The following is a 57,671-nucleotide window of genomic DNA, read 5'->3' on the forward strand; positions in this document are numbered from 1 at the left end:
TCGACGTCGTCTGGGCACTGCTGCGCGACGGCCGCGAGTTCCAACCCACACCACCGCTGACCGCGTCTACGGCTTGACTTGGTCATTGAAACTCCTTCGACGGAGTGGGGTCGAGCTGTGCGCGCGAACCGTTCGGCGTGCTTCTCGAACGCCAACCGGCCCCGTCTACACCGGCGCCGTGGGAAGCAGATCGTCGTCGGATTCCGTACCGAACCTTATGACGCAAAGTCAAAGCTCGGTGACCCCGACGTCGCGGGTGGGGCCACCGGTTGCGCGGGCAGTGCCTATGGTGGGAGCCGCGGCGGCTGACCCGTCGCGCAGGACACAGAGGAGGGTTCCGTGTCGAGCCCGCACAACGAGCTGGACGCCCAGCCGAAGGCCGGGGCGGCGTTCGCCGCGGCTTCCCGGGACCAGGGGGCGGGCGGCCGCGAGGGGCGCCGATGATGGTCGACGAGATCCGCGCCCGGTACGTCGAAGGGCTCACCCGGCTGCTACCCGCCGGTGAGCGGGTGCGCGCGGTGGCCCAGGTCCGCGTGGGCGGAGGTCTGGTCCCGGCGGCGCCCCCGCAGCCGGCGGCGCCTCCCGCCCCCGGTGGGTCGAGAGTGCTGGGTGTCCTGCTCACCGTGCTCTCGCCGAACATCACCTTCGGCCGGGCGGACGGCGCCGTCGACTGGCTCTTCTTCGGCGTCGGAGGTCGAGGCGCACCGGGCTCGCAGGCCTCGCTGCTGCACCACGCCGTGACCGTGGCGACGAAGGGTTTCGACCTCCGCGACCTCGTGCTGGGGGTCACCGACCAGCGGTTGCTGCTCGGCGCGACAGCACCGGTCACCTTGTTCTCCAGCTCGGCGGCGAGCGAACGGGCGCAGACCGACGTCGAACTGCTCGGGTCGGCGCCGCGCACGACGGTGACCGCACGTGTCGGTTGGTACCGGTTGAACTGGAAACGACTGCGGCTCGACTTCGCCGACGGTTCGTGGCTGTCGTTCCACGTGCCGCTGGCCGACTCCGGCCGACCCCTGCGGGAGGTCGCGGCGGCCGTGTCAGCCGGCTGAGCCGACGACGAGCGGGGCGGGCAGCGGCTCGCGGTGCAGCACCGCCAGTCGGGACACCGCCCGGGTGAGCACCACGTACAGGCGGTGTAGCCCGCGCGGCTCGGCCGCGACGATCGCGGCCGGCTCGACGACCACCACGTGGTCGTACTCCAGGCCCTTGACCAGCGTCGCGGGCACCACGGTGACCCGCTCCGCGGCCGCCACGTCGTCGGCGGTCGCGGTCGCGACACCGGCGGCGGCCAGCGCCGCGCGCAGTTCGTCGACCGCGTCGTCCGCCGCGATCACACCCACCGAGCCGTCGTGGGCGAGCGCCGCCCGCACCTCGGCCACCGTCTCCGCGACCAGGTCGGTCACGGTACGCACGTCCAGCCCGCCGTCGTGGCGCAGCGACTCGGCCGGCGGTACGTCCACCGCGAGTGCCGGAAGCAGCAGGTTCGCGAACGCGACCACCGCCGCGGGCACCCGGAAACCAACTGTCAACGGGACCACCACAGCGTCCGGCTTGCCCAGGTGGGCGAGCGATTCCCGCCAGTCCGTCGCCGCCCACGGCGCGGTGCCCTGGGCGAGGTCCCCGAGGAGGGTGACCGAGCCGTGCTCGCTGCGCCGGGCAATGGCCCGACACTGCATCGGGGAGAGGTCCTGCGCCTCGTCCACCACCACGTGCCCGAAACCGGAGGGCCGTTCCAGCAGCCCGGCCGCCTCGTCGAGCAACACCACATCGGCGGCGGTCCAGCGGGTCGCCTTCGCGGTGCGGGCCGGCTTCGACCACGTCAGCAGCGCCTGCTCGGTCTCACTGAGCAGCCCGTCCGCCGCGGTGGCGAGCCGCCCCGGGTCGGAGAGCAGGCCGAAGACCAGCCCCTCCGGGGTGAGCGCCGGCCAGACCGCGTCCAGGAAGTCGACCACGGGTCGGCAGCGGCCCATCCGACGCAACCAGGCATCGCTCGGCGACTCCGCCCGCCGCGCCTCGGCCTGCCGTTGCAGCAGGCTCACCACTCGCGCGCGGACCCGCTCCCGACCCGTGCCGTACGGCAGCTCTTCCCGGCGGGTCTCCTCGACGATCCGATGCAACGGCTCCAGCCCGATCCGCCACCGGAACGAACCGTCCGACACCGTGATCGACTCCGTCGGCGTAGCGATCTGTGCACCCAGCGCACGTCGCAACACACGCGCCATCCGGACGTCGTGCTTGAGTACGGCCACCGCCGGCGTCTCGACCGCCCGCACCGGCACCCGGGAAATCAACTCCTCCACCGTGGCCTGCTCGACCTCGACCTCGCCGAGAGCCGGCAACACCGCCGCGATGTACGACAGGAACGCCCTGTTCGGTCCGACGATCAGCACACCCGCCCGCCGCAGCCGCTCCCGGTGCAGATAGAGCAGGTACGCGGCCCGGTGCAGGCCGACAGCCGTCTTCCCGGTGCCCGGCGCTCCCTGCACGCAGATCGAGTCGGCAAGGTCGGCCCGGACCAGTTCGTCCTGCTCCGGCTGAATCGTGGCGACGATGTCGCGCATCGGCCCGACACGCGGCCGCTCGATCTCGGCGGTGAGGATCCGACTGGTCGTGCCGAGCTCTTCACCCCGATCGAGACGCTCATCCTCGAAACTGGTCAGGACCCCGTTGCTGAACCCGAACCGCCGCCGTACCGCCACTCCCTGCGGATCCCGCGCGCTGGCCTGGTAGAACGACCGAGAGACCGGTGCCCGCCAGTCCAACACCAACGGCTCGCCGCGGTCGTCGGCGACATGCCGACGCCCCACGTGGTACCGCCGACCGTCATGCCCCGAACTGCGCACAACCGCGCCGGGATCCCCGTCGCTGGCCCTGCCCTGCGCGGTGCTGCTGTGCCCGGTGCTGCTGTGCGCGGTGCTGCTGTGCGCGGTGCTGCCCTGCGCGGTGCTGCCCTGCGCGGTGCTGCCCTGCGCGGTGCTGCCCTGCGCGGTGCTGCCCTGCGCGGTGCTGCCCTGCCCGGTGCTGCTGGCGGTCTCCGTGCTGCCGGTCTCCGTGCTGCCGGGATCCGTGCTGCCGGGATCCGTGCTGCCGGGGTCCGTGCCGTCGGGGTCTGTGGACTCGGCAAAGTCGAGGCGGCCGAAGAACAGGGGCGTTGTCGGGTCGTCGGCCAGTTCGGCCACCCGACGGGCCAGGGTGCGGCCGAGTGTCTCCGCCGCGTACGCGTCGCCGGCCACCTGGTCACCGGTGGCGAAGAGGGCTTCGGCGCGCTCCCGCATCCGCCGTAGCGCGCTCCGTGAGGCGGCCAGGTGTGCGCGTTCGGCGGACAGATCCGAGTCGAGCTGGGTGTCGAGATCAAGTGCGGGCATGCTGACGTCCCATCGTTCACATCTGCTGCGCGCTCGCGTGTCCGGGGGCGGATGGCCGGCCGCCCGGCGCGAAAGACGTCCGTTCCGGTGCAGCTCACCTCGGCCGTCAAGCGGCCTGCAACCTTACGCTCCCGAACCCGACGCTTCCAACGAATTACCCAGACGACCACCCATCAGAGATGGCGTGTTGCCCGGTGAGATGGCGCAGAGCCACAGACCCGCAGGGCGGCAGGGCGGCAGGGTTGGGCCGGGCTTGTCCTGGTCCTGGTCCTTGTCCTTGTCCTAGTCCTGGTCCGGGCACAGGCACAGCCGCAGGCACAGGCACGGGCGGCGTGGGCGTGGTCGGCGGCATCAGCAGCGCAGGTGGTAGAGGTTGCGGCGGGGGGCGCGTAGCGGGTCGAGCCAGCGAGGCGGGAGGAACTCGGGCCGGCCGTCCGCCGCGACGCGGACCGCCCAGTCGCCGCGATGGACGACCCGGTGGTGGTAGCCGCACAGCAGCACAGCATTGTCCAACGCTGTCGTCCCACCGTCGGCCCAGTGTCGGACATGGTGACCGTCGCACCATCTCGGCGGCCGATCGCAGCCAGGGAAGGCGCAACCGCCGTCCCGCAGCACCAGCGCACGCCTCAGCGGGCCGGTGAAGAGCCGCCGCTGGCGGCCCACGTCCAGGACCTGACTGTTGCCACCCAGCACGGCCGGCAACAGGTTGGCGTCGCAGGCGAGCCGGCGGACCGCGCCCGGCGTGAGACGAGTGCCGGTCTCCAGGGTGCCGGCACGTACACGGTTGACCAGATCGTCGAGTGACACCGTCACCACGAGCTGAGGCCGGTCGCCGCCGCTGTCGGGCAGCTCGCCCGTACGCAACGCCAGCCGGCAGATCTCGCCCAGCGCGTCGGCACGGCGCTGACCTGGACTGCGATCATCGTGCGCACCGGCCGGGGCGCAGAGCGGGTCGATCGCTTCACGTAGCAGGCTCGCGGTCTCGGTGTCGAGGTTTCCGCTCAGGCGTACCTGACCGTTGTGCTGCTCGGAGAGCGTGACGTGTCGGCGGGCCTCGGCCCGCTCGGTGGCCCGTTGGAGAGCCTTCAGCTCAGCCTGGTCGGCCAGATCCGGTGCGACGTGGGTGAGGACGCGCTCTCCGAGCCGGCTCAGGATGGTCGGATCGAACCGGTCGGCCCAGGCGACCAGGAGTTGCGTGGCTTTGTCCGCCACCTCGGGGCCGGCTTCCGCCGGAAGGGCGGCGATCGTCTCGGCCACCACTCGACCCTGGTCGACGGTGATGGCACCGCTGAGCAGCGCGTCGCGCACCGCTGCTGGCGCGGCGTCGAGGGTGGCGGCGAACTGGACCAGTCGGCGCGCGGAGCGACCGGAGAGCCGGAGCCGCTCCCGCAGCCAGACGGCGGTGGACGAAGCGCCCTGCGCGACCGCCAGGCCGCGGGCGTCCAACTCGCGGACCAGCCCGAGCTGAATGGTGGCCAGCCGCTGCGCCAACACCTGAGTCGCGTCGAGAGAGGCGACCAGGTCATCGTCGGAGAGCCCCCAGAGCGCGGTCTCGGCACAGTCGTCGACCGCGCCTCCTGCCTGCGCCAACGCCCCCAACATGAAGACAGAATAGAACTGACGTACGACACTTTCGGGTTGTCGATGATCAATGGAACGAACCCATTTCCGTCGATCACCGAGCCCGCAAATCGCGTCGCAACACCGCGCCACGCCGCTGGCCGCGGGGGTGCCAACGGCCGGCGTGCTGGTGCCGCTCTGGCTGGTGGCGGGAGCGGCGAACGGTGCGGCGAACGTCTTCGCCAGGCTGCTCATCGCTCTCCGGATGCCGGAGGCGATGCGCGCCCGTGCGTACGCCAGTTTTGGCGCGGCGGTGCAGGGCGGCTCGATGGCCGGTTACCTGCTCGGCAGCGCGCTGCTCACGCGAGCGTCGCCCCGGCCGCTGATCGCGGTGGCCGGCGCGGCCGGGATCCTGGTGGTGCTGGTGTTCGTGCCGGTCGTCGCCCGGGCGCTATACGGGCCGGAGCGCGGGTAACCGGCCGGACCGAAGTGCGACAGGGTGGGCGGACCGGTGGGCGAGCAGCCGGTCCGGCGTTGACGCCAGCGGTGGTAGGTGCCCAGCGGATCAGCAGGACGGATGCGGGCTTGGCCACTCCGGGCCGACCCGCCGAGCCGGACCCGAAGACCGGGGATACGGTCGTGTCATGGCTGAGCGCATCGCACGCCCGCGGGTCGGGCACATCCAGTTCCTGAACTGCCTGCCGATCTACTGGGGTCTGATGCGCTCCGGTGCCCTGCTCGACGTCGACCTGCAGAAGGATTCGCCGGATCGGTTGAGCGCGGCGCTTGTCGCCGGTGACCTCGACATCGGCCCGATCACCCTGTTGGAGTACCTGAAGCACGCCGACGAGCTGCTCCTCCTGCCGGACCTGGCGGTGGGCAGTGACGGACCGGTGCTCTCGGTCAACATGGTCTCCACCCGACCTCTCGACGAGCTGGACGGCGCCCGGGTGGCGCTCGGCTCGACCTCGCGGACCGGGGTGATGCTGGCCCAGTTGCTGCTCGCCGAGCGGTACCACGTGCGGCCCGAATACTTCCGCTGCCCGCCGGACCTGACGCAGATGCTGCTCGAGGCCGACGCCGGGGTGCTGATCGGGGACGTGGCGCTGCGGGCGTACTACGAGGCGCCGAAGCGCGGGCTCATCGTCACCGACCTCGGGCAGGCGTGGCGGGAGTGGAGCGGGCTGCCGATGGTCTTCGCCGTCTGGGCGGTCCGCCGCGACTTCGCCGCCGCCCACCCGGGTCTGGTCAAGGAGGTGCACGAGGCGTTCCTACGCTCGCGGGATCTCTGCCTGGCCGAGCTGGACCAGGTCGCCGAGGCCGCAGCCCGCTGGGAGACGTTCGACGCGGAGACGCTCGCCACGTACTTCCGTACCCTGGATTTCTCGCTCGGTGACCGGCAGGTCGCCGGGCTGCGTGAGTGGGCCCGGCGAGCCGCCGCGATCGGTGCGGCCCCGGAGTTGCCGGAAGGCGGCCCGGAGTTCTTCGCCGGCTGACCGGCGGGTCGGCCCCGCGGCGCGCTGACCGGGGGTCGGCCCCGCGCTGTGCGCGGGGCCGCGGCTCAGGTGCCGGGGCGCAGGAGCGCCTCGGTGATCTTCTCGCAGTTCTTCATGCCGTAGTCGTAGCCCATGTTGATCGGGTACTTGACCATTACGCCCATCGTCCAGGTGTCGCCGATGGCCAGGCAGTTGATGTGCATCTCCTGCTCCTTGGTCCGGTCGATCCACCCGTTCTTGATGGCGATCTGCTTCTGCTCGTCGGCGGGGAAGGCCTTGCGGATGCCGAAGTCACCAGCGCCGCGGACCAGCTTCATCTCGTTGAGCAGCCACTTGGTCCACTTCGGCCCGGCGGCGGTGCCGGTGGCGATGCAGTTGCCCAGGCGGGCGGTGTCCCGGGGGGAGAGCGCCGTCCGACTCCAACCGCCGTCGGGGGCCACCTTGCTGTCGGTCAGCTTGCACATGGAGATCAGCCGCTTGATCGAGGCGTCCCGGTCGACCTGGTTGTAGAACTGTTCGGCCCGGGTGTTGTCGCTGTCCCGGATGATCCGCGTCGCGTCGGCGAGCTTCGCGTCGCTGGGCGTCTGGCCGGCGTCGGCCGCGCGACGCAGGTAGTCGGCCACGATCCAGGACTTGATCATCGAGGCGGTCGTGCTTGTCTCGTTCATGTTCTTGGAGCCGATGATCTGCCCGGTGCGCCGGTCCAGCACGCTCCAGGAGTACCAGCCCTCGATGTCCAGCTTGAGATCCTTGGCCACGAACGGCAGCGGCTCCAGCGACGGGCTGGGGCTCGGTGACGGCGCGGTCGGCTGGCGGGCACTCCGGTTGGTGCCTGCGCCGGTGGGGCGGTCGCTCGTGCCGGAGCCGGCGTCGCCCCACTTGGCGGCGGCTGCCGACTCGAACGGTGACCCCGGGAGCAGCCGCAGCGACACCAGCACCAACCCGATCAGGATGACGGCGATGGCGATCAGCCGCAGCGGGGACGCCTCACCGCCGCCACGCCGGTCGGCCCGCCGATTTCCCGCCATCAGAGCTTCCCGACCGGTTGCTGGGGCACCTTGAGCGCGGCGCCGGGCTGGGGGGTGACCAGTTGGGTGGCCACGCTGGCACACACCTTCGCGCCGTAGTCGAGACTGTTCCTGGCCGGGTACCGCAGCATCACCGCGAGACTCCACTTGCCGGTGACGGCGAGGCAGTTGACGTGCCAGTTGGCGTCGTAGTAGATCCGCGTCCATCCATTCTTGATGCTGACCGGGCCCTGCGCGGTGATCGACTTTGGCAGGCCGTCGATGATCCCCCAGCGGCCGCCGCCAGTCCTGGCCTTCTGGTCCTTCGCCGCGGTGGTGCCCCGGACCTTGCTCATCTGATCCAGCACCCACGGGGTCCACTTCCGGCCAGCGGCCTTACCGTCGGCGATGCAGTCGCCGAGCCGGACCGCGTCCCGCGGGGACATCTGGGTGAAGCTCCAGTAACCGGAGAACGGCTTGATGTTGCCGCGTTTGGTGTCGGTCAGTCCGCAGATCTTGATCGCCCGCTGGATCACCGCGTCGGGCGTGCTGCTCGTGGATGGCTTGTACGAGCCGCCCGCGGCAGCGTGGACCTGGTTGGCCGCGGTGTCGTTGCTGTCGATGATGGCGAGGCTGGCGGCCTTCTTCAGTGCCGGCGGCGGTTCCCTGTCGCCGAGCTGCCGCAGGTAGTCCGAGACGATCCACGCCTTGATCATCGACTCGGTGGAGCTGGTCTCGGCCATGTTCGGCGACCCGGAGATCGCGCCGGTCTGCCGATCCAGCAGAGCCCAGGAGAAGAAGTCGCCCTGGAAGTCCACCGACACCGGACCGGCCGCCAGCGTGGGCGGCGGCGGTGGCGCGGGTGCTGGCGCGGCGACCTGCGAGGCAGCGCCGCCTCCACCGCCTCCGCCGCTGTCGCCCTTGGAGAGTCGGGCGTACGCGGCGGGGACCAGGAGGACGCCGCCGAGCAGGATCGCCACGATGGCGAGCACCAGGGTCACGCGGGAACGCATGAGTGGGTGAACTCCAGGTGTCAGGGCCGGGGGACCGGCTTGTTGTCCGGACGGATCGGCCGATCGCCAAGGCCGGGGGAGGTGGCCTCTGTCTGGCGGCAATCATCTGAAGCCGATCGGTGTGCCGGCCGAAAGTCTACGTCCGGCTGGGTGACTTGCCAGGACCCGACACTAGGCGACCTGGGATAAAGGTGAGATATGCGACCGGTATGCGGCTCTTGCGGGGATTCACCTTTGTTTCGTGGCCCAAGTCACGCCGCCAGCCCGGCGGCCGGGTCACGCAAAGCGCTCATTCCGCTACGGATCGGATGCCGGAATCCTGTTACACCCTATGGCTTCTTGGATGGCCAGCTGTAACACTTGTCCCATGTATGGCAACGACTTCCCGACCCCGACCGACACGTCGGACGCCGCTGCGGGCGACGCGCCCGCCGCCGGCCTGCTGGGCGAGGTCGAGGCCGCCGAGGCAGAGCTACGCGCGGCGGCGGCGCGCGGTCGCCGTGGCGGACCCGCGCCCGACGAGGACCTCGCGGCGTACTTCGCCGAGGTGGTCGACGCCGAGCAGAAGATCGAGCCACGCGACTGGATGCCCGACGCGTACCGCCGGACGCTGATCCGGCAGATCGCCCAGCACGCCCACTCCGAGATCATCGGCATGCAGCCGGAGGGCAACTGGATCAGCCGGGCGCCCTCGCTCAAGCGCAAGGCGATCCTGCTGGCCAAGGTGCAGGACGAGGCGGGTCACGGCCTCTACCTCTACGCCGCCGCCGAGACCCTCGGCATCAGCCGCGACGAGCTGGTCCGACTACTGCTCGACGGTCGCCAGAAGTACAGCTCGATCTTCAACTACCCCACCCTGAGCTGGGCCGACGTGGGCGCGATCGGCTGGCTGGTGGACGGCGCGGCGATCGTCAACCAGGTGCCGCTGTGCCGCTGCTCGTACGGCCCGTACGCCCGAGCGATGATCCGGGTCTGCAAGGAGGAGTCGTTCCACCAGCGGCAGGGCTACGAGATCCTGCACACCCTGGCACACGGCACCCCGGGGCAGCAGGCGATGGCCCAGGACGCGGTGGACCGGTGGTGGTACCCGTCGCTGGCGATGTTCGGCCCGCCGGACGGCGACTCCACGCACTCCGCCCAGTCGATGGCCTGGAAGATCAAGCGCTTCTCCAACGACGACCTGCGGCAGCGTTTCGTCGACATGTGCGTCCAGCAGGCCGAGATCCTCGGCGTGCGCATTCCCGATCCGGACCTGCGCTGGAACGAGGAGCGGCAGGCGTACGACTACACCCAGCCGGACTACGACGAGCTGCTGCGGGTGATCTCCGGCGACGGGCCGTGCAACCGGGAGCGGATCGCCCACCGCCGGGCCGCACACGCCGAGGGCGCCTGGGTCCGCGAGGCCGCCACGGCGTACGCCGCGAAGCGGGCGCAACAGAAGGAGAAGGTGGCCGCGTGACTACCGAACACTCGCCGCTCTGGGAGGTCTTCGTGCGGGCGCGACGCGGGTTGTCGCACACCCACGTCGGGAGCCTGCACGCCCCCGACGCGGAGCTGGCCCTGCGCAACGCCCGGGACCTGTACACCCGCCGTCAGGAGGGTGTGTCGATCTGGGTGGTGCCGGCCGGCGCGATCACCGCGTCCAGCCCGGACGAGAAGGACGCCTTCTTCGACCCGGCCGCCGACAAGGTCTACCGCCACCCCACCTTCTACGAGGTGCCGGACGGGGTGGCCCACCTGTGAGCGAGCGGAGCGAGCGAACCAGCCGGCTCAGCAGCGGGGCGCTTCGCGCCGCCGCCGAGCGCAGCGAGGTGGTGGCGTGAACGGGCCGTACGACTTCACCCTCGCCCTCGCCGACGACGCGTTGGTCGCGGCGCAACGACTGGCCGAGTGGACGACCCGCGCGCCGGAGATGGAAGAGGACATCGCGCTTGCCAACATCGCCCTCGACCAGCTCGGGGCGGCGCGGCTGCTGCTGTCGTACGCGGGCGAGCTGGAGGGCGCGGGCCGGGACGAGGACGCGTTGGCGTTCCTGCGCGACGACCGCGAGTTCCGCAACGCGCTCCTGGTCGAGCTGCCCAACGGCGACTTCGCGGTGACCATGGCGAAGCTGTTCTTCCTGGCGGCCTACCAACTGCCGCTGTACACGGCGCTGGCCGGTTGCGCCGACGAGCGGCTGGCCGCGATCGGCGCGAAGGCGCGCAAGGAGTCGGCGTACCACCTGGACCATGGCGCGTTGTGGGTGAAGCGGCTCGGGGACGGCACCGAGGAGTCGCACCGTCGGATGCAGGCGGCCGTCGACCAGGTGTGGCCGTACACCCACGAGTTGTTCGCCGCGGACCCGGCGGCGCCGGTCGACCCGGCCACCCTGCGGCCGGCGTTCGACGAGACCGTCGGCGCGGTGCTGGCCGAGGCGACGCTCACCCGGCCGGAGAGCGGCTGGGCGCCGGCCGGCGGGCGGGACGGCGTGCACACCGAGCACCTGGCCTACCTGCTCGCCGAGATGCAGGTGCTGCACCGCGCCCATCCCGGAGCGCGGTGGTGAGCGCGAGGAGTGCAGCGCAGCGGAGCCCCGCAGTCGCGAGCGGCGGCGGCACGGTGAGCGCGCGGAGCGCGAACCCGCCAGCCACGACCGGCGGCACGCTTAGCGCGCGGGAGGCCGCCGCCGGTGTCGTGGACCCGGAGATCCGGGTGATCACCATCGACGAGCTGGGCATCCTGCGGGCGGTCGAGGAGGATCCGGCCAATGGCCGGGTCACCGTCACCATCACCCCGACCTACACCGGTTGCCCGGCGATGGACGTGATCCGCACCGACATCCGCCGCGCGCTGGCGGTCGCCGGCCACCCCGACGCCGAGGTCCGCACCGTCTACAGCCCACCGTGGAGCACCGACTGGATCTCCGAGGGTGGGCGGGCCAAGCTCGCCGCCGCCGGGATCGCCCCGCCGGCCCCGGTGCCCACCTCCGGCGTCGTCCCGCTGACGCTCGCGGTCCGCTGCCCGCAGTGCGGGTCACCGGAGACCGAGCAGGTCAGCCGGTTCGGCTCCACCGCGTGCAAGGCGCTGTGGCGCTGCCGTTCCTGCTCCGAACCCTTCGACCACCTGAAGGCGCTGTGACTGTCACCATCACCCGTCCGGTCCGCCGCCGACCGGTCTTCCACCCGTTGTCGGTCGCGGCCGTCGACCGGCTCACCGACGATGCGGTCGCGGTGACCTTCGCCGTACCCGAGGATCTGCGGGAGACCTTCGCCTTCCGCGCGGGTCAGCACCTCACCGTGCGGCGAGCCGCGGAGGACGGCACGGATGTGCGCCGGTCGTACTCGATCTGCTCCACCCCCGACGACCTGGCCCGGCACGGCCGGTTACGGATCGGGGTGCGGGAGATCCCCGGCGGCGCCTTCTCGGCGTTCGCGTGCGGGGCGCTGCGCGGTGGCGACACCGTCGAGGTGCTGCCGCCGTTGGGCACCTTCACCACGGCGTTCGCGCCGGACCGGGTGCGGCACTACGGCGCGGTCGTCGCCGGCTCCGGCATCACCCCGGTGCTCGCGCTCGTCGCGACCGCGCTGGCCGTCGAGCCGGCCAGCACCTTCACCCTGGTGTACGGCAACCGCACGGCGAACACGGTCATGTTCGCCGAGGAGCTGGCCGATCTGAAGGACCGCTATCCCACCCGGCTGCACCTGGTGCACGTGCTCTCCCGGGAGCGGGGCGAGTCGGCGCTGCTCTCCGGGCGGATCGACGCCGAGCGGCTGGCCCGGTTGCTGGGCACCATCGTGCCGGGCGACGTGATCGAGGAGTGGTTCCTCTGCGGCCCGTACGCCATGGTGGTCGACGTCCGGGACGTGCTGACCGGACGCGGGCTGCCCGAGTCGGCGGTGCACACCGAGCTGTTCCACGTCGACGCGCCGCCGGAGCCGGTGCGGCGTCCGGTGGACCAGGCGGGTGCCGGGGCCGAGGTGACCATCGTGCTGGACGGCAGGTCGTCGAGCTTCACGATGGGTCGCGAGGAGCGGGTGCTGGACGCCGCGTTGAAGGTGCGTGGCGAGCTGCCGTACGCCTGTAAGGGCGGCGTCTGCTCGACCTGTAAAGCGAAGGTGGTCGACGGGTCGGTCACGATGGCCCGCAACTACTCCCTGGAGCCGGACGAGTTGGCCGCCGGTTACGTCCTGACCTGCCAGTCCAGCCCGACCACCGACCGACTCACCGTCGACTACGACGCATGAGCGCGCCGAACGACCGGGAGTTCGTCGAGCGGTTCGCCGAGGTCACCGGCGGGCGACGGCCGACCGGTTACGTGGAGGGGTGGGAGGCGTACGTGCCGGCCTGGCGCAACCGCCGCACCCGCGTCGATCTTGCACTTTCTGTCGCCTGTTTGCGTGGAATGCCCCTGATGCCGCGACAGAAAGTGCAAGATCGCGGAAACGGTGTGGCGCGAGATCCTGACATCACAGCCCTGAACCACCCCTCAGGGCCAACGCGCGTGACCGGCGTAGGCTCGGGGGCGTGACGGTGAGCCGGGAGATCGACGACATCCTGCAGCGGGGCGCGGACGGCGGGCGGATCACGCCCGAGGAGGCGTTGCTGCTCTACACCGAGGCGCCCTTCCACGCGTTGGGCGAGGCGGCGGACGCGGTGCGTCGGCGGCGCTACCCGGACAACGTCGTCACGTACCTGATCGATCGCAACATCAACTACACGAACGTCTGCGTGACGGCGTGCAAGTTCTGCGCGTTCTACCGCGCGCCGAAGCACACGGAAGGGTGGACCCACCCGACCGAGGAGATCCTGCGCCGCTGCGGCGAGGCGGTCGAGCTGGGCGCCACCCAGGTGATGCTCCAGGGCGGGCACCACCCGGACTACGGCGTGGAGTACTACGAGGAGCTGTTCTCCTCGGTCAAGCAGGCGTACCCGCAGCTGGTCATCCACTCGATCGGCCCCAGCGAGATCCTGCACATGGCGAAGGTCTCCGGGGTGAGCCTGGACGAGGCCATCGCGCGGATCAAGACCGCCGGTCTGGACTCGATCGCGGGCGCCGGCGCGGAGATGCTGCCGGAGCGTCCGCGCAAGGCGATCGCGCCGCTCAAGGAGTCGGGCGAGCGCTGGCTGGAGGTCATGGAGCTGGCGCACCGGCAGGGCATCGAGTCGACCGCCACCATGATGATGGGCACCGGCGAGACGCACGCCGAGCGCATCGAGCACCTGCGCATGATCCGGGACGTGCAGGACCGCACCCGCGGATTCCGGTCCTTCATCCCGTGGACGTACCAGCCGGAGAACAACCACCTCAAGGGCCGCACCCAGGCCACCACCCTGGAATACCTGCGCCTCGTCGCGGTGGCCCGGCTCTTCTTCGAGACCGTGCCGCACCTGCAGGCGTCCTGGCTGACCACCGGCAAGGACGTCGGTCAGCTCTCGCTGCACATGGGCGTGGACGACCTCGGCTCGATCATGCTGGAGGAGAACGTGATCTCCTCCGCCGGAGCGCGGCACCGCTCCAACCTGCACGAGCTGATCGGCATGATCCGCTCGGCGGACCGGATCCCCGCGCAGCGCGACACCCTCTACCACCGGCTCGCGGTGCACCACACGCCTGCCGACGACCCGACCGACGAGCGGGTGGTGTCGCACTTCTCCTCGATCGCGCTTCCCGGCGGCGGCGCGGGCCGGTCCCTGCCGCTCGTCGAGGTCAACTGACGCGGCGCGTCGCCCGGCCGTTCGGCTGACCGAGGCTCATGCTCCCGCCGGCTCGCCTCGGCGGTACGGGTGGTCCGGGCCGCCGCAGCGTCAGGCTGTCCGCCGCGGGGTGGTGAAGGTGATCGGCGGCCGCTAGCGTCCCGGCTCGTATCCGTCACCACCGGCGAGCGCGAATCACCGCGATCGCGCTGGTGGCGGGTGGTTTGATGGTCGTTCGTGGGCTGTCCTCCATCGGCCCGTGGCGGGTCGTTCATATAACGCACGGCGGTACGGGCGGGATGGGTGACCATCCCGCCCGTACCGTCTCCGGACCCCGGGCCGGACGGATGAATTGGGCCGCGCACGCTGGCGTGCGTGATCGACCTCCGATAACGTCCGCTCGTTCCGCAATCAATCTTTCTTCCCTACCCCCCGGGGGACCGATGACAGCGTTCCACCGCTCGGCCCTGGCCCGCGCTGGCGTGGTGGCTCTGCTCGCGGCCGGTGGCCTGGCCGCCGTGGCCGCCCCGGCGCAGGCCGCCGACCAGGCCGATCTGGCCCTGGTGCCGCTCAGCTCCGAGCTGGCCAAGGGCGTCAAGGCGGCCAAGGCCAAGCCGTTCAAGTTTCTGGTCGACAACACCCGGAGCACGGTCGCCGCCAAGGGCGTCAGCTACACCGTGGACACCAGCAGTTTGCTGAAGAGCGTGGTCGGGGTCGTCGTGCCCAACGGCTGCCAGGTGAAGGGCAAGACGTTCACCTGCCCGCTCGGCGACGTGCCGGCCGGTACCAGCGAGGACTTCGGCATTCCGCTCTTCTCCACGGGTGCGCGCGGCGAGGCCGGGACGCTGGTGGTCACCATCACCTCGGCCACCGCCGACCCCGAGAAGAAGGACAACAGGGTCGAGCACGACATCACCGTCGGCAAGCGCGGCTACGACCTGACCAGCTGGGTGCAGGACGTCTACGCGAACGTCGTGGTGAACGGCGTCCAGGGCGACGACCCCAACCTCCGGCCGGTCAAGCGCGGCGAGACGGTGCCGCTGGACTGGGCGGTCTACAACGACGGCAGCCGCAAGGCCACCGGCCTGTCCTACGTGCTCACCCTCCCGGCCGGCGTCACCTTCGCCACGCTGCCGGACGCCTGCACGTCGCAGACCTTGGGCGGTGTCGCCCAGGCCCTCTGCGAGGACGACGGTGCGGTGATCAAGCCCGGCGAGTACTACACGGCGGACGTCAAGGTGACGGTCGGCGCGAACGTCACCGAGTCGGTGCTGCGGGTCGGTGAGCTGGTCGCGCAGGGTCTCGACGGTGCCACGGGTCAGGCCGAGGAGCAGCCCGAGCCGGCGACCAGCGCCCAGCGCAAGGCCTTCACCGAGGTCGACGAGAGTGACAACCAGGCGATCTTCGACGTCTTCGTCGACCTGACCGCGCAGCCGACCCCGACCCCGACCCCGACTCCCACGGCCACCCCGACGTCCACGGCCACCCCGACGCCCACCGCCACGTCGACGCCCACGGCCACCGCGACGCCCACGGCCACGTCGACGCCGGGTGGGACCGCCACCCCGACGCCGGGTGGTACGCCCAGCCCGGGTGGTACGCCGACGCCGGGCGCGAGCACGTCGCCGGCTGCCGGTGGTGGCGGCTCCGGTGGTGGTGGCCTGCCGGTGACGGGTGTGCAGGTCGGTCTGATCGGTGGCATCGGCGGCCTCATCCTGCTGCTGGGCGGTGCGCTGCTGGTGCTCTCCCGCCGGCGCAAGGTCGTCCTGGTCGCCCCGAGCGACGAGAAGCCCACCGACTGACAGCGGTACTGGCAGCCGGCGTCCGAACGCCGGAACGACGCGAGGGCGGGGTGGGCGACCACCCCGCCCCTTCGCGTACCGGGGGTGCCGCACCACCCCACGGGCACCGCCTGGCGGACGACTGGCAGAGTGGAGGGGTGAGCCGTTCCCCGCAGGGCCAGCGCGCCAGTCTGGACAAGCAGCCGCACGAGGTCGCCGCGATGTTCGACGGCGTGGCGGAGCGCTACGACCTCACCAACACGGTGATCTCCTTCGGCCAGGACCGGTCCTGGCGTCGGGCCACCCGGGCGGCGCTCGGGCTGCGGCCGGGCGAGCGGGTGCTGGACGTGGGCGCGGGCACCGGCGTCTCGACCCGGGAGTTGGCGCAGTCCGGGGCGTACGCGGTGGGGGCTGACCTGTCGTTGGGCATGCTGTACGCCGGCAAGCGGGTCCGTCCCGAGGTGCCGCTGCTGGCCGGCGACGCGCTGCGGCTGCCGTTCGCCGACGCCAGTTTCGACGCGGTGACCATCTCCTTCGCGCTGCGCAACGTCAACGACACCGACGCGGCCCTGCGCGAGCTGGCCCGGGTCACCCGGCCGGGTGGGCGGTTGGCGATCTGTGAGTTCAGCACCCCGGTCAACCCGGTCTTCCGAACGGTCTACCTGTCGTACCTGATGCGGTCGCTGCCGGTGGTCGCCCGAACGGTGTCGAGCAACCCCGACGCGTACGTCTATCTCGCCGAGTCGGTGCGGGCCTGGCCGGCGCAGGAGGCGCTTGCCGGCCGGGTCGCCGCGGCCGGGTGGGGCCGGGTGGCCTGGCGCAACCTGACCGGTGGTGTGGTGGCCCTGCACCGGGGGATCCGCGAGTAGTCGTCGCGACCGACGCGGGCCGCACGACGATCACCGAGCCGGCGGGCCGGACGGCCACTCACGCGGACATTGCTCAGGTTTCGTGAATGTCGGTCTTTAGTCCACTTTGCCCCGTACGCTCGTCCGCATGACCGGAGCAGACCCGGCGGACCCGGTGGCCGCCACCGACGACGACGCTGCCGAACTCGTCGCGCAACTGCGCGCGTTGGCCGGAGCCGATCCGGTGGAGGTCCGACAGGTGGTCGCCGAGGTGTTGGCGGCGCTGGACCGGGCGGCGGGCGGTGCGCTCCGGGAGCATCTGCCGGAGGCCATTCGGGTCGATGCGGGTCTGGACGCCCCCAGCCCGGCCTGACACTCGACCGCTGTGGACGGTCGAGGGCTGTCACATCGGCGAGTTAGGTACCCCTGATCCTGCGCAGGTATGACGCCGGTCATACACTCGTCCCGTCTGGCTTGTGAAGCATTTCACGAGCGTGCGGGAGGAGGCGCGAATGACCGCGGTGGAACATGACGCCGACGTCATTGTCGTGGGCGCCGGTCCCGGTGGGTCAGCTACTGCGTACCACCTGGCTCGGCACGGCGTACGGGTGCTGTTGTTGGAGAAGACCGAGTTCCCGCGGGAGAAGGTCTGCGGCGACGGGTTGACCCCGCGCGCGGTGCGCCAGCTCGTCCGGATGGGTGTGGACACCTCGCCCGAGGCCGGCTGGCTGCACAACCGCGGCCTGCGGGTCATCGGCGGCGGCGTGCGTCTGGAGCTGGACTGGCCCGAGCTGGCCAGTTTCCCCAACTACGGCCTGGTGCGCACGAGGCTGGACTTCGACGACCTGCTCGCCCAGCGGGCGGTGGCCGCCGGCGCCAAGCTCCGAACCAACGTCAACGTGCTGGGTCCGGTGCTCGACGGCGACGGCCGGGTCACCGGCGTCGAGGCGGAGGTCGGGCCGGGTAAGGAACCGGCCACGTTCCACGCCCCGCTCGTCGTCGCCGCGGACGGCGTCTCCGGCCGGTTCCCGCTCGCGCTCGGGCTGGCCAAGCGGGAGGACCGGCCGATCGGCGTGGCCGTCCGCCGCTACTACCGCTCGCCGGCCAAGCACGAGGACAACTACCTGGAGTCCTGGCTGGAGCTGCGCAGCAAGGACAGCGGCGACAACCTGCTGCCCGGGTACGGCTGGATCTTCGGCCTGGGCGACGGCCGGGTCAACGTCGGCCTCGGGGTGCTCAACTCGTCCTCCGCGTTCGGCAAGACCAACTACCGCCGGCTGCTCACCGACTGGCTCGCCAACACCCCGGAAGACTGGGGGATGACCGACGAGACGAACGCCGACGGCCCGATCCTCGGCGCCGCGCTGCCGATGGGCTTCAACCGGGTGCCCCACTACACCCGAGGGGTGCTGCTGGTCGGCGACTCGGGCGGCATGGTCAACCCGTTCAACGGCGAGGGCATCGCGTACGCGATGGAGTCCGGCGAACTGGCCGCGGAGGTCATGGTCCAGGCCCTCGCCCGGCCGGCCGGGCCGGAGCGGGAGCGGGCGCTGCTGGCGTACCCGAACGAGCTGAAGGCCCGCCTCGGCGGCTACTACCGGCTGGGCGGCATCTTCGTGAAACTGATCGGCCGTCCGGAGATCATGCGGATCGCCACCAAACACGGCATGCCGCACCCGACGCTGATGCGTTTCGTGCTCAAGCTGTTGGCCAACCTGACCGACCCGCGTGGCGGGGACGCGATGGACCGGGTCATCAACGCGATGACGAAGGCCGCGCCAGCTGTCTGAGTAGGACGGCATCGGTGCTGGTCACGGCCCCGACGCTGACAAAGATCGACCCCCGCCGACTGCCACTGCGAGGGACGTGAATAGTGTGATTTTCGTCAAGCACCGAGGGCAGGGAAGGACGAGCAGGAGAAAACGATGTCGCTCTCGCCTTACGCACCGATCATCGGGCTGTTCGCCCTCGCCGCGGCGTTCTCGCTGTTTTCCGTCGGCGCCGCCCGCTTCGCCGGTCCCCATCGCTACAACAAGGCCAAACTCGAGGCTTACGAGTGCGGCATCGAGCCCAGCCCGCAGCCGGTCGGCGGCGGCCGGTTCCCGATCAAGTTCTACCTGACGGCGATGCTCTTCATCGTCTTCGACATCGAGATCATCTTCCTCTACCCCTGGGCGGTCTCGTTCGACGCCCTGCCGATCTTCGGCTTCGTGGAGATGGTCCTGTTCATCGTCGCGGTCTTCGTTGCGTACGCCTACGTGTGGCGGCGCGGCGGCCTGGACTGGGACTGAGGAAGGAACGTCAGATGGGCATCGAGGAGAAGCTTCCCGCCGGCGTCCTGCTCACCTCGGTGGAGAAGCTGGTCAACTGGTCCCGGAAGTCGTCCGTGTGGGGCGCCACCTTCGGCCTGGCCTGCTGCGCCATCGAGATGATGGCCGCCGGTGGTCCGCACTACGACATGGGCCGCTGGGGCATGGAGGTCTTCCGGGCGTCCCCCCGGCAGGCCGACCTGATGATCGTGGCCGGCCGGGTGAGTCAGAAGATGGCTCCGGTGCTGCGCCAGATCTACGACCAGATGGCCGAGCCCCGCTGGGTGCTCTCCATGGGCGTCTGCGCCAGCAGCGGCGGCATGTTCAACAACTACGCGATCGTGCAGGGCGTCGACCACGTGGTGCCGGTCGACATGTACCTCCCCGGCTGCCCGCCCCGGCCGGAGATGCTCATCGACGCGATCCTCAAGCTCCGCGAGAAGATCATGTATGAGCCGCTCGGCCCGAACGGTCGCAAGATGCTGGCCGCTCGCCAGGAGCGCGGCGACGTTCCGATCGTCCCCTACGGCTCCATGCCCTCCTCGTACCGCAGCGACAAGGCCCGCCGTGCCGAGTGGACCCGGGCGGTCCGCGAGGGCCGCGAGGAGCAGTTGCGGATCGAGAACTGGATGAACGCTCAGAACCACCTCCACCCGCAGGCAGGCCCCAAATGACGTCACCCACGGACAAGCCCAACGACGGCGGGGTGCCGGTGCCGGTCACGCCGGCCGGCGCCACCAGCGGTGCCCCCGCCGAGCTCCCGCCGGCCAGCCCGGCCGGTCGCGGGATGTTCGGCAACCAGGGCACCGGCGACGTGTCCGGCTACGGCGGCCTGGTCCGCCAGCGCCAGCCCATCGAGGAGGCGGCCCGGCCGTACGGGGGCTACTTCGACGAGGTCCGCGACGCGTTGGAGGAGGCGTACCCGGCCTTCGCCGACGCGATCGAGAAGGTCGTGGTCGACCGGGGCGAGCTGACCCTGCACGTCCGCCCGGAGCGGATCGCCGAGGTCTGCCAGGTGCTGCGTGACGACCTGGCGCTGCGGTTCGAGCTGTGCTCCTCGGTGTCCGGCGTGGACTACCTGGGCGCCGACGAGCGCCGGCTGCACGTGGTCTACCTGCTCACCTCGATGACGTACCGGCGTCGGGTCCGGCTGGAGGCCGCGGTCTCCGTGGCGGCCCCGCACCTGCCCAGCGTGACCGCGGTCTACCCGACGGCGGACTGGCAGGAGCGGGAGGCGTACGACATGTTCGGCATCGTCTTCGACGGCCACCCCAACCTGACCCGGATCCTCATGCCGGACGACTGGGAGGGCCACCCGCAGCGCAAGGACTACCCGCTCGGCGGTGTCCCCGTCGAGTACAAGGGCGCGGAGATCCAGCCGCCGAACGAGCGGAGGTCGTACCAGTGACGACGTCGAACTACGCGAGTGAGCGCGAGACCGACGAGGGTCGGGTCTTCACCGTCACCGGTGGGGACTGGGACACCATCGTCTCGGGCACCGACCCGATCAACGACGAGCGGATCGTCGTCAACATGGGTCCGCAGCACCCGTCCACGCACGGGGTGCTGCGGCTGATCCTGGAGCTGGAGGGCGAGACGGTCCGCGAGGCCCGATCCGTCATCGGCTACCTGCACACGGGCATCGAGAAGAACCTCGAATACCGCAACTGGGTTCAGGGCTCGACGTTCGTGACCCGGATGGACTACCTCGCCCCGATCTTCAACGAGACGGCGTACGCGCTCGCGGTCGAGAAGCTGCTCGGCATCACCGACGACATCACCGAGCGGGCCACCACCATCCGCGTGCTGATGATGGAGCTCAACCGGATCTCGTCGCACCTGGTCTGGCTGGCCACCACCGGCATGGAGCTGGGCGCGATCTCGATCATGCTGTACGGCTTCCGCGAGCGGGAGTACATCCTCGACATCTTCGAGACCATCACCGGCCTGCGGATGAACCACGCGTACGTCCGGCCGGGCGGCGTGGCGCAGGACGTGCCGGACGACGCGATCGTCAAGATCCGCGAGTTCCTCAAGATGATGCCGAAGAAGCTCAAGGAGTACGAGGACCTGCTCTCCGGCCAGCCGATCTGGACCGAGCGGACGAAGAACGTCGCGGTGCTGGACGTGACCGGCTGTGTCGCGCTCGGCATCACCGGTCCGGTGCTGCGCTCCGCCGGCCTCGCCTGGGACCTGCGCAAGACCATGCCGTACTGCGGTTACGAGAACTACGAGTTCGACGTGCCGACCCACCCCGACGGTGACGTGTGGGGCCGCTACCAGGTCCGGCTCGCCGAGATCCGGGAGTCGATGAAGCTTGTCGAGCAGGCCCTGGACCGGCTCCGTCCGGGACCGGTGATGGTCGCCGACCGCAAGATCGCCTGGCCGGCGCAGCTCGCCATCGGCGTGGACGGCATGGGCAACTCGCTGGAGCACGTCGCGAAGATCATGGGTCAGTCGATGGAGTCGCTGATCCACCACTTCAAGCTGGTGACCGAGGGCTTCCGGGTTCCGCCCGGCCAGGTGTACGTCGCCATCGAGGCGCCCCGCGGCGAGCTGGGCGTGCACGCGGTCTCCGACGGTGGCACCCGGCCGTACCGGGTGCACTACCGGGAGCCGAGCTTCGTCAACCTCCAGGCTCTCCCGGCGATGGCCGAGGGTGGCCTGATCGCCGACGTGATCGCCGGCGGCGCCTCGTTGGACCCGGTCATGGGGGGTTGTGACAGGTGAGTGCGAGGAGTGAGCTTGCGAGCCCCGCAGTCGCGAACGGGAAGGCGACGCCGATGAGTGTTTTCACTGACGAGACCCGGGAGCGGGCGCGCGAGATCATCGCCCGTTACCCGGCGGACCGGTCCCGCTCGGCGTTGCTGCCGCTGCTGCACCTGGTGCAGGCCGAGGAAGGTTACGTCTCCCCGGCCGGGGTCACGTTCTGCGCCGAGGTGCTGGGGTTGAACAAGGCCCAGGTCGGCGCGGTGGCCACCTTCTACACGATGTACAAGCGCAAGCCGACGGGTGACTTCCTGGTCAGCGTCTGCACCAACACCATGTGCAACGTGCTCGGTGGTCAGGAGGTCTACGACACCCTGTCCGAGCACCTGGGCGTCGGGCACGACGAGACCACCGGCGACGGCACGATCACGCTGGAGCACGCCGAGTGCCTGGCGGCGTGCGACTACGGCCCGGTGATGACCGTCAACTACGACTTCTTCGACGGCGTGGACCCGTCGACCGCGGTCGGTGTCGTCGACGAGCTGCGGGCGGGTGGGCGGCCGATGCCGACGCGGGGTGCCCGGCTCTGCACCCTCAAGGAGATGGCGGTGCAGCTCGCCGGTTTCGCCGACGAGCGGGACGGCGCGGTCGCCGACGGCGGGCCGGGCGAGCCGACCCTGCGCGGGCTGCGGCTGGCGCAGGAGCACGGCGTCTCGGTGCCGGGCTTCGACCCGAACACCCCGATCCGGAGCAAGGCGGAGGCGGACAAGGCCGCCGCCGAGGCGAAGGCGAAGGCGGAGGCCGCCAAGCCGGCGCCCGTCGAGGCCAGCGCGGCGCCGGTCAAGGGTGGCGACGGGGCTTCCGCCCCGACCGGAGCGGCCGAGCCGGCCAAGCCCGCGGATGCCACCGGCAGCACCACGCGGGACGTGAAGGCACCGGACGACAAGTCGCCGCAGGTGCGTACCGCCGAGACCCGGCAGCCGGACGCGGGCACGGCGGTGCCGGACGCCCCGGGCACCAAGGTCCCGGCGGACAGCACCGCGTCCGAGCCGCGCGACGCACGGTCGGCCGAGGCCGCCGGTGTGGCGGCCAACCCGCCGGCCGGCGACGGCAAGCCCGCCGGCGACGAGGCCGGGGCGCAGGAGCGCAACCTCACCGAAGCGAAGGCTGGTACGGACGCCGACGGCGCCGGACCGGCGGACGCGAACGAAACGGGGGCACAGAAGTGACCACTCCCCGCCCGGAGACCGTGGCCAAGCTGACGCCGGTGCTGACCAAGCGCTGGCTGTCGCCGGATGCGTGGCGCATCGGCACGTACGAGCAGCTCGACGGCTACGCCGCCCTGCGTAAGGCGCTCAAGGCCCACCCGGACGACCTGATCCAGCTGATCAAGGATTCCGGGCTGCGCGGGCGCGGTGGCGCCGGCTTCCCGACCGGCCTCAAGTGGGGCTTCATCCCCCAGGGCGACGGCAAGCCGCACTACCTGGTGGTCAACGCCGACGAGGGCGAGCCGGGCACCTGCAAGGACCTGCCGCTGATGACCCACGACCCGCACGCGCTGGTCGAGGGCGTGATCATCGCGTCGTACGCGATCCGGGCCAGCCGCGCCTACATCTACATCCGGGGCGAGGCGGTGCACGCCGCGCGTCGGCTGCGCAACGCCGTCCAGGAGGCGTACGACAAGGGCTACCTGGGCCGCAACATCCTGCGCAGCGGCTACGACCTGGAGCTGGTGGTGCACTCCGGCGCCGGGGCGTACATCTGCGGCGAGGAGACGGCGCTGCTGGACTCGCTTGAGGGTTTCCGGGGTCAGCCCCGGCTGCGCCCGCCGTTCCCGGCCACCCACGGCCTGTACGCGAGCCCGACGGTGGTGAACAACGTCGGCACCATCGCCAGCGTGCCGCCGATCGTGCTCGGTGGGGCCGACTGGTGGAAGTCCATGGGCACCGAGAAGTCCTCCGGGCCGATGATCTACTCGCTGTCCGGCCGGATCGTCAACCCGGGTCAGTACGAGTGCTCGATGGGCGTCACGCTGCGCGACCTGCTGGAACTGGCCGGTGGCATGCAGCCTGGTCACAACCTGCGGTTCTGGACCCCGGGTGGCTCGTCCACCCCGCTGCTCGCCGCCGAGCACCTGGACGTGCCACTGGACTTCGAGGGCGTGGCGGCGGCCGGCTCGATCCTCGGCACCACGGCCACCCAGATCTTCTCCGACCAGGACTGCCCGGTCTACGCGACGTACCGGTGGCTGGAGTTCTACCACCACGAGTCGTGCGGCAAGTGCACCCCGTGCCGGGAGGGCAACTACTGGATGGTCCGGGTCTACCGGCGGATCCTCGCCGGTCAGGGCACCCACGAGGACCTGGACACCCTGCTGGACACCTGCGACAACATCCTCGGCCGCTCGTTCTGCGGCCTGGGTGACGGCGCCACCAGCTCGGTGACCTCCTCACTGAAGTACTTCAAGCAGGACTACCTCGACTACATCGAGGGACGGACCGCACCGAAGCTGTCAGAGAAGACCCTGGTAGGGGCGCACTGATGACTGATGTAGCAAAGAAGACCGAGACCGTCACCCTCACCATCGACGGCGTCGAGGTCACCGCCCCCAAGGGGACGCTGCTGATCCGGGCCGCCGAGCAGATGGGCACCGAGATCCCCCGGTTCTGCGACCACCCGCTGCTGGCCCCGGCCGGCGCGTGCCGGCAGTGCCTGGTCGAGGTGGAGGGCCAGCGCAAGCCGGTGGCTTCCTGCACCCAGACCGTCGCCGACGGCATGGTCGTCCGGACCCAGCTCACCTCGCCGGTCGCCAAGAAGGCGCAGGAGGGGGTGATGGAGCTGCTGCTGCTCAACCACCCGCTGGACTGCCCGATGTGTGACAAGGGCGGCGAGTGCCCGCTCCAGAACCAGGCGATGTCCACCGGTCGCACCGACTCGCGCTTCCACGAGCACAAGCGGGAGTACGAGAAGCCGATGGCGATCAGCAGCCAGGTGCTGCTGGACCGCGAGCGTTGTGTCCTCTGCCAGCGGTGCACCCGGTTCTCCGAGGAGATCGCCGGCGACAAGTTCATCGACCTGATGGGCCGGTCGTCCGCCGAAGAGATCAACATCTACCGGGACGACGCGTACGGCGAGGAGGGCGACGAGGGCGACGTTCCGTTCAACTCCTACTTCTCCGGCAACACCGTGCAGATCTGCCCGGTGGGGGCGCTGACCGGTGCCCAGTACCGGTTCCGGGCCCGCCCGTTCGACCTGGTCTCCAGCCCGAGCGTCTGCGAACACTGCTCGGCCGGCTGCGGGCAGCGCACCGACTGGCGACGCGGCAAGGTGCTGCGCCGGCTGGCCGGCGACGAGCCGCAGGTCAACGAGGAGTGGAACTGCGACAAGGGCCGGTGGGGCTTCCAGTACACCCGCGCCACCGATCGGCTGACCACCCCGCTGGTTCGCGACGAGCGCACCGGTGAGCTGCGCGAGGCGTCCTGGAGCGAGGCGCTCACCGTGGCCGCCGAGGGGCTGCACGCCGCTCGCGAGGGTGGCCAGGGCACGGCGGTTCTCACCGGCGGCCGGCTGACCGTCGAGGACGCGTACGCGTACGCGAAGTTCGCCCGGGTCGCCCTGAACACCAACGACATCGACTTCCGGGCCCGGCCGGTCTCCCGCGAGGAGGCCGACTTCCTGGCCAGCTCGGTCGCCGGGGTCACCGACGTCACCTACACCGACGTGGAGAACGCGCCGGCGGTGGTGCTCGTCGGCCTGGAGCCGGAGGAGGAGTGCCCGATCCTCTTCCTGCGGCTGCGCAAGGCGTACCTGAAGAAGACCCTGACGGTGTACGCGCTGGCACCGTTCGCCACCCGCGGCCTGGAGAAGCTCGGCGCGAAGCTGGCCCGGGTCGTGCCGGGCGAGGAGGCCAGCGTGCTCGCCGAGCACGCCACGGTCGACGAGGCGCTGAGCGCACCGGGCGCGATCCTGATCGTCGGCGAGCGGCTGGCAAGTGTGCCGGGCGGGCTCTCCGCCGCGGCGGACGTGGCCCGGCGTACCGGTGCGAAGCTGGCCTGGGTGCCGCGGCGCGCGGGTGACCGCGGCGCCGTCGACGCGGGCTGCCTGCCCAACCTGCTCCCCGGTGGACGGCTGGTCAACGAACCGGCCGCCCGCGCCGAGCTGGGCGAGGCGTGGGACATCCCGGCCGGGGTGATTCCGAGCCAGCCCGGTCGGGACACCGACGGCATCCTCAACGCCGCCGCCAACGGGCAGCTCGGTGCGCTTGTCGTCGGCGGGGTCGACCCGGCCGATCTGGCCGACCCGCGACTGGCCGAGGCCGCTCTGGACACGGTGCCGTTCCTGGTCAGCCTGGAGCTGCGCCCCACCGCGGTGACCCGGCGGGCGAACGTGGTGCTGCCGGTCGCCCCGGTGGCCGAGAAGGCCGGCAGCTTCCTGGACTGGGAGGGTCGGCTGCGCCCGTTCGAGGCGGTGCTGACCACTGCGGCGATGACCGACGGTCGGGTGCTCGACGCGCTGGCCGCGTTGCTCGACGTGCGGCTCGGCACCGCTGACGTGCCGAGCGTGCGTCGCGAGTTGGGCGCGCTGCCGGCGACGCGTACGTCGCGACCGTCCGCGCCGTCGGTGGCGCCGGGCCGGGTGCCGCACCCGGGCGACGGGGAGGCCGTGCTGGCCACCTGGCACCAACTGGTGGACCTCGGCAGCCTGACCGAGGGCGACGAGAACCTCGCCGGCACCGCTCGCCCGCCGGTGGTCCGGTTGGGCAAGGGCACCGCCGAGGCGCTCGGTGTGGTCGACGGTGACGCGGTCACGGTCGGCACCGACCGGGGGGCGCTGACCCTGCCGGCCGAGCTCACCGAGATGCCGGACGGCGTGGTCTGGCTGCCGACCAACTCACCCGGCTCGACCGTGCGGCGCAGCCTCGGGGCGACGTCCGGCGCGGTCGTCCGGATCTCCGTCCCCGCGACGGGAACGGCCATCCCGGCCGGACGCGTGGCGGCCGACGAGACCGGTCTCCCGCTCCTCAACTCCGGGGGTAACCAGTGACTCCGTCAATCCTGGCCCAGGATCCGACGCTTGCCGATTTCGGCCGGGATCCGTGGTGGCTGGTTCTCGGCAAGATCGTCTTCGCGTTCGCCTTCGGTCTGCTGGCCACCCTGCTCGGTGTCTGGTTCGAGCGGCGCGTCGTCGGTTACATGCAGGTGCGGCCCGGCCCCAACCAGGTCGGTCCGTTCGGCCTGCTGCAGACCCTCGCCGACGGCCTGAAGATGGCCTTCAAGGAGGACATCCTGCCGAAGGCGGCCGACAAGGTCGTCTACTTCTTCGCCCCGACCATCTCGGTGATCTGCGCGGTCACCGCCCTGTCGGTGGTGCCGTTCGGCCCGATGGTGAGCATCTTCGGCCACCACACGCCGTTGCAGGTCACCGACGTGCCGGTGGCGGTGCTGCTGCTGCTGGCCTGCTCGTCGATGGGCGTCTACGGCATCGTGCTCGGCGGCTGGGCCTCCGGTTCGACGTACCCGCTGCTCGGTGGGCTGCGGTCGAGCGCCCAGATGATCTCCTACGAGGTCGCCATGGGCCTGAGCATCGTGGCGGTCTTCATGACCGCCGGCACGATGAGCACCAGCGGGATCGTCGCCGCACAGGGCGACGGCACCGAGCTGAGTGTCTTCGGTCAGACGATCCCGGCGCCGGGCTGGTACGCGATCCTGTTGCTGCCCAGCTTCGTCATCTTCTTCATCGCCACCGTGGGTGAGACCAACCGGGCGCCGTTCGACCTGCCCGAGGCCGAGTCCGAGCTGGTCGCGGGATTCATGACGGAATACAGCTCGCTGAAGTTCGCGCTCTTCATGCTCAGTGAGTACGTCGCGATGGTGACCATGTCCGCGGTCACCACCACGCTGTTCCTCGGCGGTTGGCGTGCACCCTGGCCGATCACGCTGTGGGAGGGCGCCAACTCCGGTTGGTGGCCGATGCTCTGGTTCTTCGGCAAGGTGATCGCGCTGGTCTTCGTGTTCGTGTGGCTGCGCGGCACGCTGCCCCGCCTGCGCTACGACCAGTTCATGCGCCTCGGTTGGAAGGTGCTGCTGCCGATCAACCTGGTCTGGATCCTGGTCCTGTCGGGCCTGCGGTCCATCGAGGACTGGGACTCGCGCGGCAAGGTGATCGCGGTCGGCATCCCGGCCGGCATCCTGCTGATCGTCACGATCTTCTGGCCCAGCCGGCGTCCGAAGCCGAAGCCGACGACGCAGGAACAGGTCGACAACCGGCCGTACGGGAGCTTCCCGCTGCCACCGATGGATCTTCAGGTACCACCGAGCCCGCGCATCACGCGCGTGGTCGCCGAGCGGGAGCCGGCCAACATCGTTGCCGGCTCGGACTCCAGGGAGGTGTGACGTGGGCGCGATCACCGGAACGTTCAAGGGATTCGGTGTCACCTTCTCGCACATGTTCAGGAAGGTCGTCACGACCGACTACCCGTTCAAGCCGCCGGTGTCGGCGCCGCGCTACCACGGGCGGCACATCCTCAACCGGCACCCGGACGGCCTGGAGAAGTGCATCGGCTGCGAGCTGTGCGCGTGGGCCTGCCCGGCGGACGCGATCTACGTCGAGGGTGGCGACAACACCGACGAGCAGCGCTTCTCGCCGGGTGAGCGGTACGCCAGCATCTACCAGATCAACTACGCCCGGTGCATCTTCTGCGGACTGTGCATCGAGGCCTGCCCGACTCGGTCGCTCACCATGAGCAACGAGTACGAGCTGGCCCGGGACAACCGGCAGGACCTGATCTTCACCAAGGAGCAGTTGCTCGCGCCGTTGCTGGAGGGCATGGAGCAGCCTCCGCACCCGATGCGCCTCGGTGACAGCGAGAAGGACTACTACGTCGGCGCGTTGGACAACCCGGGCACCTCCGCCGGTGCGGAGACGTCCCCGATGGGTCCGGGCCGCTACCAGGTCGAGGAGCACCCCGGCGTGACGTTCCCGGGCGCCGAGCAGGCCGCCCAGCGCGTCGCGGCCGGCAAGGGAGAGGAAGCATGACCACGTCTACGGTGCTCGCCGCCGCCGGTACGGTGTCCGGCGGCGAGGCGGTCACCTTCTGGATCCTCGCCCCGCTCGCGCTGATCGGCGCGATCGGGATGGTGGCCGCGCGCAACGCCGTGCACTCGGCGCTGTGGCTGGTGCTGACCATGCTCTGTCTGGGCGTGTTCTACGTGCTCCAGGCCGGTCCGTTCATCGGCATGGTGCAGATCATCGTCTACACCGGCGCGATCATGATGCTGTTCCTCTTCGTGCTGATGCTCGTCGGTCGGGACTCGACGGACTCGCTGATCGAGACGCTGCGGGGCCAGCGGGTCGCCGCGATCGTGCTCGGCCTGGGCTTCGCCGGCCTGGTCGCCACCGGCCTCTACCAGGCGCTGGACGGAACCACCGCGGTCGGCCTGGAGCAGGCCAACACGGAGGGGAACGTGCAGGGCATCGCCCGACTGCTGTTCACCAAGTACGTCTTCGCGTTCGAGCTGACCTCGGCACTGCTGATCACCGCGGCGGTCGGTGCGATGGTGCTGGCCCACGTCGAGCGGCGGAAGCAGGACAAGGTCGACCAGGTGTCGACCATGCGGGCGCGCTTCGCCCCGGGCAACTACCCCGGTCCGAAGCCCGGCCCCGGCGTCTTCGCGACCTCCTCGTCGGTGGCCACCCCGGCCCGGCTCCCCGACGGCCGCCTGACCGACCGCAGCACCCCGGCGATCCTCCCGCAGCGCGAGCTGACCGCCGAGGAGACCTCGCTGAAGGGCACGGACAAGTAATGGGATCGTTCTTCTCGGTCGAGCCGACCTACTACCTCGTCCTCGCCGCGGTGTTGTTCACCATCGGCGCCTCCGGGGTGCTGATCCGGCGCAACGCGATCGTGCTGTTCATGTGCGTGGAGCTGATGCTCAACGCGGCCAACCTGACGCTGGTCACCTTCAGCCGGATCAACGGTGATCTCAACGGTCAGATCATGGCGTTCTTCGTGATGGTGGTGGCGGCGGCCGAGGTCGTGGTCGGGCTCGCGATCATCATGTCCATCTTCCGGACGCGACGCTCGGCGAGTGTCGACGACGCCAACCTGCTCAAGTACTAGAGGGGTCCACCGGTGGAAGAGACTGTGGAATACGCCCAGGCCACGGGGCTGCTCGGGGGCGTCTGGCTGCTGGTGGCGATCCCGCTGCTCAGCGCGGCCATCCTGCTGCTGCTCGGCCGCCGGGCCGACCGCTGGGGGCACTGGTTGGGCGTCACCGCCATCGGTGCCGCGTTCGTGCTCGGCCTGACGTTCTTCGTCCAGCTTCGCGGCCTGGAGAACAAGTCGGTCGAGCTGAGCCTCTGGGACTTCATCGCGGTCGGTGATCTGCGGGTCGACTTCGGCCTGCTGTTCGACCCGCTGGCCGCGGTCTTCGTGCTGCTGATCACCGGGGTGGGCTTCCTGATCCACCTGTACGCGGTGGAGTACATGGCACACGACGCGGGCCGTCGCCGGTTCTTCGCGTACTTCAACCTGTTCGTCGCGGCGATGCTGCTGCTGGTGCTCGGCAACAACTACGTGATGTTGTACTTCGGCTGGGAGGGCGTCGGTCTGGCGTCGTACCTGCTGATCTCCTTCTGGACCGAGCGGCCGAGCGCGGCCACCGCCGGCAAGAAGGCGTTCCTGATGAACCGGGTCGGCGACGCCGGCCTGGCCATCGGCATCTTCATCATGTTCGCCACGCTGGGCACCACCCAGTACGACGAGGTGTTCAACGGTGTCGGCGCGCTGACCGGTGCGACCGTGCTGGTCCTCGGTCTGCTGCTGCTGCTCGGTGCGGCCGGCAAGTCCGGTCAGTTCCCGCTCCAGGCGTGGTTGCCGGACGCGATGGAGGGCCCCACCCCGGTGTCGGCGCTCATCCACGCCGCCACCATGGTCACCGCGGGCGTCTACCTGATCGCCCGGTCCAACCCGATCTTCTCCGCCAACTCGACGCTCCAGCTCGTGGTGGTCAGTGTCGGCGCGCTCACCCTGCTGATGGGCTGCATCATCGGCGCGGCCAAGGACGACATCAAGCGGGTGCTCGCCTGGTCGACGGTGAGCCAGATCGGCTACATGTTCCTCGGCGTCGGCCTGGGTGGCGGCGCGTACGCGCTGGCCATCGTGCACCTGCTGGCGCACGGGTTCTTCAAGGCCAACATGTTCCTGGGCGCCGGCTCGGTCATGCACGGGATGAAGGACCAGGTCGACATCCGCCGCTTCGGCGGGTTGTCGACGTACATGAAGGTCACCTGGTTGACGTTCATGATGGGCTGGCTGGCCATCATCGGCATGTTCCCGTTCTCCGGCTTCTTCTCCAAGGAGCCGATCATCGTGGCCGCCTTCGAGCGGGAGGACTGGACCGCCTGGCTCTTCGGCGGTGCGGCGCTGCTCGGCGCGGGGCTCACCGCGTTCTACATGACCCGGCTGTTCGTGCTCACGTTCCACGGCCCGAAGCGCTGGACCGACGACATCGAGCACCCGCACGAGTCGCCGAAGCTGATGACCATTCCGCTGATCCTGCTGGCGGCCGGTTCGGTCGGCGCTGGTTTCCTGCTGTCCACGTCGGTGCCGGACTGGCTGACGGCGACCGCCGGGCTGGGCGGCGAGCACGCGGAGCACGAGGCGGTCCTCTCGCACGCCGTGATCACCACGCTGTCGCTGCTGGTGACCGTGCTCGGCGCGGGGCTGGCCTGGTTCCTGTTCCGGGCCGGTACGGCCACCGCACCGCAGCCGGCCGGGGTGCTGGTCACCGCCGCCCGGCGCAACCTGTACGCGGACGCGGTGAACGAGGCGGTCTTCGAGAAGCCGGGCATCTTCCTCACCCGGGCGCTCGTCTACCTCGACAACCGGGGTATCGACGGGCTGGTCAACGGGCTCGCCGCCGCGGTCGGCGGTGGCTCGGGTCGGCTCCGGCGGATGCAGACCGGCTTCGTCCGCTCGTACGCCACCTCGATCCTGGCCGGTGCGCTGCTGGTGATGGCGGCGTTCCTGGCGGTCCAGGCGGGGTGGCTGGCGTGATCGACCTGTTCCCGGCCGCCCCCGCCGGCGGACCACGCAGTGACGACGGAGGTAAGGCCGCATAATGTCCAACTTCCCGTTCCTCTCGGTGCTCACCGTGGCGCCACTGGTGGGCGCCCTGGTGGTGGCCTTCCTGCCGCGCCATCGGCCGGAGCTGGCCAAGCAGGTGGCGTTCGTCTGGTCGCTGCTGGTGCTGGTGCTCTCCGTGGTGATGTGGGTCAGCTTCAAGGCCGACGGTCAGCGGTTCCAGTTCCGCGAGTCGTACTCGTGGATCCCGGACTGGGGCGTCAGCTTCACGTTCGCCGCCGACGGCATCGCGTTGGTGATGCTGATGCTGATCGCGGTGCTGGTGCCGCTGGTGATCCTGGCCTCCTGGCACGACGCGGAGTCGTCGAAGCGGTCGGTGCCTGTCTACTTCGCGCTGCTGCTGGTCCTCGAGTGCACGATGATCGGTGTCTTCGCGGCCGCCGACGTCTTCCTGTTCTACGTGTTCTTCGAGGTCATGCTGGTGCCGATGTACTTCCTGATCGGCAGCTACGGCGGCCACCAGCGGCAGTACGCGGCGGTGAAGTTCTTCCTCTACTCGCTCGTCGGCGGTCTGTTCATGCTGGCCGCCGTGATCGGCTTGTGGGTGGCCGGTGGCAAGACCTTCGACTGGCAGAAGCTGTCGGAGGTCGACATCAGCACCGGCACCGGGCGGTGGCTGTTCCTCGGCTTCTTCCTCGCGTTCGCCATCAAGGCGCCGTTCTTCCCGTTCCACACCTGGTTGCCCGACGCCGGTGGGGCGGCCCCGGCTGGTGCCGCGGCCCTGCTCGTCGGTGTGCTGGACAAGGTCGGCACGTTCGGCATCCTGCGCTACTGCCTGCCGCTGTTCCCGGAGGCGTCGAAGTGGTTCGCGCCGTGGGCGCTGGCGTTGGGCGTGATCGGCATCGTCTACGCCGCGTTGCTGGCGGTCGGTCAGAACGACCTCAAGCGGCTGGTGTCGTACACCTCGATCGCGCACTTCGGTTTCATCGGGGTGGGTATCTTCGCCTTCACCACCCAGGCCGGCACCGGCGCGGTGCTCTACATGCTCAACCACGGTCTGGCCACCGGCCTGCTGTTCCTGGTGGTGGGCATGTTGATCTCCCGGCGGGGTTCCGCGCTGATCAGTGACTTCGGTGGTGCCGGCAAGCTGGTCCCGGTGCTCGCCGGGGTGCTCTTCTTCGCCGGTCTCGCCTCGCTCGCGCTGCCCGGTACGGCGCCGTTCATCTCCGAGTTCCTGGTGCTGATCGGCACCTTCACGGTGAACAAGCCGGTCGCGATCATCGCGACGCTCGGCATCATCCTGGCCGCCGCGTACGTGCTGTGGATGGTGCAGCGCACCACCCAGGGCACTCTCAACCCGACGCTCACCGAGGTCGACGGCATGCGCCGGGACCTCAACCTGCGCGAGAAGGTCGTGGTCGCTCCACTGATCGCCCTGATCGTGCTGCTCGGCTTCTTCCCCAAGCCGGTCACTGACGTGATCAACCCGGCCGTCCAGGCGACCATGGACGACATCGGCAGAACCGACCCGGCCCCGTCGGTCGGCACCGTCCAGGAGGCGGCAAAGTGACCGATTTCAAACTGCCGTCGATCGACTACGCGGCGCTCTCCCCGATCCTGATCATGCTGGGCACGGCCCTGCTCGGCGTGCTCGTCGAGGCCTTCGTGCCCCGACGCTGGCGGCACGTCGTGCAGTTGACGGTGGCGCTGGTGGCGGTGCTCGCGGCGTTGACCATGGTGGTGCTCAACGCCGACGAGCGGATGATCACCGCCGGCCAGGCCCTCGCGATCGACGGTCCGACGCTGTTCCTCCAGGGCGCGATCCTGGTGCTGGCCGCGATGGCGCTGCTGCTGATCGGTGACCGCTCGGTCGAGTTGGGTGGGGCGTTCGTCGCCCAGGCCGCGGTGACCGCCGAGTCGGCCGACGACCGGCGGCAGGCCGAGGGGCGCAACGGTCTGACCGAGGTCTACCCGCTGACCACGTTCGCGATCGGCGGCATGCTGATCTTCGTGGCGGCGAACGACCTGCTGACCATGTTCATCGCGCTGGAAGTGTTCTCGCTGCCGCTCTACCTGCTCTGCGCGCTGGCCCGTCGTCGCCGCCTGCTGAGTCAGGAGGCCGCGATGAAGTACTTCCTGCTCGGCGCGTACGCCTCCGCCTTCTTCCTGTTCGGGGTGGCCCTGATCTACGGCTTCACCGCCGGTACGCCGGGCCGGGTGGCCGGCGTCGACTTCGCCACCATCAACGCGGCGGTGAGCGAGTCGCCGTCCAGCCAGGTGCTGCTCTTCGCCGGCATGGCGCTGCTCGCCATCGGCCTGCTCTTCAAGGCCGCGGCGGCACCGTTCCACGTCTGGACCCCGGACGTCTACCAGGGCGCCCCGACGCCGGTCACCGGTTTCATGGCGGCCTGCACCAAGGTCGCCGCGTTCGGTGCCCTGCTGCGTGTCTTCCACGTCGCGTTCGCCGACGCCAACTGGGACTTCACCCCGGTCCTCGGTGTGGTGGCGGTGCTGACCATGCTGATCGGCGCGGTCCTCGCGGTCACCCAGACCGACATCAAGCGGCTGCTCGCGTACTCCTCGATCGCCAACGCCGGCTACCTGCTGGTCGGTGTGCTGGCGCCGAGCCGCGACGGGCTGGCCGGCACGATGTTCTACCTGGTCGCGTACGGTTTCTCGGTGCTGGCCGCGTTCGCGGTGGTGACCCTGGTGCGCGACGCCGACGGGGAGGCCACCCACCTGTCCCGGTGGGCCGGGTTGGGCCGCCGCTCGCCGTTCTTCGCCGCCCTGTTCACCTTCATCCTGCTGGCCTTCGCCGGTATCCCGCTGACCAGCGGCTTCATGAGCAAGTTCGCGGTCTTCGGGCCGGCGCTGGAGGGTGGTCAGACCTGGCTGGTGATCGCCGGTGTGCTGACCAGCATGGTGCTGGCGTTCCCGTACCTGCGGGTCGTGGTGATGATGTGGCTGTCCGAACCGGGCGAGTCCACCCCGACCGTCACCGTGCCCGGTGGGCTCACCTCCGCCGCGTTGATGATCGGGGTACTGGCGACCCTGGTGCTGGGCGTCGCCCCGGCGCCGCTGCTCGAGTTGGCCACCGGAGCTGCCGAATTCGTTCGATGACCGAGGGAACGATCACCGGGGGTTGGCGCGTGTTCACGGGCCGGCCCCCGGTGCGTATCCCCGGCCCGGAGCAGGTAGAACGGGTGTGGCATGGTTGATAGCGTGGTGAATCCGGCGGGCGAGCGTTCAGGTTCCTCCGGCTCCGGCGGTCGGCGGGGTCGGGCGAGCACGAGTCAGTTCGGCGCGCTCGGCCTCCATCTCGCCGATCCCCACGTCGAGGCGTCCGTGCTCGGTGTGCTGGACATGGTCGAGGTCGAGTTGCGGGCCAGTGTGGCGAGCACCGACCCGTTCGTCACCGAGGCTGCCCGGCACCTGCTGGAAGCCGGCGGGAAGCGCTTCCGGCCGCTGCTGGTGGCCCTCGGCGCCCAGTTCGGCGACCCCAGCGGCGCGCAGGTCGTCCCGGCCGCCGTGGTGATGGAGCTCACGCACCTCGCCACCCTCTACCACGACGACGTGATGGACGAGGCTGCCGTCCGTCGGGGCGCGCCGAGTGCGAACTCCCGCTGGACCAACTCCGTCGCCATCCTGGTCGGCGACTACCTCTTCGCCCGGGCGGCGGACATCGCCGCCGATCTGGGCCCGGAGGCGGTCCGGTTGCAGGCGCGCACCTTCGCCCGGCTCGTGCACGGTCAGATCGCGGAGACCGTCGGTCCGCGCGTCGACGACGATCCGGTGACCCACTACCTGCACGTGATCGCCGAGAAGACCGGCTCGCTCATCGCCACGTCGGCCCGGTTCGGCGGGATGTTCGGTGGCGCCCCCGCGGAGCACGTGGAGGCGCTCGCCGGGTACGGCGAGACGATCGGCGTCGCCTTCCAGCTCTCCGACGACCTGCTGGACATCGCCTCCGAGTCGGGTCAGTCGGGCAAGACGCCCGGCACGGACCTGCGCGAGGGTGTCCCGACGTTGCCGGTGCTCTACGCGCGCGCAGCGGACGACGCCGACGCGTCCTCGGTGCGGCTGCGGGAGATCCTGGCGACCGGCCCGCTGACCGACGACGCGCTGCACGCGGAGGCGTTGGGGCTCCTGCGGGAGAGCCCGGCGCTCAAGCGCGCCCGGGAGACCGTTCGCAGCTACGCCGAGGACGCCCGCGCGCGCCTGGACCCACTTCCGCAGGGTCCGTCCCGGCAGGCCCTCGAATCGCTCTGCGACTACATCGCCGACCGCACCAGCTGACCCCTGCGGTCCGCACCCCAGCACCTCCGCCGCTCGGCGGCGGTCATGAGGTTATCGCCGCAACACGCCGTGTGATCCGACGACAACGTCATGATCACGGCGGGGTGGGGCGGGCCAACAGGCGACCGCCGACGAGCATGAGAGCGGCGGCGAGCAGCATCGCCACGGACGCCGTTGTCCACATCGCGGAGTAGCCGAGGTGGGCGGCGAGTGGGCCGAGGCTCAGCGGGCCGAGACAGCCGCCCGCGTACACCCCGGTCTGGGTGATCGAGGTGGCGGTGGCCGGTGACTGCGGGTGGAGCCGGACCACCGCGAAGTTCATCAGGCCGGGCCAGGCCCAGCCCAGGCCGAAGCCGAGCACCACGCCGGCCACCAGCGGCACCGAGCCGGTCGCCGCGAGCAGGGCCAACCCGGCCGCGCCGACGACCAGCATCGCGGCGATGAGGGCGACGTGACCGGTGTCGCGCCGATCGGCAAACCAGCCGGCACCCACCCGGGCCACCATGCAGACCGTGCCGCCCAGGGTCAGGGTGAGGCCGGCGATGCCGGGCGAGAGGCCCCGAGCCGCAGCGGAGTCCACCAGGAAGGTGCCCAGCGTGTTGGCGGCGGCCGCGGCCAACGTCGCCGCCGCGCCGATCACCACGAGCGCCACCGTCGCCCGACCCGCGCGTGCCGCGTCGGCCCGCCGCGCCGGTCCGGGCAACTGCCGGGGTACGGCGGGCAGCGTCGTCAGCGCGGCCACGGCGGCCGCCACGAACGCCCAGCGCCAGCCCACGGTGAGCGCGAAGGCCGGCACCGCCGCTCCGGCCAGCAGGGTGGAGGCGGGGATGGCGGCCTGTTTGACGCCGAACGACAGCCCTTGTCGTCGGGCCGGCACGTGCTGGGCCAACGCCGCGTTGCTGGCCAACTGGCCGAGCGCGTTCGCGGCGGCGCTGAGCGCCAGCAGGCCGACGAGCGTCGGGTACGACCGGGCGAGGGCGGCCACGGCCAGCATCGACCCGGCGGCCAGCACGATGCCGCAGCGGGCCACCGGGGCCGGCCCGTACCGCTCGACCAGCCGGCCGGAGGGTACCGAGGTCAGCGCGCTGACCCCGAAGTAGACGGCCACGGCCAAGCCGAGGCCGGCGGGGGAGAAGCCGAGGTCCGCGCCCATCTGCACGGCGAGACCACCGAGCAGGAACACGGGCAGTACGCAGGCCACGGTGGTGACGACTGCGCCGGCGCTGGCCCGGACCGGGCGGGGTCGGGCGATGGTCGGGTCGGAGGTGGAGACGGTGTTGGTCATCGTCCGGCAAAGCTACGTGAACCCTACTCAAGCAACTCATGGTGACCACCGGGGTACACGCTGTTGGTGATGATCTGGCATCCTCCACCCGAACAGGCATTTCGCACTGGGCCTGTTTTTCATATGGTGTAAGTCCCCGGCGGCGGAGGTGGTTGTGCGCGACCCCTTGGCAGAACCTTCGGATCTGATCCGCAGCGTGTCCCGAGCGCTGCGGGTGTTGGAGTCGGTAGGTCGTGCCCCGAAAGGCCTGACCGTCAAGCAGATCGCCCGGCGGTGTGAGCTGACGGTGGCCACCACCTACCACCTGGTCCGCACGCTCGCCTACGAGGGTTACGTGATTCGTCGCGAGGACGGCACGTACATCGTGGGGTTGGAGGTGGCCGACCGGTACCGGGAGTTGGTCACGGCGTTCCGCGGCCCGCCGGTGGTCGGTGAGACGCTGCGGCGGGCCGCTCTGGACACCGGCTACAGCCACTTCCTGGGTCGCTTCGTCGGCGGACAGGTGGCCCTCACGGCGGTCGCCGAGGGGCACCGCTCGCCCTATCTGGAGGATCTGGTCCCCGGCTTCGACGAGGGGGCGCACGCGACGGCTCTCGGCAAGTCACTGCTCGCCACCCTGACCGTCGATCAGCGCTACCGCTATCTGCGGGAGTACGGCATGCGCCCGTTCACCAGCGCCACGCTGACCACCAGCGAGGCGTTCGAGGCCGACCTGGCCGCCGGCGACCGGCGTGGCATGCAACTGGAGATGGGGCAGTTCCGCCAGGGGGTGGCGTGTGCGGCGGTGCTCGTCGCGCCGGACAAGGACATGGAACGCCGGGTCGTGCTGGCCTGCGCGTTGCCGGCCAGCGAGATGATGACCTCCGCCCGGGTGGTCCGCGCCAAACTGCTCACCGTCGCCCGCAGCGTCGCCGACGGCATCGCCGGCGACACCTGACCCCCGACGGCGAGAGGCCCTCTCCCGGGCTGGGAGAGGGCCTCTCGTGGCGGTCCAGCGCCGGACCCGCCGTGAGTGACGTTCAGCGATCCACCGACCGTGGCGGCACCGTCAGCTGCCCACCGGGCCGCCGTCGAGACGCCAGGTGACCACCACGCCCGGCTTGGCGTAGTCGCCGTCGGGCCAGTTCGAGGCCGGGTTCTCCACCGAGGCGCCGGTGATCTCGCCCGGGTGCTGCACGGCGACGAAGACCGAGCGGTTGTCGCCGGTGATGAACGGGCCGCAGGTCTCCGCGCCGAGCGGCACGGTCAGGAACTGCTTGAGGTGACCCCGCTCCGGGCCCTCGACGGCGGTGGCGAAGAGGCCGTCGTTGCTGCCCAGCGCGTTACCGTCGGTGGAGATCCACAGGTTGCCGGTGGCGTCGAAGGCGACGTTGTCCGGGCAGGAGATCGGGGAGACCCTGGTCCTGTCGTACCCGGCGAAGAAGGTCGACGGGTCGGTCGGGTCGCCGCAGACGATGGGCAGCGACCAGGCGAACGTCTCCGCGGTGTTGTCGTTGCGGTCCTCGACCAGCTCCAGGATCTGCCCGTGCTTGTTGGCGTTGCGCGGGTTGGCCTCGTCCGCCGCGGCCTTGCCGGCCTTACCGCGGTCGGTGTTGTTGGTGAGCGCCACGTACACCTTGCCGGTGAGCTGACTCGGCTCCACGTCCTCGGGGCGGTCCATCTTGGTCGCGCCGACCTTGTCGCCGGCCAGCCGGGTGAAGGTGAGCACGTCCGCGGCGGTCATTCCGTCGACGAACGACCGGTTGCCGCTGACCAGCTTGATCCAGCGCCCCCGGCCGTTGAACGCGCCATCGGTGGGGAGTTGGCCCGAGCCGTCGATCTCGGCGGCGCTGGTCTGGTCGAGCTTCGCCACGTAGAGCGTGCCGGACTCCAGCAGGGTCAGGTTGTGCTTACGGGCGGCCCAGGAGTTGCCCTTGAGGAACTTCTGGTCCGAGACGAACTTGTAGAGGTAGTCGAACCGCTCGTCGTCGCCCATGTACGCGACCACGTGGCCGTCCTTCGCGACGATCACGTTCGCGCCCTCGTGCTTGAACCGGCCCATCGCGGTGTGCTTGCGGGGGCGGCTCTCCGGGTCGAACGGGTCGATCTCCACGACCCAGCCGAACCGGTGCGCCTCGTTGGGGTGCTTGGCCAGGTCGAAGCGCTCGTCGGCGCGCTCCCACTTGCGGCTGCCGCTGGGATAGCGGCTCGCGGTGCCGATGCCGTAGCGGTCCAGCTTCGGCTTCAGCTCGGCCGGCGCGGCGTCGGCGCCCACGAAGTACTGGTTGAAGTTCTCCTCACCGGAGAGCACCGTGCCCCACGGGGTCACGCCACCGGCGCAGTTGTTGAGCGTGCCGACGACCGTACGACCCTTGGGGTCGGCGGCGGTCCGCAGCCAGGCCGAACCGGCGGCCGGGCCGGTCAGGTCGAACCTGGTGCTGAGCGCGGTGACCCGCCGGTTGTACGGCCTCCGACCGGAGTCGACAGGCTTCCACTGCCCGGTGCCCGCGACCCGCTCCAACTCCACCACCGACATGCCGTGCGCGGCCATGGCGGTGCGGAGCTGCTCGACGGAGAGCCCGTCCAGGCCGGGGAAGCCCGGGAACATCAGGTCCTCGTTGGTGTACTCGTGGTTGACCACGAGCAGCGCCCGCTTGCCCTGCTTGTCCAGCGGCAGCACGCCCACGAAGTCGTTGTTGTAACCGAACTGCTTGGACTGCGCCGCGGCGGTCTGGTGGTGCAGGTCGAACTCGGGCGCACCCGGCAGCACCGGGTCACCCCACTTGATCACCACGGCGTGGTCGTAGCCGTTCGGGACGACCAGGGTGTCCAACTTGTTCGGTGGAATCGGCTTGAAGGTCAGCGCGCCGGTGCCGACCCCGGTGCTGGGCCGGCCGAAACCGAAGGACTCCGGGACGTCCGGGGTGGCGGGGGCAGCCAGGGCCGGGGCCGCACCGGCCGCCGCGCCGCCGAAGCCCAGGACCAGCGCGCCGACCGCGCCGGCACGGACCACGCCGCGCCGCGAGACCTCCGCGTTCACCACGTCTCCGAAGTACGCGTTGTCGGAGGTGTTCGGTACCGGGTGGTCACAGGCGTTTCCGCAGCGGTACAGACAGGTCATGGCGTCACGGGTGCCATGGCGGGTGCCGGTCAACAGGGGGAGCAGCCGGGGGCGGTCGCTCATGGGGGAAGCCTCCAGAGAAGTCGGTGGCACGGCAGGCGGCGTACCAGGCGGACGCTAGGAGGACGTGGTGAGCACCCGTCGGCCAGGATGTGAACCGGCCGTGAACACCTGTGCGGGCGGCTACCGCACGTAACCGGTCTGACCTCGGGCTGAACCGATCGGCGTGACCGCACGTATTCCCGAGCGAACGCAACGCCGGACGCGCGCCGGAAGCGAGGGAGACCGCCATCAGCGACCACGACGCCCAACTGCTGCGCGCGCTGCACGACGAGCACGCGGAGGCGCTGTACGCGCACGCCCTGCGGCTGGTCAACGGCGACCGGCAGCGAGCCGAGGACCTGGTGCAGGAGACGCTGCTGCGGGCCTGGCGACATCCGGAGTCGCTCGACCCGCAACGCGGCTCGGTGCGGTCCTGGCTCTTCACCACCGCCCGGAACCTGGCCATCGACGCCTGGCGGCGACGTTCCACCCGGGTCGGTGAGGTCTTCACCGACGACCTTCCCGAACCGCCCGAGGTGATCGACGAGGCCGAGCGGGCGGTGGAGGCGTGGACCGTCGCCGAGGCGCTCAACCGGCTCAGCCCGACCCACCGGGAAGTGCTCGTCGAGTGCTTCTACCAGGGACGGTCGGTGGCCGAGGCGGCATCCCGCCTGGGCGTACCACCGGGGACCGTGAAGTCCCGCACCCACTACGCGCTGCGGTCCCTACGGTTGGTCCTGGCTGAGATGGGAGTGACGGGATGACCCGGTGCGAGTTCGCGCACGACGACGGCGCGTACGTGCTGGGTGCCCTGGCCCCCGCCGAGCGGGCGGCCTACGAGCGGCACCTTGGCGGCTGCGCGTCCTGCCGGGAGGCGGTCGCCGAGATCGCCGTCCTGCCCGGGTTGCTCGGACGGCTCGACCCGGTGGGGTTGGAGCAGATCCTGCCGCCGCCGGCCCCGCCCCGGGTGCCCGCGCTGTTGGAGGAGGCCCGGCGTCGTCGGCGTCGGGAACGCGCCACGGACCGGCGACGGTTCGCGCTGACCACCCTGGCCGCCGCCGGACTGGCCGTGCTCGTCGGTGTGGGCACCGCCGTGGTGCTGCCCCGGCCCGCCAGCACGCCCGGCCCGCCGGTCGCCCAGGGCAGCACTCCGGCACCGCAGGTGTCGATGGTCGCCATGCGTCCGGTGGCCAGCACCGGGCCGGTGCACGCCGACATCGGGCTGATCGGCACCAAGTGGGGCACCCGGGTGACCATGCACTGCGGGTACGACGCGCGGACGAGCTACGGCAAGGCGTACCCGTTCCGGCTGGTGGCGCACGGTCCGAACGGCAGCAGCGAGCAGATCGGCTCCTGGCTCGCGGCCCCCGGCGACGACCTCAGCTTCTCCGGCCTCACCCGCTTCACCGACGCCGAGCTGGTCAGCGTGGAACTCCAACGATCCGACGGCACGCCCCTGCTGACGTACGCGGTCCCCTGACCTGCCCAGGCCCTGAGGGGTGGGTCAGAGGGCTGGGACGGGTGTTTCGGCCGCGGCACGGGTGCGGTGGGACCGGCGGGAGCTTCGGACGGCGTCGGCGGTGAAGACGATCAGGGCCAGCCACACCAGCGCGAACCCGGCGAGGCGGGCTGGCGGCATCGGCTCATGGAAGATCAGCACGCCGCAGCCGAGCTGGAGGATCGGCGCCAGATACTGGATCATGCCGAGGCCGCTCAGGGGTAGCCGGTTGGTCGCCCCGGCGAACAGGAGCAGCGGGATCGCCGTGGCCGCGCCGGCGAGCACCAGCAGCGCGGTGTGCCCGGCCGAGACGTGGCCGAAAGTGGACTGCCCGCGGCTGGTGAGCCAGGCCAGGTAGCCCAACGCCGGCAGTGCCAGCACCGCCGACTCGACGAAGAGACCCTCCGCCGGCGGCAGCCCGAGCCGCTTCTTGACCAGGCCGTAGCCGGCGAAACTGAACGCCAGCGTCAACGCCAACCAGGGCACCCGGCCGTAGTCCACGGTGAGCACCACGACCGCCGACGCGCCGATTCCCAGCGCCAGCCACTGCGCCGGACGTAGCCGCTCCCGCAGCACGGTCACGCCGAGCAGCACCACGACCAGCGGATTGATGAAGTAGCCGAGCGCCGTCTCGACCACCCGGTTGGAATTGACCCCGTAGATGTAGGTGCCCCAGTTGATGGCGATCAGCATGGCGGCGGCGACGATCCCGGCCATCGCCCAGGGACGTCGGACCAGCGCCCGCAGGAAGCCGATGTTGCGCAGCGCCGCCAGCAGCAGGGCCACGAAGACCACCGACCAGACGATCCGGTGGGCCAGCACCTCCAGCGGCCCGGCCGGCCGCAACAGCCTGAGATACAACGGAAAGAAGCCCCAGAGCAGGTACGCGCCGAAGCCGTAGAGGTATCCCAGGCGGAGTGGCGTCACCCCTCCACTGTAAGGGGCGTACTGTCACTTTGCTCCTTTCTGGTGACCGGGGTCACCGGCGTACGCCGGTCGAGCTGCATCCACCGCTCCGGCACGTCCAACGGCGTGAAGCCCGCCCGCGCGTACACCTCGTGCGCGTCCTTCGTGATCAGCAGGATCCGGCGTACGCCGAGGTCGTCCAGATGGTCGCGGATCGCGCCGGCCAGCCAGCCGCCCAGCCCGCGGCCGCGGGCGGCGCGGTCGACGTACACGTCGCAGAGCCACGCGAAGGTGGCGCCGTCGGTGACCACCCGGGCCACCGCCACCTGCTGGCCGTCCTCGGGTCGGTAGACGCCGAACGGCAGCGAGCCGGCGAACGCCCGTGCCGTGGTCTCCCGGTCCCGACCGAGCGCCCAGTACGCGTCGGTGGACAACCAGAGATGCACGCGGGCCAGATCGAGTCGGTCGGGGTCGGTGCTGAGCAGGTAACCATCGGTGCGAGTCAACGAGAACACGCATCGACGCTAGCCGCCCCGATGGGCGGCCAGACCGGCCAATTCCCAGATCCTGGTCATTGGCCGGTCGTGGTCACAGCCTCGGTGGGCCGGATCGACGCCGGCCCGTGGACGGTCAGTCCCGGTCGAGGACGGCGCCGAGGATCCAGGTCACGATGCTCACGAACAGGGCACCGAGCACCGCGGCCGGCCAGAAACCGTCCACCGTGAACGGCAGCCCCGCCTGGTCGGCGATCCAACTGGTGAGCAGGAACAGCAGCCCGTTCACCACAAGCGCGATGAGACCCAGGGTCAACAGGTAGAAGCCACAGCCGACGGTCTTGATGACCGGCTGGAGGACCGCGTTGACCACGCCGAAGATCACCGCTACCAGGAGCAGCGCGGTGACCGTCTCGACGGCGGAGTCCGACTCCAACGAGATGCCCGGAATGAGGAGTGTGGCCAGCCAGAATGCCAGCGCTGTGCTGGCCAGCCGAATCAGCAGACCTTTCAGAAAACCCATGGCGGGGATCGTGCCACGGACCTCGCACCGGCGTAACCCGCCAGTTGACCATGCCGGTGGGTCAGCCGCGGCCCGGCCGACCGATCAGTTGTGCCTCGATCGGCGTGGGGGAGAGCAGCGCCCAGCGCAGCGCCCGCCGGTTGACCACGGCGACCATGTCGTCCCGGATCCGGGTCAGCCACTCGGCCGAGCCGCCCAGCCCCAGGGCGGCGCCGGCCAGCGCGGCCTCGCCGTCGTCAAGCGGTTGCAGCAACGCGAGGTCGGCCCGGCTCAACGCGTCGACGTCGGCGGGGGTCAACTCGTCCCGTACGACAAGCGTGGCCCGCCACGGCGGATCCGGCTCGGCCTCCGCCGGCACCGGCCCGGCGTCGACGACCAGCAGCAACGGACGCAGGGCGGTGCCCACCCCGTCGGCGACCCGTCGACCGGGCGGGAGCAGCGGGATCGTCCCGCCCGGTGCGCCCACCCCCCGGACGAACGGCTCCCAGGTGCGTGGCCGCGCGGTCTGCACCACCACCAGCGCCCCGAGTGCCAGTGCGCGCAGGGCCACCAACTGCGCCGCGCGCACCCCGCCGACCAGCAGCACCCGGGTGCTCTCCGGCCGGAAGAGTCGCACGGTGACGGCCCGGCCATGCCGATTCGTGCCGACCATCATGCCCGCGTCGCCCAGGGTCAGCTCCCAGTCGTCCATCGCGATGCGTGGCCACGCCCCGGGTGTGGTCAGCGCCAGCGGCAGCGTGGCGGCCAACCCGGGCAGGTGTGCACCGTCGAGACGTCGCAGTTCCCCGCCCAGGTCGGTCACCAGCCGTTGCAGCGCGTCGGTGGCGGCGGTCAGCTCGGTCGCCGTCGTGGCGGTCAGCCGTACGGTCAGCTCGGTCGGCGCCGGGCCGGCACCGGTGCTCGGCGACGGGCCCGCGGTGATCGACACGGTCGTCGCGGTCGCCGGCAGCGCGAGCATCCGGGGCACCAGCCGCGGCCCACCCGGAGCGCCCGACTCCGGCCACCGGACCAGCCGGAAGGTGGCCTGCACCAGGGCGCCGGTGCGCAGGGCCGGCCAGGACTCCCGTACCGGATGGCCGTCGTGGTGAGCCAGCTCGGCCAGGACGCGCAGGGCCGCGGGTACGCCGAGTGGCCGCGCGGTCAGCGGTCCGAGCCGGCGGACGACGCGACGTACCGTGCCGGCGAGCACCCGGCGCAGGTCGTCCTCGGACCACCCGTCCACCCGCGGCACCCGGATCGCCACCACCGCCCGCTCCCGCCCGGCGAGCCGCCCGTCGGTGAGCTGCCGGTACGACGTGCCGGCCGTGCCACCCACGGCCGGCGCCGGCGCGGGCGACCCGGCGAGCAGCAGTTGGACCCGCAGCGGGGGCACGTCCGGACCGGCCGGGGGCAGCAACGCGGCCGGCGCGGGGATCACCCGGGACACGTCACCGAGCAGGTCACCGGGGTCGCCGAGCTCCAGTAGCGCCACCAGGCCCGCGGTGTCCACCAGGACGGCGGCCGGACCGCCGGTCAGCTCCGTCGAGCGGACGACGGTGCCGGGAGCGACCAGGTCGAGCAGTTCGGCCGCCCCGGTCGGCCCGGCGAGCGCCCGGCGGCGGGTCAGGTGCCCGACCGCGGTGCCCAGCCACTCGAAGAGCCACCGACCCCGGAACCGGACCCCGGCGACCGCCAGCAGTAGCGCGGCCACCAGTGCGGCAGTGACGACGACCGGCGCGGGCCGGCCCACGGCGGTAAGGACGAGCGCTGCCGCAACCTGCGCGGTGACCAGTTGACCGGCCCGTACCCCGGCGCCGGCCCGCCGCTCGGACCAGGCCCAGCGGTCCAGGGGTGACCGGCGGCGGGCGGTGTGCGGACCGGTGGGGTGCAGGCTGACCTCGGTGCCGGCCGACTCACCCGGCCCGATCGCTCGCGGGCTGGCACTCGGCCCGGACCCGACCGGGGTCGCCGGGTGCGGCCCTCCGGTGGTGATCGCCGGCACCGTGCCTCCTCGACCAGTGGGACCGGGGTCCCGGCGACCGGCCCGCCCTCCGACGGCCCGTCACTCGCCGCGACGTGGCTGCGGCACATCGTAAGCGACCGATGGCTCATGTGGTTGTCCACAGGGGAGACGTCAGGGGTAGCAGAACCGCAACGAGGCCGCTACCGTCAGCCACGAAGTCATCGCTGACCCGCGTCTCAGTGCTCGACGACCGGGCCAAGCGAACGACGCGTTCACAGGGCGGGCGCGTCGACGGCCAAGGCGCGATCAGGGAGACGAGGTGACGTCCGGGTGTCCCAGACCCAGGCAGAAGCCGCGGTGATGCAGCAGACCGCCGCGAAGTTCGAGCAGATCGACCAGTCGTTGCAGTCCATGCTGACCGGCCTGCTGGCCGAGCTGCAGGTGTTGCAGCAGGCCTGGCGTGGTGCTGGCGGCCGGTCGTTCGAGCAGGTCAAACAGCAGTGGTCCCAGGACCAGGTGGCGCTGCACCGGGCGCTGCGGGAGACCGCCGGGGCGATCCGCACCGCCGGCCGGCAGTACGACGTCTCCGACGACGAGGTGGCCAGCCGGGTTGCCGGCACCAATCGCGGCGGCATCCAGCTGCCGCTCTGATCCCGCTCGGGAGGGAAATCCGATGGACCATGGTGTGCTGGTCGTCAACTTCGCCGCGCTTCAGCAGGCCGGCGCGGACATTCAAAAGGCGCTGAACACGCTCGACTCGCAGCTCGGTCAACTCGAACGAGACGCCGCCCCGCTGGTGGCGAGTTGGACGGGTGAGGCCCGTCAGGCCTACGAGCAGCGGCAGGCACGGTGGCGGTCCGCCTCGCAGGATCTCCAGGCGATGTTGCGGGACATCAAGGTGGCGGTGCACGACTCGGCCACCGACTACCTGGACACCGAAAAGAAGAACACCGGGCTGTTCCAGTGAACGCGGTGGGTCGGGAGCGCTGACCGTGTCCCGGTCAGCCACCCGCCCGCCGGAGGTCGTCGGTCCGGGCGGTCGGCTGTCGGGGTCAGGCCGGGTCGGCCGGGCGCCAGCGTCGCCGGGCTCCGTGGGGCACCACCAGAGCGAGCAGCGCGACGCTGGCCGCCACCGTGCCGACTACCGCGGCGACCAGCAGGGCGCGCCTCTGCGCGGTCGCCCGGCGGGCCTGGCGGGCCAGCAGTGCCGGGTCGGCCCGGTCGTCGGCGAGCACGGCCACCGGTCGAGGATCGGCCGCGCGGCCACCGCTGGTCTCGGTGACCGCCCGGTACGGGTTCAGCACGCCGGCACCGTACCCGCCGCCGTGGCCCGCGTCGGGAGCCGGATCGGCGGTGGCGATGATCCGTTCCGCGACCTGGGCTGCGGTCAACTCGGGCCGGTACTCGCGCAGCAACGCCGCGGTGGCGGCCACGAACGGCGCGGCGTAGCTGGTGCCCTCGACCTGATGATGGCCCGACCCGGGCGCGGCGGTCAGCACGTCGCTGCCCGGCGCGACCAGGTCGACGTACGAACCGGTCTGCGAAAAGGCCGCCCGTCCACCGTCCGCGCCGATCGCCCCCACGCCGAGCACCCCGTCGTAGCCGGCAGGAAACGGTCGTGGATCCCCGCCGTCGTGCAGGTTGCCGGCGGCGGCCACCAGCACCACGTCCCGGTCGACGGCGTACCGCACGGCCGAACTTACTTCCGGGTCGTCCGCGTACAACACGACCGACAGGTTCACCACGTCGGCGTCGTGGTCGACGGCCCACCGGATGGCCTGGGCGAACTCGTCGGCGCTGACCGTGCGCCCCGACTCGCGCCCCTGCACCACCTGCTGCTCACTCACCCGCACCGGCATGATCCGGGCATCCGGCGCCAGGCCGCGGAAGGCGACTCCGGGCTGGGGCGCGGCCGCGATGATGCTCGCCACACCGGTGCCGTGCCCGGCGCAGTCCCGACTGCCGTCACCGCCGGGGTCGAGCAGATCGGTGCCGGCCAGCACGCGCCCCGCCAGTTGGGGGTGCACCCGGTCCACCCCCGAGTCGACCACCGCGACGGTCACCCCGGCGCCGGTGGCCAGCGGCGCGAGCCGGGTCGGGTCGTACCGCTGCTGTGGCCACGGTGTGGCCGTGACCGGCTGGACGGGGGCGAGTGGGGTCGCGCACGCCGGTGCCGTCCGGAGCCTGGCGGTGGCGGCGACGGTCGGGAGGACCGGTACGGTCAGCACGCTGACGGCCAGACCTGCGAGGACCGGGCGCGTGATCGATCGGGACATCGACAGCCTCCGTATCGTGTCGGCTCCGGAACGGGATGTTATCGGCTCGCCCGCGCCCCGGCGGGCCGCCGACGGCCAGCCATTGTGATCTTGGTACCACCTTGTAGGTTGTACGCGATACCTGTGGCCTGTTCTCGGAAGGGGAGGTGGCCGTGACCGCATGGGAGCCGGCCACGGAGGCCGAGGTGGCGATGCGCGACGCGCTGAGCGCCAACGATCAGGAGCTCTACTTCCGACTCCTGTCCCGCACCGACCTGTTGCTGCCGGTCTCCGCGCCGGCGCAGCCCGGCCAGGCCCCGCCCGGGTGGGGCACCTGGACCACCGGTGGCCGGACGCACGTGCTGGCCTTCACATCCGCCGCCGCGCTGCGGGTCTGCCTCGGTGAGCACCCCGGCACCAACCGACGCGTTCCCTTCGCCGACCTCGCGGTCGGCTGGCCCAACCAGGAGTGGTGGCTCGCGGTCAACCCGGGTCTGCCGGTCGAGGGCTACCTGCCGGCGTGGTTCGTGTCGCAGCTCTCCCGAGGCGACGTGCGCCTACCCGGCCGTGCCATGGGTGCCCGCGCCCGGTTGGAGCGGGCGGAGACCCTGGCCCGTACCCGCACCGGCACGCCCGGTCGGGACGCCGCGCCGGCTGCTGGATCGCCTCCCACGACGGCTGCGACACCGTCCGGCCCCACTCCGGTCCCGCCTGCTCCGGTTCCCGCTGCTCCGGTCCCGCCTGCCCCGGTCCCGCCTGCTCCGGTTCCCGCTGCTCCGGTCCCCCCTGCCCCGGTGCCGCCGGCTCCGGTTCCGCCTCGGAGGGCCGCGTGGGGTCCGGCGTCCCGGGCGGCCGGCGCCCCGCCGGTGCCCGGCCCGACGTCGCGGACGCCCGGCCCCGTCGCGCCGTCGCGCCGACCCTACGAGGAGGATCTGCCCGCCGCCGGTCAGCGACACCCGAGCGATCCGCCCCAACCCGGAGCGCCGGGCATCGGCGCGCTGCCCCGCAGCGGTCGGCCATCCCGGTTCACGCCGTTGAAGCCCGCCGATCGTTCCGGGTCCGGTCCGGCCGACGCCCCCGGGCCGGGCGTGGGCTGGCCGGCAGCGAACCGGCCCAGCGACGCCGACGGCCCGGCAGCGGCCAACGGCAACGGCGGCCCCCAGCCCGCGCGGCGCTCCTTCTTCGAACCGACCACCGCCCGGGAGCGGGCGTCCGACCCGCCGCTGGGCGGGGGGCGCTCCGCTGACCGGGCGGCCCCGCCGACCCGCTTCGGGCGCGGCAGCCAACCCTTCCCCCGTCGCCGTCCGGCCGATGCGCCGGCCGAGGAGGCCGCTACCCGGGCCTTCCCGATGACGGACCCGGACGCCACCAGGCCGCCGCGACCGCCGGCCGGCGACCTCGGCGCGTTCCGAGGGGTACGCGCACCCGCGCCCGGCGAGGAGATCACCCAGCCCCTGCCACCGCGCCGACCAGCCCCGATGGCCGAGGAGCCGACCCGCGCCTTCCGGATGACAGGTGAGCAGCCGCTGAGCCGGGTGTCGGAGCGGCCCAGCCCGTCGGCGGACGAGACCCAGGCGATCCCGCACGACCGGCCGAGCCGATTCGGGCCGGTGGAGGAGTTGTCGGCGTCCGTCGCGGAACCGGTCTCCAGCCCGCCCGCGCCGCGCCGCGGCTTCACGCCCATCGTCATCGAGGGCACCATCATCGAGTCCCGCGACCTCACCGAGCCGGTCGAGACCAGCGGCCTGTTCGACGCGGCCCGGCCGTCCCGCCCGGCCCAGGCCGCCCCGCCGCCGTACGTGCCGGCGCCCTCCGGTCCGGACCTGTTCCGGCCGTCGTCCTTCAGCCCCAGCCCGTCCGGTCCCGCGTCGTTCGACCCCGGTCCGAGTCCATCGGCGCCGCCCTCCAGCGGCCCGTCGGACGGGGGCCACACCCCGGACGACCTCAGCGGCGTCGGCAGTGGGCACACCGACGACCGCGGCGGCGTCGCGGTCGGTGGCGATCGCACCGACGTCGACGGCTCGTCGGTCGGCGTGACCGGCGCGGATCGGGTCGGTGGCGAGCACGCGACCGTGGACGGCACCGGACAGCCGCCGCCCGTCGACGAGCCGGCCCCGGTCGAGTTCGAGCCGGCCAACACCGTCGAGGAGGACCTCCTCGGTGCCGCAGGTGCCGGCAGCACCGACACGTTCCTGTCCACCCTGCTGCTGGCCCGGGTGCTGCTACCGGCCGCCCCGGATTCGCTGCCGGGCAGCCGTCCCGGTGATTCGGGCTTCGTCTGGCGGACGGCGCAGCTCGACGGTGAGACGTACGTGGTGGTCTACACGTCACCGGAACGCCTCGCCGACCACGTCGAGGGCGACGTGGTCACCGTCCGCGTGAAGTTCGCCCAACTGATCCGGCGGTGGCCCGACGAGGACTGGTCGTTCGCGGTGAACCCGGGCACGCCGGTCGGTGCCAAGCTGCCCGGTGAGCAGATCGTCGCGTTGGCCAACTGGGCCGCCGAGGTGGGGCTCGGCGACGACCTGGAGGTGGACCCGGAGGAAGCGCCGGCCGTGGCGGAGCCCACCGCCCGCCCCCGGTACGCCCCCACGGCGGTCGACCCGACCCGACCGACGGTCATGCAGAAGGCGGTCGCGCCCAGCCAACTCGCCTACTACCTGGATCGCGGGTACGACCGGGTCTCCGGCTTCGTGCACCGGGCCGGTGAGCTGGCCCACCTGACCACGCCCGCGCAGGTGCACGACGCGCTCGGCCTCAGCTACCCCGGTTCGCCGTTCGCCCGGGACGCCGAGGAGATCTACGTGCTGCGCTGGCCGGCGCACCGGCCGAGCCTCTACCGGATCCCCTACGGCGGTCAGAACGAGCCGGCGATGCGGGCCATGGAGGGGTGGGTCATCGAGCGTCCCCCCTTCCGGGGCAACGGCTTCGCCCCGGGGGAGAGCAGCGACGTGGTGGCCGAGTTCAAGGTGGACAGCGCGCGCCTTCCGCACGGCGCACAGCTCTGGCGGATCGGCGCGGACAGCACCGAGCGGGTGATCGCCGAACTGGACACCGACACGGTGGTCTGGCGACGGGTCGGTGAGGCGTGATGCGCGACGGTTACGTGGCCCGGTGGCAGGGCCGGGAATACCAGGCCAGCCCCGATGGCGACAGCATCCGCCTCTACCAACGAGAGCCGGGCGAGGGCTTCGAGGAGGTCCGCGCCGGCCGGTACGTCCGGGTGCTGCCGGCAAGCGAGATCGAGGACCTGGCGTACGTCCGGACCACCTGCACCTGGCAGGGGCAGCCATTCATCGTGCTTGGCGAGCACGACGCCTGGTTGCGGGTCGAATACACGGGTGGCCGCTGGCCGGTGGCCGAGGCGATGCGGCTGGAGGTCTTCGACTTCGGCGTCTACCAGGGTTGGGCGCCGGCCTCCGAGGTCACCGACCTCCGGGAGCAGCGGGTCTGAGCGGTCAGCTCTTGGCCCAGCGCAGGATTTCGCCGAGCACCAACTCCGGTGCCTCCAGGTGCGGAAAGTGCCCCACCCCGTCCAGCAGCCGCCACTCGTAGGGGGCGACGACGTAGCGGCCGGAGCCCAGGGCGGTACGCGGCAGGGAGGCGGTGTCCAGTGCGCCGTGCAGTTGCAGGGTCGGGGTGGCCAGCGGCTTCTGCATGAGGCGGACGAACCGGTAGCCGTGCAGCCGCAGCAGCGAGCGGAACGCCCAGCGGTAACCCTCGAGCGCGCAGAACGCGGCCTGCGGGATGCACATCGCCTCCCGGCACCGCTCGGCGTACGCCTCGAAGTCCGGCCCGGCGACCCAACGTGACCCACCCCAGCGACGCAGGATCTCCGCGATGGCCGCCGCGCCGTCCCGGGTCAGTACGTGCTCGTAGCGGGGTAGCTGAAACTTCAGCGCGGGTGTGGAGGCGGCGAACTGCCCGCGCGGGTCGGCGAAGATGCCGGCGCGCAGTCGCAGCGGATGTGGTGCCCCCAACACCACGAGGCGGCGGACCAGGGGCGGATGGAAGGAGGCCACCGTCCAGCCCACCATGCCGCCGACGCCGCTGCCGACGATCGTCGCCGACCGTTCACCGAGCGCACGGATCAACCCGGCGATGTCGGCCGCGAGGGTGTAACCGTCGTACCCCCGGGGTGGTTTGTCGCTGGCGCCGTAGCCGCGCAGGTCGACGGCGACCGCCCGGAAGCCGGCGTCGGCGACCGCCGGCAGCATCTGGTGCCACGCCCACCAGTGCTCCGGGAAGCCGTGCAGGAAGAGCACCATCGGCCCGGTGCCGGCCTCGACCACATGGAACCGGGTGCCGTTGGCGCCGACGAATCGGTGCGTCCACGGCCCCTCGGTGAGGACACAGGACTCGTCGACGACTCCGCCGCGCTGGTCGGTCATGGCAGACAGCCTAGGACCCGGTTGTCGCAGGCGGCCCCGGCGGTCGCGTTGAACAGGGAGAAGCCCGGGTTGTCCCCTACCGGGAGGACAAAGGGCGGCGCCCGGGCAGACGAGCTGCCCGGGCGCCGCTGGGTGGTGCGGGATCGTCGGTCAGAAGATCCGGATCTTCATCGAGGTGCCGTCCTGCTCCAGAACCTTGATCTTGACACCGGTCGCGGGGAGCTTGACGCCGTGGTTCGGCAGCTCCTCGTAGAAGTACTTCTTGGTGTCGTCGAACAGGGGCTGCGCAGCCTTACCACGGATGTACTGCGGCTGGCTGTTGAGGCGCAGGGTGAACGAGTCGGCCTTCTTGAGGCTGAACGGCGCGTCGTAGACCTGGATCCGGGCCCGCCACGGAGCACCGGTCAGGTTGTAGATCGGCTCCGGGTGCGCGTCGATGTACAGGTTGCGACCCTCACCGGGGTGACCACCCGGGTTGGACTCGGACGCCGGCGCGGTGTTGTTGTCCGACCAGCGGGTGTTCCAGTACGAGATGAGCAGGCCCTCCTGGTACGCGTAGTGGTCCACCCAGTCCGGGCGGGTGTTCGCGTAGCCGAAGAAGTACGGGCCGGTCTTCAGGTACTTGTCGTACGAGACGTACGACCGGTTGCCGGCGATGTAGAAGTTGTCGAACAGCCGGGTGTAGGTCGCGCCGACCACCTGGAAGTCCTCCAGGGCCCAGCCGGCGTCGGTCTCGGCGCCGTCACTGAACACGGTCTGACCGTCGGCGGTCACGGTGATCGCGTCACCGAAGAAACCACCCTCGGAGACACCACCGTCGGTGACGTAGTGCAGGCGAACCTGCGCCGCCTTGCCGGCGACCGCCGTCAGCGGGATGTTGATGTCGACCCAGGTGCCGTTGCTGCTGCCGGAGAGGGCCGGGCGGCCGGCGCCGTCGACGCCGATCGGCTGGCCGTTGGCGGTGCCGTTCAGGTCGATCCAGGTCTGGCCGCCATCGGTCGACGCCTCGAAGTAGAGGTAGTCGTAGTTGGATTCGATGCTGTACTTGCCCTTGAGTGACAGTGCCGCGGAGGACTTGCCGGTGAGGTCGAACGTCCTCGTCATACTGCTGTCGAGGTTGTCGTCATTACCGGAGAAGTACTGCTTGGAGCCCTCGACGGGTGCGCCGTAGTTGAAGGTGTACTCCCGCTTGGGCAGCACCACCACGACAGCCTGTGCTTCCTTCGAGTTGTACTCCTGTGGACCGAGCTCCACCTTCTTGTCCTGGCCTGCGACGACCACCTCGTAGTCGAGCCAGCCGAGCTGGAACTTGTTCCACGCACCGAGGTCGCCGCCCCGGTCGCCGATGCCGGCGTCGTTCTTGGCACCTAGCCGGCTCTGCGCCATCAGGGTCCAGTGCTCGTTGTTGTTGTCCGCGGGTCCGTAGTCGTCCGGCAGGCCCAGATCGTGGCCGTACTCGTGGTAGAAGACGCTGCGGCCGCCGTTCTCCGGCTGGATCGTGTAGTCGCGGATCCAGATGCCGGTGTTGCCGATCTGGGTGCCACCAGCCCGGTTGTTCGCCGGGCCGACGGGCGAGCTGTTGAAGGCCGACCAGCGGTGGCTCCAGATGGCGTCCTCACCCTGCTGCGGGTCACCGTCGGCCTGGTCGCCGCCGGAGTGGACGATCTGGAAGTGGTCGATGTAGCCGTCGGACTCGTTGAAGTTGCCGTCGTGGTCGAAGTCGAACCGGTCCCACTGGTCGAAGGACTTCATCTCGGTGGCGATCTGCGCGTCGGTCCGGCCCTTGGCCTTCTGGTCGACGACCCACTGGTTGGCGGCGTCGGCGATCAGGTTCCAGGTGTTCGAGCAGACGTTGTCGGCGCAGACGGCCCGGTCGTCCCGCGGGTCGATCGGCTGGCCGGGCAGCGGGTCCGGGATCGGGTCGTCGGAGCGACCGTAACGGGCCTCGTTGTACCGGACCTTTACCCAGTCGGTCACCTCACCCTCGACGCTGTAGCGACCCGAGGACTGCGCCTCGTAGTACTGCTTGAGCGACTCGTCGCCCGGGTTGGTGCCGAAGTAGATCTGGCGGAAGTGCTCCGGGCTGAAGTCCGGCTGCCAGATGGTGGAGTTGTCCACGGCCCGGTTGGGCTCGGGAATCTTGTTGTGCAGCGGCCCCTCGAACGTCGTCGGTCCGGCGATCTCCGGTTCGATGTCCTTGTCGGGGTAGGACGGGTGCCGCTCGTCACCGAACTCGGCAAGGATCACGAAGATCTTGTCGGTCTGCTCACGCTCAAGCTCGACGTACTGATCCTGGGTGGGCGGATCGGTGGCGGCGGAGCGGGCGTTGGCCGTGGTGGTGGCCGCCTTGCCGACCTCGCCGACCTTGACGACCGTGCTGCCGTTGCGCTCGATCGGCTTGCTACGACCGCTCAGCACGTCGCTGAGACCCTGCTCGCGCAGGGCACGGCGCTTGTCCTCGAGCGTGTCGGGGAGCTCATCCTTCAGTGCCTGCGGTTCGGCAGCGGCGGGTGCTGCTACCGGCAGTTTGGGCTGAGGCGCCGCCGAGGCGGACGGGCCGAAAGCCAGGCCTGTCGCCGTCAGTGAGAGCCCGAGCAGACCCACTGCGACTTTGCGCACGTGGTACCTCCGGTGTGAGGGAACCGGCCCCACGGGGGTACGGGCCGGTGGGAGATCGATCCCACGAGTGGGACCAAGGGTGAACATAGTTACTGCTGGGACACCTGGGAAGACGAACGCGTCGATTTGTTGCAAGATTTTGTGGGGAATGCGTTCCGCCGTCACACCCCCAGCGTTTCACCAGCCACATTGACCTGCGGCGGGCTGATCGTGCCGACACGCAACAACATATCTCGATCTATGTGATCGATGTACGACAGTGGGGCCGGAGGCGTCTCCGCCACCGGCCCCACCACACCGCTGTTATCGGTTACCGCTCAGCAGATCGTCACTTCTTCGCCGGCGTGACGAAGATCGTCGCGGACGAGTTGTCCTTCGCGGCCTTCTTGATGGTGAGCGACACGCCGTAGTTCACGCCCGCGTCACCGGGGTTGCCGGTGCCCAGCACGATCGCGCCGCCGCCCAGGGTGACGCCGTAGAACTCCGGCGCCGGGCTGCCGTCCGGGTGGGTGACCCGGGTGGTGTACGGCGCGTTGTTGCGCGACGGAACGACAACCGACGCGTCGTTGTCCCGGGCGTACGCGGCCCCGTCACGCATCTCGATGCCCGGGTACCAGGTCTTGGCATCGGTGAAGGACTTCACCGGCGCCTGCGCCTTGAACTTGGTGCAGTACTCGCTGTACGGCTCGTCCGCCGCCTCCAGGCACTCCGTGAAGGGGTACGTCTTCTGGAGCGTGAAGGCCGCGTTGGCCGACTGCGGGCGGCTGGGCAGGTTGTCCGTCACCGACGGGTCCTTCTCGGCCGCCACGCCGGTACGGCGGTACGGGTCGAAGTGCGAGTCGACGATGAGCAACCCGCCCTTCGCGCCGTAGCTGGGCAGCGCGGTCATCTGCCCGGTGACGTGGTTGACGTCGCCGAGCGCGCTGTCCCGGTACCACACGAGCATGCCCGGCGCGTTGTACGAGATCCGGTCGACCTTCCACGCCTCGTGCGAGTAGATCGTGTCGTACGCGTACTTCAGGCCCTTGTCGAAGCCGTCGAAGTTGCGCCACTCGGCGAGGTAGAACTGCGCGTGGACCTCGGTGCCGCTGGAGACCTTCCAGCCCCCGCCGGTGGTGTCGACGAAGGTGCCGACGGTGGCCGTCCAGCCGTTGGCGCCGCCCTCGACGTCGTCACTCCAGGTGGTGGCGCCGCCGCCGGTGACCGAGAAGTCGTCGACGAACCAGTTGCGCTCCTGGAACGCCTCGTCGGTGGCCTGACGCAGTCGCAGCTGCACGGTCGTCCCGGCGTACGCCGACAGGTCGACGTAGTCGTGCCGCCAGCCGTCGGTGCTGCCGGTCAGGCCGTACTTCTTGCCGCCGAAGTCGGTCATCCGGCCGTTCGGGTCGGCGTAGCCGTCCGGCGTGGTGACCGCCGTGCCGGCCTCGTCGTACACCTTCTGCTCGGTCCAGGTCGTACCGCCGTCGGTGGAGAGCTCGACGAAGCCGTAGTCCCAGTCCTCCTCGATGATGTAGTTGTTCCACATCCAGAACTTCGAGTCGGCTGCCGCCGGCACGTCGACCGAGCGGCTCAGCTTGACGTCGGCCCACTCCTGGTCGTTGTTGCTGTGCCACATCTTGGTGCCGCTGTGCGGGGTGGCCAGCGTCGTCACCTTGTCCGGCAGGTCGACCTTGATGCCGTCCTCGGAGTCGATCGGCGTACGCGAGGTCTGGCCGAGCTTCACCTCACGCGGGTTCGACCCGGGGCGGATGGTCAGCGGGTCGGCCCAGCCGAGCACCCACTTGTCCCAGATGCCCATGTGCGTGGGCAGCGCCTGGAAGATCTCACCCGAGTGCGAGCCCGAGGCCATCAGGTCCCAGAAGTCCACGTCGGAGTCGGCGTTGCCGGACGTGTCGTAGAGGTCCGGCAGGCCCAGGTCGTGGCCGAACTCGTGGGCGAAGACGCCGACGCCGGCGTCCTCCGGCTGCACGATGTAGTTCGACGCCTTCAGGTTGGTGCCCGGGATGGTGTAACCACCGGCGACCGTGGAGGAGTGCGCCCACACGGCGTACACGCCCTGGTCGCCGCCACCGCGGGACTTGCCCTGCCCGGCGTGCACCAGCACGAGGTGGTCGATCACGCCGTCCGGCTCGTAGACGTTGCCGTCACCGTCGCGGTCGGCCTGGTCCTCGATGTCGTAGTCGGCCCACGGGAAGGTCGGGTCCTTCGCGACGAGCGCGTCGATCGCGTCGGTCGCCAGGCGGCCCGCGCCGGCCGGGTTGTCCGGGTGGCCGTTCATCGACTGCTCACGGCCGGGAACCCACGCGCCGGTCTCGTCCTGGAAGCAGCGGTTGGCCGCGTACCAGCCCTCCGAGTGCGGCACGGTGATCCACGGGCTGGACTGCCCGTCCACCGTGTACGCGTTCTTGGACATCTCCAGGTACATGTTGTGCATGGTGCGGCCGGACAGGTCGATGCCCTTCTTGCCGTCCG

The 57,671-nt window shown here is 70.8% G+C and carries 51 protein-coding genes (1 of these 51 running past the window's edge); 37 read left to right on the forward strand and 14 right to left on the reverse strand.

From position 1 onward, the window contains the following. The first annotated feature begins 440 nt into the window (after positions 1-440). A complete protein-coding gene (locus AB0C01_RS21265) occupies positions 441-1,052 on the forward strand; it encodes a hypothetical protein (protein WP_357571899.1) in 612 nt (203 codons plus the stop codon). On the opposite strand, the gene AB0C01_RS21270 is transcribed toward AB0C01_RS21265, so the two are convergent. Beyond that, positions 1,041-2,810 (reverse strand): AAA family ATPase, encoded by a 1,770-nt coding sequence (locus tag AB0C01_RS21270; protein ID WP_357571900.1) that lies wholly within the window; start codon positions 2,808-2,810, stop codon positions 1,041-1,043. The genes AB0C01_RS21265 and AB0C01_RS21270 overlap by 12 nt on opposite strands. A gap of 18 nt (positions 2,811-2,828) precedes the next feature. On the opposite strand from AB0C01_RS21270, the gene AB0C01_RS21275 reads away from it, so the two are divergent. Then, positions 2,829-3,287, forward strand: coding sequence for a pentapeptide repeat-containing protein (locus AB0C01_RS21275; RefSeq protein ID WP_357571901.1), 459 nt, complete (start codon positions 2,829-2,831; stop codon positions 3,285-3,287). A 432-nt stretch (positions 3,288-3,719) separates the two neighbouring features. On the opposite strand, the gene AB0C01_RS21280 is transcribed toward AB0C01_RS21275, so the two are convergent. Beyond that, the gene (locus AB0C01_RS21280) at positions 3,720-4,970 is read right to left on the reverse strand and encodes a DUF222 domain-containing protein (protein ID WP_357571903.1); all 1,251 of its coding nucleotides are present in this window, start codon (positions 4,968-4,970) and stop codon (positions 3,720-3,722) included. Positions 4,971-5,112: 142 nt separating this feature from the next. Between AB0C01_RS21280 and AB0C01_RS21285 the strand changes: the two genes are divergently transcribed. After that, the gene (locus AB0C01_RS21285; RefSeq protein ID WP_357571904.1) at positions 5,113-5,403 is read left to right on the forward strand and encodes a hypothetical protein; all 291 of its coding nucleotides are present in this window, start codon (positions 5,113-5,115) and stop codon (positions 5,401-5,403) included. Positions 5,404-5,572: 169 nt separating this feature from the next. Further along, positions 5,573-6,424: a menaquinone biosynthesis protein gene (locus AB0C01_RS21290; protein WP_357251468.1), complete on the forward strand. Its 852-nt coding sequence runs from the start codon at positions 5,573-5,575 to the stop codon at positions 6,422-6,424. A gap of 65 nt (positions 6,425-6,489) precedes the next feature. Here AB0C01_RS21290 and AB0C01_RS21295 read toward each other — a convergent pair whose 3' ends face one another. Next, entirely contained in the window at positions 6,490-7,452 is a 963-nt protein-coding gene (locus tag AB0C01_RS21295; RefSeq protein ID WP_357251471.1) for a hypothetical protein, read from the reverse strand. Beyond that, positions 7,452-8,444 (reverse strand): hypothetical protein, encoded by a 993-nt coding sequence (locus AB0C01_RS21300; RefSeq protein WP_357251474.1) that lies wholly within the window; start codon positions 8,442-8,444, stop codon positions 7,452-7,454. Before AB0C01_RS21300 ends, AB0C01_RS21295 begins: the two co-directional genes overlap by 1 nt. Positions 8,445-8,811: 367 nt before the next feature. Between AB0C01_RS21300 and paaA the strand changes: the two genes are divergently transcribed. From paaA to AB0C01_RS21430, 26 genes are all read left to right on the forward strand, one after another. After that, complete coding sequence (gene paaA / locus AB0C01_RS21305; RefSeq protein WP_357251476.1) at positions 8,812-9,903, forward strand: 1,2-phenylacetyl-CoA epoxidase subunit PaaA; 1,092 nt, start codon at positions 8,812-8,814, stop codon at positions 9,901-9,903. After that, positions 9,900-10,187: a 1,2-phenylacetyl-CoA epoxidase subunit PaaB gene (paaB, locus tag AB0C01_RS21310; RefSeq protein WP_355027413.1), complete on the forward strand. Its 288-nt coding sequence runs from the start codon at positions 9,900-9,902 to the stop codon at positions 10,185-10,187. Before paaA ends, paaB begins: the two co-directional genes overlap by 4 nt. Before the next feature lie 76 nt (positions 10,188-10,263). Beyond that, complete coding sequence (paaC, locus tag AB0C01_RS21315) at positions 10,264-10,989, forward strand: 1,2-phenylacetyl-CoA epoxidase subunit PaaC (protein ID WP_357571905.1); 726 nt, start codon at positions 10,264-10,266, stop codon at positions 10,987-10,989. Between the two features lie 128 nt (positions 10,990-11,117). After that, a complete protein-coding gene (paaD, locus tag AB0C01_RS21320; protein WP_357572101.1) occupies positions 11,118-11,561 on the forward strand; it encodes a 1,2-phenylacetyl-CoA epoxidase subunit PaaD in 444 nt (147 codons plus the stop codon). Continuing rightward, on the forward strand, positions 11,558-12,667 hold the full coding sequence (gene paaE / locus AB0C01_RS21325; protein WP_357571907.1) for a 1,2-phenylacetyl-CoA epoxidase subunit PaaE: 1,110 nt from the start codon (positions 11,558-11,560) through the stop codon (positions 12,665-12,667). The genes paaD and paaE overlap by 4 nt, the downstream gene beginning before the upstream one ends. Further along, the gene (locus tag AB0C01_RS21330) at positions 12,664-12,951 is read left to right on the forward strand and encodes a hypothetical protein (protein WP_357571908.1); all 288 of its coding nucleotides are present in this window, start codon (positions 12,664-12,666) and stop codon (positions 12,949-12,951) included. Before paaE ends, AB0C01_RS21330 begins: the two co-directional genes overlap by 4 nt. Continuing rightward, positions 12,948-14,138, forward strand: coding sequence for a cyclic dehypoxanthinyl futalosine synthase (mqnC, locus tag AB0C01_RS21335; RefSeq protein WP_357251484.1), 1,191 nt, complete (start codon positions 12,948-12,950; stop codon positions 14,136-14,138). The genes AB0C01_RS21330 and mqnC overlap by 4 nt, the downstream gene beginning before the upstream one ends. Before the next feature lie 422 nt (positions 14,139-14,560). Next, positions 14,561-15,919, forward strand: a complete 1,359-nt coding sequence (locus AB0C01_RS21340; RefSeq protein WP_357571909.1) for an LPXTG cell wall anchor domain-containing protein — start codon at positions 14,561-14,563, stop codon at positions 15,917-15,919. A gap of 137 nt (positions 15,920-16,056) precedes the next feature. Then, positions 16,057-16,767 (forward strand): demethylmenaquinone methyltransferase, encoded by a 711-nt coding sequence (locus tag AB0C01_RS21345; protein WP_357251490.1) that lies wholly within the window; start codon positions 16,057-16,059, stop codon positions 16,765-16,767. Between the two features lie 127 nt (positions 16,768-16,894). Further along, the gene (locus AB0C01_RS21350) at positions 16,895-17,119 is read left to right on the forward strand and encodes a hypothetical protein (RefSeq protein ID WP_355027404.1); all 225 of its coding nucleotides are present in this window, start codon (positions 16,895-16,897) and stop codon (positions 17,117-17,119) included. Positions 17,120-17,258: 139 nt separating this feature from the next. After that, positions 17,259-18,536 (forward strand): geranylgeranyl reductase family protein, encoded by a 1,278-nt coding sequence (locus AB0C01_RS21355; RefSeq protein ID WP_357251493.1) that lies wholly within the window; start codon positions 17,259-17,261, stop codon positions 18,534-18,536. A 135-nt stretch (positions 18,537-18,671) separates the two neighbouring features. Further along, complete coding sequence (locus AB0C01_RS21360) at positions 18,672-19,037, forward strand: NADH-quinone oxidoreductase subunit A (protein ID WP_121655464.1); 366 nt, start codon at positions 18,672-18,674, stop codon at positions 19,035-19,037. A 14-nt stretch (positions 19,038-19,051) separates the two neighbouring features. Next, entirely contained in the window at positions 19,052-19,729 is a 678-nt protein-coding gene (locus tag AB0C01_RS21365) for an NADH-quinone oxidoreductase subunit B (protein WP_124821345.1), read from the forward strand. Next, positions 19,726-20,463: an NADH-quinone oxidoreductase subunit C gene (locus AB0C01_RS21370; RefSeq protein WP_357571910.1), complete on the forward strand. Its 738-nt coding sequence runs from the start codon at positions 19,726-19,728 to the stop codon at positions 20,461-20,463. Before AB0C01_RS21365 ends, AB0C01_RS21370 begins: the two co-directional genes overlap by 4 nt. Continuing rightward, on the forward strand, positions 20,460-21,785 hold the full coding sequence (locus AB0C01_RS21375) for an NADH-quinone oxidoreductase subunit D (protein WP_357251500.1): 1,326 nt from the start codon (positions 20,460-20,462) through the stop codon (positions 21,783-21,785). Before AB0C01_RS21370 ends, AB0C01_RS21375 begins: the two co-directional genes overlap by 4 nt. A gap of 53 nt (positions 21,786-21,838) precedes the next feature. Next, positions 21,839-22,993: an NADH-quinone oxidoreductase subunit NuoE gene (gene nuoE / locus AB0C01_RS21380; protein ID WP_357251503.1), complete on the forward strand. Its 1,155-nt coding sequence runs from the start codon at positions 21,839-21,841 to the stop codon at positions 22,991-22,993. Then, the gene (gene nuoF, locus AB0C01_RS21385) at positions 22,990-24,306 is read left to right on the forward strand and encodes an NADH-quinone oxidoreductase subunit NuoF (protein WP_357251506.1); all 1,317 of its coding nucleotides are present in this window, start codon (positions 22,990-22,992) and stop codon (positions 24,304-24,306) included. The genes nuoE and nuoF overlap by 4 nt, the downstream gene beginning before the upstream one ends. Next, positions 24,306-26,807, forward strand: coding sequence for an NADH-quinone oxidoreductase subunit G (locus tag AB0C01_RS21390; protein WP_357571911.1), 2,502 nt, complete (start codon positions 24,306-24,308; stop codon positions 26,805-26,807). The genes nuoF and AB0C01_RS21390 overlap by 1 nt, the downstream gene beginning before the upstream one ends. Then, a complete protein-coding gene (gene nuoH / locus AB0C01_RS21395; RefSeq protein WP_357251511.1) occupies positions 26,804-28,156 on the forward strand; it encodes an NADH-quinone oxidoreductase subunit NuoH in 1,353 nt (450 codons plus the stop codon). The genes AB0C01_RS21390 and nuoH overlap by 4 nt, the downstream gene beginning before the upstream one ends. A 1-nt stretch (position 28,157) precedes the next feature. Further along, positions 28,158-28,799: an NADH-quinone oxidoreductase subunit NuoI gene (nuoI, locus tag AB0C01_RS21400; protein ID WP_112585694.1), complete on the forward strand. Its 642-nt coding sequence runs from the start codon at positions 28,158-28,160 to the stop codon at positions 28,797-28,799. Further along, complete coding sequence (locus tag AB0C01_RS21405) at positions 28,796-29,566, forward strand: NADH-quinone oxidoreductase subunit J (RefSeq protein ID WP_357251515.1); 771 nt, start codon at positions 28,796-28,798, stop codon at positions 29,564-29,566. The genes nuoI and AB0C01_RS21405 overlap by 4 nt, the downstream gene beginning before the upstream one ends. Then, positions 29,566-29,883: an NADH-quinone oxidoreductase subunit NuoK gene (nuoK, locus tag AB0C01_RS21410; RefSeq protein ID WP_357251518.1), complete on the forward strand. Its 318-nt coding sequence runs from the start codon at positions 29,566-29,568 to the stop codon at positions 29,881-29,883. The genes AB0C01_RS21405 and nuoK overlap by 1 nt, the downstream gene beginning before the upstream one ends. A gap of 12 nt (positions 29,884-29,895) precedes the next feature. Further along, complete coding sequence (nuoL, locus tag AB0C01_RS21415) at positions 29,896-31,821, forward strand: NADH-quinone oxidoreductase subunit L (RefSeq protein WP_357251521.1); 1,926 nt, start codon at positions 29,896-29,898, stop codon at positions 31,819-31,821. Between the two features lie 64 nt (positions 31,822-31,885). Beyond that, positions 31,886-33,418: an NADH-quinone oxidoreductase subunit M gene (locus tag AB0C01_RS21420; RefSeq protein WP_357251524.1), complete on the forward strand. Its 1,533-nt coding sequence runs from the start codon at positions 31,886-31,888 to the stop codon at positions 33,416-33,418. Next, positions 33,415-34,968 (forward strand): NADH-quinone oxidoreductase subunit NuoN, encoded by a 1,554-nt coding sequence (gene nuoN, locus AB0C01_RS21425; protein WP_357251526.1) that lies wholly within the window; start codon positions 33,415-33,417, stop codon positions 34,966-34,968. The genes AB0C01_RS21420 and nuoN overlap by 4 nt, the downstream gene beginning before the upstream one ends. A 90-nt stretch (positions 34,969-35,058) precedes the next feature. Further along, complete coding sequence (locus AB0C01_RS21430) at positions 35,059-36,144, forward strand: polyprenyl synthetase family protein (protein WP_357251529.1); 1,086 nt, start codon at positions 35,059-35,061, stop codon at positions 36,142-36,144. Between the two features lie 94 nt (positions 36,145-36,238). Here the strand turns inward: AB0C01_RS21430 and AB0C01_RS21435 are convergent, their stop codons facing one another. After that, positions 36,239-37,429: an MFS transporter gene (locus AB0C01_RS21435; RefSeq protein ID WP_357571912.1), complete on the reverse strand. Its 1,191-nt coding sequence runs from the start codon at positions 37,427-37,429 to the stop codon at positions 36,239-36,241. A 154-nt stretch (positions 37,430-37,583) separates the two neighbouring features. Here AB0C01_RS21435 and AB0C01_RS21440 point away from each other — a divergent pair, with 154 nt between their 5' ends. Further along, positions 37,584-38,366, forward strand: coding sequence for an IclR family transcriptional regulator C-terminal domain-containing protein (locus AB0C01_RS21440; RefSeq protein WP_357571914.1), 783 nt, complete (start codon positions 37,584-37,586; stop codon positions 38,364-38,366). Between the two features lie 111 nt (positions 38,367-38,477). Here the strand turns inward: AB0C01_RS21440 and AB0C01_RS21445 are convergent, their stop codons facing one another. Continuing rightward, positions 38,478-40,592, reverse strand: a complete 2,115-nt coding sequence (locus AB0C01_RS21445; protein WP_357571915.1) for a PhoX family phosphatase — start codon at positions 40,590-40,592, stop codon at positions 38,478-38,480. A gap of 248 nt (positions 40,593-40,840) precedes the next feature. Here AB0C01_RS21445 and AB0C01_RS21450 point away from each other — a divergent pair, with 248 nt between their 5' ends. Further along, positions 40,841-41,335, forward strand: coding sequence for a sigma-70 family RNA polymerase sigma factor (locus AB0C01_RS21450; protein WP_357252026.1), 495 nt, complete (start codon positions 40,841-40,843; stop codon positions 41,333-41,335). Next, positions 41,332-42,051: a zf-HC2 domain-containing protein gene (locus AB0C01_RS21455; RefSeq protein ID WP_357251541.1), complete on the forward strand. Its 720-nt coding sequence runs from the start codon at positions 41,332-41,334 to the stop codon at positions 42,049-42,051. Before AB0C01_RS21450 ends, AB0C01_RS21455 begins: the two co-directional genes overlap by 4 nt. Positions 42,052-42,075: 24 nt before the next feature. Here AB0C01_RS21455 and rarD read toward each other — a convergent pair whose 3' ends face one another. From rarD to eccE, 4 genes are all read right to left on the reverse strand, one after another. Further along, on the reverse strand, positions 42,076-42,996 hold the full coding sequence (gene rarD, locus AB0C01_RS21460; RefSeq protein WP_357571916.1) for an EamA family transporter RarD: 921 nt from the start codon (positions 42,994-42,996) through the stop codon (positions 42,076-42,078). Further along, a complete protein-coding gene (locus tag AB0C01_RS21465) occupies positions 42,993-43,490 on the reverse strand; it encodes a GNAT family N-acetyltransferase (RefSeq protein ID WP_357571917.1) in 498 nt (165 codons plus the stop codon). Before AB0C01_RS21465 ends, rarD begins: the two co-directional genes overlap by 4 nt. Positions 43,491-43,605: 115 nt before the next feature. Further along, the gene (locus AB0C01_RS21470) at positions 43,606-43,992 is read right to left on the reverse strand and encodes a phage holin family protein (protein WP_357251549.1); all 387 of its coding nucleotides are present in this window, start codon (positions 43,990-43,992) and stop codon (positions 43,606-43,608) included. A gap of 61 nt (positions 43,993-44,053) precedes the next feature. Further along, positions 44,054-45,973 (reverse strand): type VII secretion protein EccE, encoded by a 1,920-nt coding sequence (eccE, locus tag AB0C01_RS21475; RefSeq protein WP_357571918.1) that lies wholly within the window; start codon positions 45,971-45,973, stop codon positions 44,054-44,056. A gap of 291 nt (positions 45,974-46,264) precedes the next feature. Here eccE and AB0C01_RS21480 point away from each other — a divergent pair, with 291 nt between their 5' ends. Then, positions 46,265-46,585 (forward strand): WXG100 family type VII secretion target, encoded by a 321-nt coding sequence (locus AB0C01_RS21480; protein ID WP_357251555.1) that lies wholly within the window; start codon positions 46,265-46,267, stop codon positions 46,583-46,585. 22 nt (positions 46,586-46,607) lie between these two features. Further along, entirely contained in the window at positions 46,608-46,901 is a 294-nt protein-coding gene (locus AB0C01_RS21485; protein ID WP_357251558.1) for a WXG100 family type VII secretion target, read from the forward strand. A gap of 85 nt (positions 46,902-46,986) precedes the next feature. Here AB0C01_RS21485 and mycP read toward each other — a convergent pair whose 3' ends face one another. Further along, the gene (mycP, locus tag AB0C01_RS21490; protein WP_357571919.1) at positions 46,987-48,210 is read right to left on the reverse strand and encodes a type VII secretion-associated serine protease mycosin; all 1,224 of its coding nucleotides are present in this window, start codon (positions 48,208-48,210) and stop codon (positions 46,987-46,989) included. A 152-nt stretch (positions 48,211-48,362) separates the two neighbouring features. On the opposite strand from mycP, the gene AB0C01_RS21495 reads away from it, so the two are divergent. Together AB0C01_RS21495 and AB0C01_RS21500 are read left to right on the forward strand one after the other, a co-directional pair. Continuing rightward, on the forward strand, positions 48,363-51,281 hold the full coding sequence (locus tag AB0C01_RS21495; RefSeq protein ID WP_357571920.1) for an SseB family protein: 2,919 nt from the start codon (positions 48,363-48,365) through the stop codon (positions 51,279-51,281). Beyond that, positions 51,278-51,643 (forward strand): hypothetical protein, encoded by a 366-nt coding sequence (locus AB0C01_RS21500; protein ID WP_357251568.1) that lies wholly within the window; start codon positions 51,278-51,280, stop codon positions 51,641-51,643. Before AB0C01_RS21495 ends, AB0C01_RS21500 begins: the two co-directional genes overlap by 4 nt. 4 nt (positions 51,644-51,647) lie before the next feature. Here AB0C01_RS21500 and AB0C01_RS21505 read toward each other — a convergent pair whose 3' ends face one another. From AB0C01_RS21505 to AB0C01_RS21515, 3 genes are all read right to left on the reverse strand, one after another. After that, positions 51,648-52,580, reverse strand: a complete 933-nt coding sequence (locus AB0C01_RS21505) for an alpha/beta hydrolase (RefSeq protein ID WP_357571921.1) — start codon at positions 52,578-52,580, stop codon at positions 51,648-51,650. 150 nt (positions 52,581-52,730) lie between these two features. After that, positions 52,731-55,184 carry an immune inhibitor A domain-containing protein gene (locus AB0C01_RS21510; RefSeq protein ID WP_357572102.1) on the reverse strand — a complete coding sequence of 818 codons (2,454 nt, stop codon included), beginning with the start codon at positions 55,182-55,184 and terminating at the stop codon, positions 52,731-52,733. A 343-nt stretch (positions 55,185-55,527) separates the two neighbouring features. Then, positions 55,528-57,671, reverse strand: partial view of an immune inhibitor A domain-containing protein gene (locus AB0C01_RS21515; RefSeq protein ID WP_357251574.1) — the 3' portion only. It continues 652 nt past the right edge of the window; the window shows 2,144 of its 2,796 coding nt (coding positions 653-2,796); its start codon lies beyond the right edge, outside the window — the gene reads right to left on this strand; it ends in the stop codon at positions 55,528-55,530.

It is taken from the genome of Micromonospora sp. NPDC048905, from assembly GCF_040649655.1.
GTDB lineage: Bacteria > Actinomycetota > Actinomycetes > Mycobacteriales > Micromonosporaceae > Micromonospora.

Excerpts from the sequence above, each read along its gene's own strand:
- AB0C01_RS21355 (WP_357251493.1), top strand. The coding sequence starts at position 17,259 with ATGACCGCGGTGGAACATGACGCCGACGTCATTGTCGTGGGCGCCGGT.
- AB0C01_RS21455 (WP_357251541.1), top strand. The coding sequence starts at position 41,332 with ATGACCCGGTGCGAGTTCGCGCACGACGACGGCGCGTACGTGCTGGGT.
- AB0C01_RS21370 (WP_357571910.1), top strand. The coding sequence starts at position 19,726 with ATGACGTCACCCACGGACAAGCCCAACGACGGCGGGGTGCCGGTGCCG.
- AB0C01_RS21430 (WP_357251529.1), top strand. The coding sequence starts at position 35,059 with ATGGTTGATAGCGTGGTGAATCCGGCGGGCGAGCGTTCAGGTTCCTCC.
- AB0C01_RS21290 (WP_357251468.1), top strand. The coding sequence starts at position 5,573 with ATGGCTGAGCGCATCGCACGCCCGCGGGTCGGGCACATCCAGTTCCTG.
- AB0C01_RS21420 (WP_357251524.1), top strand. The coding sequence starts at position 31,886 with ATGTCCAACTTCCCGTTCCTCTCGGTGCTCACCGTGGCGCCACTGGTG.
- paaA (WP_357251476.1), top strand. The coding sequence starts at position 8,812 with ATGTATGGCAACGACTTCCCGACCCCGACCGACACGTCGGACGCCGCT.
- AB0C01_RS21295 (WP_357251471.1), bottom strand. The coding sequence starts at position 7,452 with ATGGCGGGAAATCGGCGGGCCGACCGGCGTGGCGGCGGTGAGGCGTCC.
- AB0C01_RS21390 (WP_357571911.1), top strand. The coding sequence starts at position 24,306 with ATGACTGATGTAGCAAAGAAGACCGAGACCGTCACCCTCACCATCGAC.
- mycP (WP_357571919.1), bottom strand. The coding sequence starts at position 48,210 with ATGTCCCGATCGATCACGCGCCCGGTCCTCGCAGGTCTGGCCGTCAGC.
- AB0C01_RS21265 (WP_357571899.1), top strand. The coding sequence starts at position 441 with ATGATGGTCGACGAGATCCGCGCCCGGTACGTCGAAGGGCTCACCCGG.
- AB0C01_RS21280 (WP_357571903.1), bottom strand. The coding sequence starts at position 4,970 with ATGTTGGGGGCGTTGGCGCAGGCAGGAGGCGCGGTCGACGACTGTGCC.
- AB0C01_RS21330 (WP_357571908.1), top strand. The coding sequence starts at position 12,664 with ATGAGCGCGCCGAACGACCGGGAGTTCGTCGAGCGGTTCGCCGAGGTC.
- AB0C01_RS21470 (WP_357251549.1), bottom strand. The coding sequence starts at position 43,992 with ATGGGTTTTCTGAAAGGTCTGCTGATTCGGCTGGCCAGCACAGCGCTG.
- AB0C01_RS21300 (WP_357251474.1), bottom strand. The coding sequence starts at position 8,444 with ATGCGTTCCCGCGTGACCCTGGTGCTCGCCATCGTGGCGATCCTGCTC.
- AB0C01_RS21485 (WP_357251558.1), top strand. The coding sequence starts at position 46,608 with ATGGACCATGGTGTGCTGGTCGTCAACTTCGCCGCGCTTCAGCAGGCC.
- AB0C01_RS21350 (WP_355027404.1), top strand. The coding sequence starts at position 16,895 with ATGACCGGAGCAGACCCGGCGGACCCGGTGGCCGCCACCGACGACGAC.
- nuoK (WP_357251518.1), top strand. The coding sequence starts at position 29,566 with ATGGGATCGTTCTTCTCGGTCGAGCCGACCTACTACCTCGTCCTCGCC.
- AB0C01_RS21365 (WP_124821345.1), top strand. The coding sequence starts at position 19,052 with ATGGGCATCGAGGAGAAGCTTCCCGCCGGCGTCCTGCTCACCTCGGTG.
- AB0C01_RS21405 (WP_357251515.1), top strand. The coding sequence starts at position 28,796 with ATGACCACGTCTACGGTGCTCGCCGCCGCCGGTACGGTGTCCGGCGGC.
- AB0C01_RS21445 (WP_357571915.1), bottom strand. The coding sequence starts at position 40,592 with ATGAGCGACCGCCCCCGGCTGCTCCCCCTGTTGACCGGCACCCGCCAT.
- AB0C01_RS21360 (WP_121655464.1), top strand. The coding sequence starts at position 18,672 with ATGTCGCTCTCGCCTTACGCACCGATCATCGGGCTGTTCGCCCTCGCC.
- AB0C01_RS21340 (WP_357571909.1), top strand. The coding sequence starts at position 14,561 with ATGACAGCGTTCCACCGCTCGGCCCTGGCCCGCGCTGGCGTGGTGGCT.
- AB0C01_RS21505 (WP_357571921.1), bottom strand. The coding sequence starts at position 52,580 with ATGACCGACCAGCGCGGCGGAGTCGTCGACGAGTCCTGTGTCCTCACC.
- AB0C01_RS21275 (WP_357571901.1), top strand. The coding sequence starts at position 2,829 with ATGCCCCGAACTGCGCACAACCGCGCCGGGATCCCCGTCGCTGGCCCT.
- nuoE (WP_357251503.1), top strand. The coding sequence starts at position 21,839 with ATGAGTGTTTTCACTGACGAGACCCGGGAGCGGGCGCGCGAGATCATC.
- AB0C01_RS21435 (WP_357571912.1), bottom strand. The coding sequence starts at position 37,429 with ATGACCAACACCGTCTCCACCTCCGACCCGACCATCGCCCGACCCCGC.